This window comes from Kordia algicida OT-1, assembly GCF_000154725.1.
Lineage (GTDB): Bacteria > Bacteroidota > Bacteroidia > Flavobacteriales > Flavobacteriaceae > Kordia > Kordia algicida.
Genome location: NZ_DS544873.1, coordinates 1265772 through 1314862, shown reverse-complemented (window position 1 = coordinate 1314862; position 49091 = coordinate 1265772). Strand labels below are relative to the sequence as shown.

At 34.5% G+C, this 49091-nt stretch carries 32 protein-coding genes; 16 read left to right on the top strand and 16 right to left on the bottom strand.

What is annotated here, in order from left to right; all coding sequences use genetic code 11:
* The first annotated feature begins 20 nt into the window (after positions 1-20).
* Together KAOT1_RS05520 and KAOT1_RS05515 are read left to right on the top strand one after the other, a co-directional pair.
* Positions 21-212, top strand: a complete 192-nt coding sequence (locus KAOT1_RS05520) for a cold-shock protein (RefSeq protein WP_040559342.1) — start codon at positions 21-23, stop codon at positions 210-212.
* A 162-nt stretch (positions 213-374) separates the two neighbouring features.
* Positions 375-839, top strand: a complete 465-nt coding sequence (locus KAOT1_RS05515) for a cold-shock protein (protein WP_007093744.1) — start codon at positions 375-377, stop codon at positions 837-839.
* 287 nt (positions 840-1126) lie between these two features.
* Here KAOT1_RS05515 and KAOT1_RS05510 read toward each other — a convergent pair whose 3' ends face one another.
* Both KAOT1_RS05510 and KAOT1_RS05505 read right to left on the bottom strand, forming a co-directional pair.
* A complete protein-coding gene (locus KAOT1_RS05510; RefSeq protein ID WP_007093743.1) occupies positions 1127-1414 on the bottom strand; it encodes a hypothetical protein in 288 nt (95 codons plus the stop codon).
* A 163-nt stretch (positions 1415-1577) separates the two neighbouring features.
* Positions 1578-2405 (bottom strand): alpha/beta fold hydrolase, encoded by an 828-nt coding sequence (locus tag KAOT1_RS05505; protein ID WP_007093742.1) that lies wholly within the window; start codon positions 2403-2405, stop codon positions 1578-1580.
* A 220-nt stretch (positions 2406-2625) separates the two neighbouring features.
* Here KAOT1_RS05505 and KAOT1_RS05500 point away from each other — a divergent pair, with 220 nt between their 5' ends.
* On the top strand, positions 2626-4014 hold the full coding sequence (locus tag KAOT1_RS05500; protein ID WP_007093741.1) for an NAD-dependent succinate-semialdehyde dehydrogenase: 1389 nt from the start codon (positions 2626-2628) through the stop codon (positions 4012-4014).
* 209 nt (positions 4015-4223) lie between these two features.
* Here the strand turns inward: KAOT1_RS05500 and KAOT1_RS05495 are convergent, their stop codons facing one another.
* Positions 4224-5045 carry a hypothetical protein gene (locus tag KAOT1_RS05495; protein ID WP_007093740.1) on the bottom strand — a complete coding sequence of 274 codons (822 nt, stop codon included), beginning with the start codon at positions 5043-5045 and terminating at the stop codon, positions 4224-4226.
* Between the two features lie 258 nt (positions 5046-5303).
* On the opposite strand from KAOT1_RS05495, the gene KAOT1_RS05490 reads away from it, so the two are divergent.
* The 3 genes from KAOT1_RS05490 to KAOT1_RS21895 all read left to right on the top strand — a co-directional run bounded on the left by KAOT1_RS05490 (position 5304) and on the right by KAOT1_RS21895 (position 11443).
* Positions 5304-6194, top strand: a complete 891-nt coding sequence (locus KAOT1_RS05490; RefSeq protein ID WP_040559341.1) for a DMT family transporter — start codon at positions 5304-5306, stop codon at positions 6192-6194.
* 195 nt (positions 6195-6389) lie between these two features.
* On the top strand, positions 6390-8243 hold the full coding sequence (locus KAOT1_RS21900) for an OmpA family protein (RefSeq protein ID WP_157560283.1): 1854 nt from the start codon (positions 6390-6392) through the stop codon (positions 8241-8243).
* Positions 8244-8431: 188 nt separating this feature from the next.
* Entirely contained in the window at positions 8432-11443 is a 3012-nt protein-coding gene (locus KAOT1_RS21895; protein WP_007093737.1) for an autotransporter outer membrane beta-barrel domain-containing protein, read from the top strand.
* Between the two features lie 22 nt (positions 11444-11465).
* Here the strand turns inward: KAOT1_RS21895 and KAOT1_RS21890 are convergent, their stop codons facing one another.
* Complete coding sequence (locus tag KAOT1_RS21890; RefSeq protein ID WP_083777289.1) at positions 11466-13469, bottom strand: sensor histidine kinase; 2004 nt, start codon at positions 13467-13469, stop codon at positions 11466-11468.
* 566 nt (positions 13470-14035) lie between these two features.
* Between KAOT1_RS21890 and KAOT1_RS05470 the strand changes: the two genes are divergently transcribed.
* Positions 14036-15442, top strand: a complete 1407-nt coding sequence (locus KAOT1_RS05470) for a hypothetical protein (RefSeq protein ID WP_007093735.1) — start codon at positions 14036-14038, stop codon at positions 15440-15442.
* Positions 15439-16143: a hypothetical protein gene (locus KAOT1_RS05465; RefSeq protein ID WP_007093734.1), complete on the top strand. Its 705-nt coding sequence runs from the start codon at positions 15439-15441 to the stop codon at positions 16141-16143. The genes KAOT1_RS05470 and KAOT1_RS05465 overlap by 4 nt, the downstream gene beginning before the upstream one ends.
* Positions 16144-16723: 580 nt before the next feature.
* On the opposite strand, the gene KAOT1_RS23315 is transcribed toward KAOT1_RS05465, so the two are convergent.
* Complete coding sequence (locus KAOT1_RS23315) at positions 16724-17410, bottom strand: DUF6090 family protein (protein ID WP_007093732.1); 687 nt, start codon at positions 17408-17410, stop codon at positions 16724-16726.
* Positions 17411-17568: 158 nt separating this feature from the next.
* Between KAOT1_RS23315 and KAOT1_RS05455 the strand changes: the two genes are divergently transcribed.
* The 5 genes from KAOT1_RS05455 to KAOT1_RS05430 all read left to right on the top strand — a co-directional run bounded on the left by KAOT1_RS05455 (position 17569) and on the right by KAOT1_RS05430 (position 23513).
* Entirely contained in the window at positions 17569-18783 is a 1215-nt protein-coding gene (locus tag KAOT1_RS05455) for a multidrug effflux MFS transporter (protein ID WP_007093731.1), read from the top strand.
* 55 nt (positions 18784-18838) lie between these two features.
* Complete coding sequence (locus tag KAOT1_RS05450; protein ID WP_007093730.1) at positions 18839-21019, top strand: T9SS type A sorting domain-containing protein; 2181 nt, start codon at positions 18839-18841, stop codon at positions 21017-21019.
* A gap of 52 nt (positions 21020-21071) precedes the next feature.
* Positions 21072-22139, top strand: a complete 1068-nt coding sequence (locus tag KAOT1_RS05445) for a DUF4198 domain-containing protein (protein ID WP_083777288.1) — start codon at positions 21072-21074, stop codon at positions 22137-22139.
* A complete protein-coding gene (locus KAOT1_RS05440; RefSeq protein WP_007093728.1) occupies positions 22139-22816 on the top strand; it encodes a HupE/UreJ family protein in 678 nt (225 codons plus the stop codon). The genes KAOT1_RS05445 and KAOT1_RS05440 overlap by 1 nt, the downstream gene beginning before the upstream one ends.
* Positions 22817-23168: 352 nt before the next feature.
* The gene (locus KAOT1_RS05430) at positions 23169-23513 is read left to right on the top strand and encodes a hypothetical protein (RefSeq protein ID WP_007093726.1); all 345 of its coding nucleotides are present in this window, start codon (positions 23169-23171) and stop codon (positions 23511-23513) included.
* Between the two features lie 116 nt (positions 23514-23629).
* Here KAOT1_RS05430 and KAOT1_RS05425 read toward each other — a convergent pair whose 3' ends face one another.
* The 3 genes from KAOT1_RS05425 to KAOT1_RS21885 form a co-directional block, all read right to left on the bottom strand.
* Positions 23630-24847 (bottom strand): bifunctional alpha/beta hydrolase/OsmC family protein, encoded by a 1218-nt coding sequence (locus KAOT1_RS05425; protein WP_007093725.1) that lies wholly within the window; start codon positions 24845-24847, stop codon positions 23630-23632.
* A gap of 64 nt (positions 24848-24911) precedes the next feature.
* Complete coding sequence (locus KAOT1_RS05420) at positions 24912-26474, bottom strand: protein adenylyltransferase SelO (RefSeq protein WP_007093724.1); 1563 nt, start codon at positions 26472-26474, stop codon at positions 24912-24914.
* Positions 26475-26530: 56 nt separating this feature from the next.
* The gene (locus tag KAOT1_RS21885) at positions 26531-30361 is read right to left on the bottom strand and encodes a M48 family metallopeptidase (protein WP_007093723.1); all 3831 of its coding nucleotides are present in this window, start codon (positions 30359-30361) and stop codon (positions 26531-26533) included.
* Positions 30362-30530: 169 nt separating this feature from the next.
* On the opposite strand from KAOT1_RS21885, the gene KAOT1_RS05410 reads away from it, so the two are divergent.
* A complete protein-coding gene (locus KAOT1_RS05410) occupies positions 30531-31220 on the top strand; it encodes a pseudouridine synthase (RefSeq protein ID WP_007093722.1) in 690 nt (229 codons plus the stop codon).
* Between the two features lie 193 nt (positions 31221-31413).
* A complete protein-coding gene (locus tag KAOT1_RS05405) occupies positions 31414-32550 on the top strand; it encodes a sodium:calcium antiporter (RefSeq protein ID WP_007093721.1) in 1137 nt (378 codons plus the stop codon).
* 166 nt (positions 32551-32716) lie between these two features.
* Here the strand turns inward: KAOT1_RS05405 and KAOT1_RS05400 are convergent, their stop codons facing one another.
* Positions 32717-34651: a CASTOR/POLLUX-related putative ion channel gene (locus tag KAOT1_RS05400; RefSeq protein ID WP_007093720.1), complete on the bottom strand. Its 1935-nt coding sequence runs from the start codon at positions 34649-34651 to the stop codon at positions 32717-32719.
* A 218-nt stretch (positions 34652-34869) separates the two neighbouring features.
* Between KAOT1_RS05400 and KAOT1_RS05395 the strand changes: the two genes are divergently transcribed.
* On the top strand, positions 34870-35430 hold the full coding sequence (locus tag KAOT1_RS05395; protein ID WP_157560054.1) for an ExbD/TolR family protein: 561 nt from the start codon (positions 34870-34872) through the stop codon (positions 35428-35430).
* Positions 35431-35504: 74 nt separating this feature from the next.
* On the opposite strand, the gene KAOT1_RS23310 is transcribed toward KAOT1_RS05395, so the two are convergent.
* From KAOT1_RS23310 to KAOT1_RS05360, 7 genes are all read right to left on the bottom strand, one after another.
* Positions 35505-39614: an immunoglobulin-like domain-containing protein gene (locus KAOT1_RS23310; RefSeq protein WP_007093718.1), complete on the bottom strand. Its 4110-nt coding sequence runs from the start codon at positions 39612-39614 to the stop codon at positions 35505-35507.
* Positions 39615-40004: 390 nt separating this feature from the next.
* The gene (locus KAOT1_RS05385; protein ID WP_007093717.1) at positions 40005-41699 is read right to left on the bottom strand and encodes a patatin-like phospholipase family protein; all 1695 of its coding nucleotides are present in this window, start codon (positions 41697-41699) and stop codon (positions 40005-40007) included.
* 178 nt (positions 41700-41877) lie between these two features.
* Positions 41878-43992, bottom strand: coding sequence for a flavin monoamine oxidase family protein (locus KAOT1_RS05380; RefSeq protein ID WP_007093716.1), 2115 nt, complete (start codon positions 43990-43992; stop codon positions 41878-41880).
* A 188-nt stretch (positions 43993-44180) separates the two neighbouring features.
* Positions 44181-44921 (bottom strand): hypothetical protein, encoded by a 741-nt coding sequence (locus KAOT1_RS05375; protein WP_007093715.1) that lies wholly within the window; start codon positions 44919-44921, stop codon positions 44181-44183.
* 159 nt (positions 44922-45080) lie between these two features.
* On the bottom strand, positions 45081-46034 hold the full coding sequence (locus KAOT1_RS21875) for a GIY-YIG nuclease family protein (RefSeq protein ID WP_007093714.1): 954 nt from the start codon (positions 46032-46034) through the stop codon (positions 45081-45083).
* A gap of 355 nt (positions 46035-46389) precedes the next feature.
* Positions 46390-48591, bottom strand: a complete 2202-nt coding sequence (locus tag KAOT1_RS05365; protein WP_007093713.1) for a TonB-dependent receptor — start codon at positions 48589-48591, stop codon at positions 46390-46392.
* A 115-nt stretch (positions 48592-48706) separates the two neighbouring features.
* The gene (locus tag KAOT1_RS05360; protein ID WP_007093712.1) at positions 48707-49042 is read right to left on the bottom strand and encodes a hypothetical protein; all 336 of its coding nucleotides are present in this window, start codon (positions 49040-49042) and stop codon (positions 48707-48709) included.
* Positions 49043-49091: the final 49 nt, after the last annotated feature.

Below are 49091 nucleotides of genomic sequence, written 5' to 3'. Positions count from 1 at the left end.
ATAAATTAAATTACATTACAATGAGTAAAGGAACAGTAAAATTCTTCAACGACACTAAAGGTTTTGGATTCATCACTGAAGAAGGAACAAACACAGAACATTTTGTACACATCTCAGGATTGATCGATGAAGTACGTGAAGGTGACGAGGTTGAATTTGACCTACAAGAAGGTAGGAAAGGATTAAATGCAGTAAACGTAAAAGTTATCTAACATACATTTTACCTTAACAAAAAAGTCTATCAAGTTTGATAGACTTTTTTAGTATAAACTCATATTTAAAGAAGATTTAAACCTCTATCTCTATTATTTCTGCCAAAGAAAGATTATATTTAAGAGAAGTTATAAACTAAAAAAAACAATTTAAAAATACGAATGGCTAAGTCGCAACAAACATTTAACAAATCAGAAAAAGAAAAAAAGAGATTAAAAAAGAGAGAAGAAAAGCGTAAAAAAATGGCTGCGCGAAAAGCTGAAGCAAAAGAAAACGGGAAAAAAGGAATTCAATTTGCTTATGTAGATCATAATGGAAATTTAACGGACACGCCTCCAGATCCTTCTCAGAAAGTAGCTTACGAAATTGAGAATATTGAAATCAGTATTCCAAAAACATTAGAAGGAGAGAAAGAAGAAGTTGATCCTGTACGTAAAGGAAAAGTATCATTCTTTGATTCTTCCAAAGGTTTCGGTTTTATCATCGATGCCGAAAACAATGAAAAGTATTTTACTCATGTAAGTGGAATCATTGATACTATCGTAGAAAATGATAAAGTTTCTTTTGAACTAGAAATGGGAAAAAAAGGAATGAACGCTGTAAAAGTAACCTTGATAAAAGAATAAATTCAAAAAAACATAAAAAAACGTTTACAATAGTGTTTCGATACTGTTGTAAACGTTTTTTTATTGAAGTGATTTAAACTTTTCGGTTTTAAGCGAACACTAGAAGTTTTAAGTACTGTTGAAGGCTTTTTTGAGTTTTATAGCAGCGCTACGGAACGAAAAAAAGACGAAATCAGGGCTGAAAAACAGTAATTTTTTAGCAAATCAAAAAAGTTTAAATCACTTCATTATATAAATCATCTTTACATTTAATTCTCTATGAAATAACGGTAAAGATATAAATGGTATTATACATTTTCTATATGTTCTGAGGTGCGTTCTAAATCTTCGTTTCCGTCTCCACCTTGACTGTACAATTGATTTTCTTCATCTTTAATGCTTGCCTGTTTTTTATCACTTGGAAGTGTTCTTCCTGGAACATCCAAATCTTTTCCTGCAAAATCAACAGCTTTATTCCGATTATTTAATAAGCTATCGTCTCCGCCATCTGTACGTGTATTTTCAGTACGTTCACGCAAGGCTTGCAAATCATCTTTTGTAATATCTGAATTGTATGTATTTTGATCTTTACTCATAGTATGTTTTTTAAGGGTTTATAATTTTTTTATCTAAAATACAACGTAAAAACTACTGACATTAACACAATCGCCGTAATGATTGATTCATTCCGAAGAAAAACAAAAAAGTCTGCAATCACTATCAATTACAGACTTTTTAACCAACCTTATTAACTAACTACTATTTAAAAAATGCTAAGAGCGCATCATTTAATTCATGCTTATGTGTTATATTCAAACCGTGTGGTCCGTTCTTAAAAACCTTATATGTATTATTTTCGATCATATTAGCAGCTTGATTTCCAGATGTTTCTATCGGAACAATACTATCTGCATCTCCGTGAATAATCAATGTAGGAACATCAATATTTTTCAATTCTGGTCTAAAATCAGTTTCTGCCCAAGCTTTTGCTGCTTTTATAGTTGCGTTTGGCGAAGCAAAAGAAGCTATTGACCAATCGTACTCCAATTGTGCTTCACTGACAATTTCTTGATTATCTTCGTAGTTATAGAAATTTTTGTGGAAGTCTTTTAGCAATCCAACTCTATCATTTTCTAATCCATCCATAATTCCATCAAGTTCATCTTGCGGAACACCAGCAGGATTATCTTCTTTCTTAGCTACCAAAGGAATAATAGAACTCACAAGTGCGACTTTGGCAACATTATCAGTTCCAAAATCTGTACAATAACGAACAACTTCGCCGCCACCCATAGAAAATCCTACGAGAATAACATCTTTCAATTCCAATTGTGTAATTAATTGATGTAAATCTGCTGCTAAAGTGGAATAGTCATAAGAATCCCATGGCGAATCAGAATCTCCAAATCCGCGTCTATCATACGCAATGCATCGGTAACCAGCTTCAACAATTGCCCAAACTTGCTGTTCCCAAGCTCTGTGACTTAGTGGCCATCCGTGAATTAAAATTACAGGTTGTCCTTGTCCATGATCTTCAAAAAACAAATCGATATTCTGTGTTTCTGTCTCGTGTGTGAAAAATGGCATTTATTATATTTTTTTGTTAGCAATTAATTTTACACAAATATCTAATTCAATATTTAAAACCATTACTCCAAAAAAATCAAAACGGTGCTCATTTAATGATTTAAGGATTTTTTTTAAAAAATTATTCTAATAAATTAAATGAGTTCAACTAAAATCCATTAGAGCAACACTAATTATAGTTTGAAAGCTATTTTTGGATAAAAGATATAATAATACAGTTATGAAAGAAATAGAATTTACAACTATTAATCCAGCCACAGAAGAAGTTATTGCTACTTATAAATATATGACAAAAGAAAAAGCTTACAATACCGTAGCTTCTTGTCATGAAGCTTTTTTAGAATGGAAAAAGAAACCTGTAAAAACACGTGGAGCTATTATTAAGAACATAGCAAATGCATTAAGAGAGCATAAAGATGAACTCGCACAGTTAATGACAGATGAAGTAGGGAAGTTACTAAAACATTCACATCAAGAAATACAATTATGTGCCAATATTTGTGAATATACTGCGACCAAAGGTGTAAAACGCTTGGAAGATGAAGAAAGATCTTTACCAAACGGCGGCAGAGGAATTATTCAATATGCACCAATTGGTGTTATATACGGAATTCAACCTTGGAATTTCCCAACATATCAAGTAATTCGCTACGCAATTGTAAACCTAATGGCAGGAAATGGTGTATTGCTAAAACACGCAAAAAATGTTACAGGAACTGCAATTAAACTCAAAGAAATTTTTGAAAATGCAGGACTTGATAAAGATGTATTTTCAGTTTTAATTATAGATCACGATGTTTCAGACGACATCATTACACACAAATATGTAAGAGGAGTTACGCTTACAGGAAGTTCTGCGGCTGGAAAACATGTTGGTAAAAAAGCAGGAGAAGCCTTGAAAAAAACAGTACTAGAGTTAGGTAGTAATGATGCATATTTAGTGTTGGATGATGCAGATATTGATTTGGCAGCTAAAGTTTCTGTGCAAGGACGTTTGTACAACAATGGAGAAACTTGTGTTGCCGCTAAACGGTTTGTCGTTGTAGAAAGCGTGTATGAAGAATACAAAGAAAAGTTTGTAAATATTATGAATAGTAAACCACACGGCGATCCTTCTGATGAAAGCTCTAAACTAGGACCAATAGCACGTAAAGATTTACGAGAAGAATTACATGATAAAGTATTGGAAAGTGTTGAAAAAGGGGCTAAAATTTTGTGTGGTGGCGAAATTCCAGACGGAAAAGGATATTACTATCCATCAACCGTATTAGAGAATGTAACTCCAGGACAACCTGCTTATGATGATGAACTATTTGGTCCTGTGGCATCTATCATTAAAGCAAAAAATAATGAAGACGCAATGCGAATTGCCAATGATAGTCGTTTTGGTCTTGGTGGTGGAATTTTTAGTAAAGACGAAAACCGCGCGATAGAATTAGCAAGGAATCATTTTGATACAGGAAAAGTAAATATTAATGGTTTCGGATTGGCGCACCCAAACATGCCTTTTGGTGGTGTTAAAAATTCAGGTTACGGTAGAGAACATGGAGGTTTTGGTATTCGCGAATTTGTAAATGTGAAATCAATTGTAATTCCTTCAAATAAATAATATATAACCTTATCTCAATAATTCAATATTGTGTATTAATTAAATAACCAAAGGCGTTTATAATAGTACTTCAATGCTATTGTAGACGCTTCTTATTAAATATTGTAGTTTGACTTTCCTTAAATAAATAGCCTAAAAATTCCATAAAAAATTAAAAAGATTTTGTAATAACATGTTATCATGATGATGTAGATTGTCAATAAACTAAACTACTGACTGCAATTACCATCAATAATATGCTGTTGTGTAGGATTAAATTGATTTTCCAATACATTAAACCCAAGTAATGTGGTGTTATTTTGTAAAGCCGATTGCAAAATACAATAGTTGGTTAAATTATCATTTCCTCTAATGAAAACTGAAGTATCTAACGTTGTCAAACCTTCCAAAGCGTTCAAACTTGTCAATGCATCATTATTAATAACATTCAAATTGGAGATATGTACGATATTTTCCAAACCAGCTAAGGAAGTTAAGCTACTATTATTGATCGAGATTTGACGAATTGATTGCGGATTGATATTTCCTAGTGCTTCAATAGAAGCCAATGACGGATTTTTAAATAATGAAATTACACCTCCATTTATAATTACTTGACCAATACCAATGCTATTTCCTGTGATTGTTCTCAAGCCTTCCAATCCATTTAAAGACGTTAAATTTTCGTTGTCGTTTACAATTAATCCAGAAACTGCTTGTAAATTTTCCAAACCTGCTAACGAAGTCAACATCGGATTGCTTTGTATTTCTACCTGTTTTGTGACTTGAATTATTGATCGTAGTGGAGACAAATCTGTAATATCAGAAGGTTCAGGCGTACTAAAATCCGTCAAACGATCGCCAATATTCAAATAACCATTAATCACGTTGTAACCTTGCGCACCATAAGCATCTACTTCTGCTTGTGTTTTTAAGGTGAGATTTCCATTATAAACCACTAATGGCAATGGTTGTACTTCATTATCTGTCGTACAATTAAAAAGGCTTAAGATTGTAAATGCAATCAGAGTGAATGACAATATTTTTTTCATAAAAAGCAGTTTTAATTTATAATAAAGATGCAAAAACTAAGAAAGGTTGCGTTGTATTGGTCGATACTTTTTGAAATACATTAAAAATATAATGTTAAAAAAGACTTTTATAAAAATAATTAAAAATGCAGATTTATAAAACACAAAATTTACAATTTGAAATTTATTTGTGATAAAAATAGTGTAGGGCAGAAGTGTTTGAAGATTGTTGCAAAGATATAAAAACAAGATTGTACATTTGCCACTTAAAATTTGTACATGAAATCTACATCCTCAAAAATATTGATTATTCTCGCTTTCATCGCGATTTATATTATATGGGGAAGCACGTATTTGATGAATAAAATTGCGGTTACAGAATTACCTGCTTTTTTCTTAGCTTTTTTTAGATTCTTCTGTGCAAGCATTTTGATATTTACTATTGCAAAATTTTCTGGTAAAAAATTACAAATTACCAAACGCCAACTTCGAAATTCCATATTTGTTGCTTTTCTATTTATGGTCTCGGGAAACGGACTTTTTGTTTGGGCAATAAAATATGTCGATAGCGGTTTTGCTGCGTTATTGGCGTCAACACAACCTTTATTTGTTTTATTGTTAATGCGCTTGATTGACAATAAACGAATGAAATTAAAATCGATTATCGGTGTTATTTTAGGTATTTTTGGGATGTATCTGTTGGTAAGTCAGCGTGAATTAGTGACGGATGAAGACACACTTTTAGGAATCATTCTAATCTTTACCTGTGTCATTGGTTGGAGTTATGCCAGTGTATTTGTTTCCAAAGCAGATTTACCCAAAAATCATTTGGTAAGTACAGGATATCAGATGGGAATTGCATGTGTTATGCTGGCAATCGTAAGTTTCTTTTTGGGAGAAACTTGGACTTCACCATTAACATGGAGTACTAATGTACAATGGTCCATGTTTTTATTAATCATTTTAGGAAGTTTGGTTGCATTTACTGCTTTCAACTACTTACTTAAAGAAGTTTCAACAGAAAAAGTAGCGACTGCTTCTTACGTAAATCCTGTGGTAGCGTTGTTTTTAGGTTGGTATGTATTGAATGAGCAACTTACTACACAATCATTAATAGCTGCTTTTATTTTATTAATTGGTGTGTATTTTATCAATTCTCGAAACAAATAAATTCTTTTCTTTTTCCTTTTAATAGCTGGTTTTATCATTAATTTCTTCAATGAAAAACGCTGTTTACTTTTTTTGAGTTAAAATAATTTTTTAATGAGTTAAAGAGTAATTTAAAACTCCACTAATTTGCAAAATATTTTTATGAAGGTAAAAGTATACAATCTTAAAAATGATTTATTTAAAATTAGCAACATTATGAAACGAAAGTACGCAATTATCACATTAACACTATCGATGTTCGTCTGGGCGCAGACTTCTTTTTCTCAAAATACTGATAAAAATTGGTATGTTGAAACAGGTGTAACCGCCACAGACTTCTTTCCTGTAGGAGAAGATGCTCCACAAGGAGAGTTTATGGACGAATTTTTAAACCTGAATGACCACTGGAATTTAGGGTATTATTTAGGAGTCTCAAGAAACTTAACAAACAACCTAAGCATTAGTGCAAGAGGTACCATTAATGAAATCAGTAAATTCGGGAGTTTTGGAGACGCAGACGAGAGTGTATTGGTAGATAACTTAAAGTATTATGCACTTGATGGAATGATTAACTACAATTTTGGTCAAGGAAAATTAAGACCATATATTGCCGTTGGTGGTGGATATACTTGGTTGGAAGAAGGACCATTTAATACGTCTGGTAACACAGCTGGCGATTTGGTTGGTGCAGGAACAGTAAATGGTTCTGTAGGATTTAACTATTGGATTAGTGACAAATTCGCAATCAATCTTCAAACAACTTACAAGCATGTATTTAAAGATTATTTACCAAAACACTGGAATCACAATCTTGGAATTTCCTACAAATTAGGCACAACACAACAAGAAGGTACAGAAACTACTCCAATGACCTCAAAAATAGGGCGCTGGTCATTTGAAGCTGGTTTAAGTGCTGTTGATTTTTATCCTGTAGGAGAAGATGCACCGCAAGGAGAATATTTTGATGAATTTTTTAACCTAAACGATCACTGGAATCTTGGATTTTATGTAGGTGTAAATAGAGAACTTACAGATAATTTATCGATCTCTGCAAAAGGTACAATCAATGAAATTAGTAAATACGGAGACTTTGGCGATGCCGATGAAAGTCTTTTAGTAGACAATTTAAAATATTATGCACTTGATGGAATGATAAACTACAACTTCGGAAAAGGAAAACTTCGTCCTTTCCTAGCTGTTGGAGGTGGATATTCTTGGTTAGAAGAAGGAGCATTCAATACTTCAAGTGAAACACCTGGAGACATTGTAGGAGCAGGAACAGTAAATGGTTCTGTTGGATTGAAATATTGGCTATCAGACAAAATTGGAGTGAATTTACAAACGACTTACAAACACTCGTTTAAAGACTATTTACCAAAACACTTTGACCATAATTTAGGAGTTGTTTACAGACTTTCATCAAGTGAAAAAGAAGAAGAAAATAACGATCGTGATGGCGATGGAATTCCTGATGAATTTGACATTTGCCCAGATACGCCTGGAATAGCACAATTTGGTGGTTGTCCAGATACAGATGGCGATGGCGTTGCAGATAAAGACGATCTATGTCCAGAAATAAAAGGAGAAATCGAGTACGGTGGATGTCCTGATACAGATGGTGATGGCTTCCCTGATAATAAAGATAAATGTCCGACAGTTGTGGGAACTATTGAGGGTTGTCCTGCTGAAGTTGTAGAAACGGAAGTCGTAACGATTCCAGATCCTGCTGTAGGAGAACGAAAAGTATACTTTGATTTTGACAGTTCAAAACTAGATAAAAATGCAAAAGAAATCTTAGACAACATTGCTGCAAACCTGAAAAATGATGCTGGATATAATATTTCTATCATCGGACATGCAGACAGTAGAGGAACTGATCGATATAATGACAAATTATCTATAGAAAGAGCTCAAGTAATCAAGAACTACTTAGATTCCAAAAAACTAAGTAATAGTAACATTACAATTACTGGTAAAGGAGAATCTGCTCCTATTGCTCCAAATACCACACCAGAAGGTAGAGCAAAAAACAGGAGAGTTGAGTTAATTATTAATATCTCTGCTAAGTAGATTTCAATTTATTTACATGATAAGTTGAAGGATTGTGCCATCGTGAAAACGGTGGCACTTTTTTTCTTTAAGCGAAAAGTTTTATACCTTTTGGAAGATACTAAACATGTTAAATAATAGTTAACATAAAAGCCATCTAACTGAAATTAAATAATATAGTTAGTTTTGTAACTGATAAAATTGCATACATGAAAAAAACGCTATTCCTATTCCTATTCCTTATTTCTATTATCTCTTGTGAAAAAGAAGATGATTTTGTGACACCTACAACACCTCCAGATTCTGGACAACAACCAACTCCAAATCCTGAACCAGATCCAGATCCTGTTGTAATTGTTTCTGATGAAGAATTTGCGCAAACAAATTTTGGAAATATGGTAACCGCAAATTTTATGGGTAGAATTGTCGACGAAAACGGTTTAGGACTTGAAAATGTTACGATTACTATTGGAAACACTATTACTACTACAAATTACTTGGGAATCTTTTCAATTAATGATGTTTCTGTATTTGACAAGTTTGCATATGTAAAAGCCTCAAAAGAAGGATATATTTTAGGAAGTAGAACTATTGTGCCAACTCCAAATGCTACAAATGACATACAAATAACGCTTTTAGAGAAAAATGTAGTTGGTTCTGTAAACTCAGGAGAAACAGCCTCTATTTCATTGCAAAATGGCGCAGAAGTGACTTTTTCAGGGGAATTTACTACAGAAACTGGAGCTCCGTATACAGGTCAAGTTGATGTCGTAATGCATTATTTACAGCCTAACAATCCTGAAACTTTTGAACAAATGCCAGGAAGTTTATTTGGTAAACGTGAAGATGGTTCGGCAGTAGGAATGGAAACTTATGGAATGTTGGGAATCAACTTATTTTCTCCTTCTGGAGAATCTTTAAATATTAACGAAAATGCTCCTGCAACGCTCACGTTTCCTGTAGATGCTTCCACACCAAATGCGCCAACACAAATGCCCTTGTGGTATTTTGATGAAGAACAAGGATATTGGAAAGAAGAAGGAATTGCCACTAAAGTTGGGAATGAATATATCGCTGAAGTGACACACTTTTCTTGGTGGAATTGTGATTTGCCAATCAGTAATCTTGTAACGTTATGCTTTACCCTTGATGCTACTGTCACACTATCTAATCAAAGATTTGAAATTATAAGAACTGCTAACGATCAAATTATTTTTTCAGGATATACCAATGCTGTAGGTCAAGATTGTGGTTTATTTCCAAAAAATGAAAATTTAACCATTAACATCTATAGTGATTGTTCAAATACAATTATTGCTACACAACAAGTCGGTCCTTTTGCTACAGATGATTCTTTTGTGATAAATTTAGCCGATTTGCCTTCAGAATTAGTACAAACAACGATTACGGGAACATTGAATGATTGTGATGGAAATCCTATTACGAACGGTTATGTGTTAATATATAAAGAAAACGATATTAATTTTTTAAATGTTGAAACGACTACTATTACTGACGGATCATTAAATTATACCATAGCATATTGTGCAGAAGATGCATATGAAATGATTGTTTTTGATGCAACTAATAATGAAGAATCAGATCCTATCAATTTAAATTTAACGACTACCACTACAGATATCGGAACGGTATCTACTTGTGAAATTTCAGGAGGAACATTTGTTGGTGATGTTGAGTTAAATAGTCAGGCAGAAGTTGACAACTTTGGTTTGTTTGGGTATGCCACAATTGATGGAAACTTTACCATTAATGGCTTTGAAGGAGAAATAACTTCTTTACAAAGTCTTACTTCGTTAACAACAGTTACAGGGAATTTAGTCATTCAAAATAACGAAGCTTTAACAAGTTTAGCAGGCTTGGAAAATATAACAACGGTTTCAGGGTATTTTTATTTCGGTGATAATTCGTTAGTAAATATGACAGGACTAGAAGGACTTACCACAGTTTCCAATGATATTTTAATCAAAAACAATGCTATGTTAACAGACCTAACAGGTTTAACTAATTTGACGACTGTTTCTGGTTATTTTAGAATAGAATACAATCCTTCGCTATCAAACCTAGTCGGATTAGATAATCTAACAACCGTTTCTGATTATTTTAACATTGAGCAAAATCCTGCACTTACAAGTTTAGAAGGATTAGAAAATTTGACTTCTTTACCAGGAGATTTAATTATAAAAGACAATTATAATTTAATCAGTGTAAACGGTTTAAATAACTTAACAACGGTTTCAGGCAAACTAGAGTTTCAAGACAATTATGATTTGGAGAGTTTAGCAGGATTAGAAAGTTTAACAACCGTTTCTGATGCTCTTTCATTATATAATAACGGAGAATTAACTAATTTATCAGGCTTAGATAACTTAACGAATGTAAATAAGTTAATCATTTCAAGAAATCTTGGGCTGTTAAATTTAACTGGTTTAGAGAATGTTACAAGTGTAAGTGATTATGTATCTATTTATCAAAATTATGCATTAACGAGTTTAACCGGATTGGATAATTTAACAACTGTTGCAGATGATTTTATATTAAAAGATAATACAGCTTTGCTAAGTTTAGCGCCGCTAGGAAATCTAACAACAGTTTCTGGTGTACTTGAAATTAATGGTTGTACTTCAATGCCAGATTTAACAGGCATGGTGAGTTTGACAAATGTAGGGAGATTAAACATAATTAGAAATCAATTATTGAGTGATTTAACAGGATTAGAAAATATTGCACCCAATGCCAACACAATCCTAATTTCCTATAACAATACTTTAACAAGTTTAAATGGCTTAGAAAACGTTACTAACCTAACTTCTATAACTATCTTAGCAAATCCTGCATTACAAAGTTTAACTGGCTTAGAGAATTTAACAACAATTTCTTCTAGTTTACAAATCAATAATAATGATAATTTAACAGATTTATCAGGCTTAAATAATTTATCAACTATTACAAGTGATTTGCTAATCTATGATAATTATTTCTTAGCAAGCTTAACTGGTTTAGAAAATCTAACTACCGTTGGTCGTGATATTAAAATTGGAGACAATGATTATAATGACAGACCAAATCCTTCGCTTTCAGATTTTTGTGCATTGACCAATTTGTTTACCAATGGAAATTACAATTCAAACAATGTTATTATTCAAAATAATGCTTACAATCCGACACCGCAAGCAATTATAAATGGAAATTGTAGTGATTAATTTTTAGTAAAAACATTAAACATCAAGTTCTCCAAGAAAATTCAATGGTAGCACCTTTGTTTTTTTCTGAAGAAACAGCAATAGTTCCATGGTTTTCAGAAACGATTTTCTTTACAATAGACAGTCCGATGCCGGTACTTTCAATTTCGTTATTGACGTTCAACTGACTAAACATTTCAAAGATTTTCGAGTGATATTTTGGTTCAATACCAGGTCCGTTGTCACTCACAGCGAATACATATTCATTGGTTTTCTTAGAAAATGAAATTGTAATAATTGCTTTCTCTTTATTGTTATGTTTAACGGCATTTTGCACCAAATTCTGAAACACATGTTTCAACTCAATCTTATTGGTGTATATTTCAATATTTTTCTCAGGAAGATTGATGATGTGTTTGTTTTCCGTATTGATAATCGCTACAATTTCATTGAGTAAATCATTCAAAAAGAAAGATTCCTTACTCTTTTTTCCTTTTGTGATTTTTGAATATTCCAGCAAATCATTGATTAATGCGTACATTTTAGAAACACGATCTTTCAGAAGTTTAAAATTCTGAGTTGTTTCTTCATTTTGCAATTGTGCTTCGTCAATATCTTCTTCAATAAAGGAAACAATCGTATTTATGGCGATGAGTGGCGCTTTCAAATCATGTGATACAATATGGTTGAAACTATCAAGTTCAGCATTAGACTTTTCTAATTGTCGCAAATGTTCCTTTAATTCCAAATTCATTTTAGAAAGTTCTTGCGACTTTAAAGAAATTTCTTTTTTCTGTGCCAACGCAAACTCTTTCGTTTTTTCAAGCTCTTTAAACGAATTAGAAAAGCGCATCATCAGTAACATTGAAAGCAATAGAAACGTTACAACATATCCAGAATTTACATATACTATTGCATTGATATTTTCACCCAAGAAGAAAAAAATATGTGCTGCAAATACAAATGAGCCTAGCAACATACTTACAAGTAATAAAAACGATTTCTGTCGCTCTCCGATAATGATTGCGCGTATAATTACATAAAACACATATATTAAATTCAGAATCATCAATCCAAAAAATGGCGTTAATAGCCTTGTAAAATGTGGTCTTGGTAGAAAAATGGCAAGCAACGCAAGCATGCCAAAACCATAAGTCATAATTTTTGCATATACTTTATGTGTGTGATTGGAAAAAATTGTATTAAAAAATAAACTCGCGGTGAGTCCGGCTAAAAACAGTGATATATATTCAATCTTTGTCAATACTATCCAACTAGCTGATTCAAAAAGTTCTGCAAAAGGAGCATAACGATCGCTCAATGCCATGTATGCTAATGATACACAGAGACTTCCAAAATATAATACGGCGCGATCTTTATTCCAATAAAACAAAAAGAACAACAAAAAGAAAATTCCAATAAAGCTTAAACTGCTTATAAAAATCATGTCAGCAACAATTCGTTTTGACTTTTTCTTTTGAAGATACGTGCTTGATGCAATTAATAACGGTTCGGTAATTCCACCTTTGTGGTGATAAAAATTAGCAACTTGCAACACAATTTCAAACGCTGTTTCATGATCGTCTAGCGTAACTAATTGTGAAAATCTTCGGTGCAGAGTCGTTTCTTTAGTAGTTCCTACATGACCAATTTCAGAGACAAGCTTTCCATTAATCCATAATTTAGAAGCAGCATATGCAGCCGGAATATATAGTGAAGTATTCGGTCGATCTTCAGTAATTGAAAATTTTAATCGATAGGTAGCATAGCCAAAAGAAGGTAACTTTTCACTGTCTGTAAGCTGTAATTTTGTCCAATTGTCAAGCGAAACCAACTTGAATGTTTTGTTATCAAAATTTCCAGGTGTAATCAATTCGTCCCAATAAAACTCCCAATCTTTATCAAGTACAATTTCAGTATCGCTATCAATCGTTACATTTTGAAAATCAGAAATTTGAACTTCATTAAATTGTACAAAACCAAACATACTCTGTGTAGAAAGCATGAAAAATGCAAAACAACATATACATGTAGGGAGTTGTTTCATAGTTCGCCAATAGTCAATTTAGCAAGAAATTTTAAAGTAGGTTCGTGTTACGGGAAACCAAAATAGTTAATATAAATGACTTATGGAAATTATATATTATGATCCAAGTACTTTGTAAAACAGATATATAGAATCAGGTTTTCTGAATAGTGATAAATATGAGCCGTAAAATGGCTTTAACATAATTGTTGACGATAATATAAAACACTAACGTGTCATTATATCTACAATTATCCTAAATAATGCTAAATACGCAGTATTCGCCAATTTTCTCATATTACATATTTGTATTATAATGTTCTCGCGTTATGTTACTTTGCTTAGGCGAAAAGCAAAGTTTATTTATCACATTTTAAAAAGTTATTACTAAAAAGTTTCTTCAAGAAAGGTAATGGAACAGTTTTTACACAAGTGACGTAGGAGCGAAGTGGAATAGTTGTGGAGTGGTTAATTAGGCTAATTTTTAAATAAAAACTTAAAAATGAGCTAAGTTTAATTGTAAATCCTTTCTTATTGTAAATACTAATATCTTACATATCTTTAAAGCTTAATATTAATTCTTAAATATGGATCCAATTCTTTTATCATTTATTATAAGTTATGGAGCTGGAATAGCTATAGATATAAATCCTAAACTTTCAAGAATAATACTTAAAAATGATAGTGTCAAACAACAAATTAAATCTTGTTTTACAAAATCTCTCGAGACTTGGAGTCCAAATGTTGACATTAGAGACCGTAATAAAGAAAAGCTACAAAAAAATATAAAGCAAATAGTAAATAACCCAGAAACTATAAATAAAATTTTCAATTCAAACCCTGGGTTAAAAACATTTTACACTATTTATGAAGAAGAACTAGCACGAACAAAATATCAAGCCGCATATAACTATTTGAAAAGTATTAATGATAAAGTTGAATTTAAGGATATTAAGTCTCAATTGTCAAAAATAATTGAAATACTAGAAGTTAACCAACATAAAGAAATTGAAGATATCAATACAATTGTAATAGAATCCCGTAAGGACTTTCAAGAGATGAAAATTCAAAGTGATGAGACTCAATTAGCAGTTTTACGAATTGAACAAAAATTAGCTTCTCTAGTCGAACAGATAGGTTTTCCAAATAATACTGAGGTTATTGATCAATTTGTTAATGAGGTATTTGATGATAGCAAATATTCATGGGTAAATTCTGAGAAAATGAAATTGCTTGAAAAGGCCTTAGATGATCACAATGAAAGTATTTCTGATATGAGGCAAAAATTTATTTTTAGCCAAAATATTACAAAATCTATATTCAAAATTTCAGAATTACAAGAGATAACTGATGCATGGAGCCAAGATTCTTGGACACCTGAAAATTTAGACCATATACGTTTCATACAAGGTGGAATTATGGCTTATGATTGTTTGGGGCGAATTCCAAAAGCAATAATTAATGATTTTCAATTACTTAATTGGAATCCTATTCATGGGGCTTATTTTACGGGGCATTTAGGGATGTTCATTCGGGAAATAAAGCGCAAAATGGCATTAGGTATAGATTTAGTGGAAGAATATAAAAATGATAGGTATCTTTTTGAAAATTTAAATCGAATTTTTAAATCTTTAAAAGGGTATCTCGAATTTGATGTGAATGATCTGTATATTGAAAAAGGAAAGGCTATTATTACCAAGAAACTTCCAAATGAATTTCTTGTGTTAGTGACAAATGAGGAACTAACCATACGAGAAGTTGATAATTTTGACTTAGTGCTTGCACAGCTACCATTGGAGAAACAGTTTAGAACTTTTAGTGTCAAGGTTGTTAAAATAAATAATGATGTATTAATTGTTGCCTGTAGTAGTAGCAAATGCTTCTTTTGGAACCCTAGAGAGGATATAGCTTCTAAAACATTTTATAAATCAGAATTAGGTGAAAGAATTACAAATCTTATCGTTGAAGTTTCTTCCTCTGGTGTCATAAAATGAAGTATAAAGAGTCATTCGTTGGTATAAATAGTAGTTTTGGTAAGAGGAGAGGAGCTATTCTTTATAAACTTGATAAAGATTTTACAGCTCAACCTATCCTAAATATTGAAGAATTAGGAGAAGTTGTAAAAACTGAAGAATCCGTAAAGAGATGGTTAGAGGAAAGTACACAGGAAGATCCATTTTTTAATAATGGATATACTATCTTAGAGAATATTACCATTCAGAAAATTATTCACAATGAAGTAGATCTTTTACTTATTAAGGGTTCAATTAATAGAACCAGTATTTTAATCTTGTTAAGTCTAGATGGAATTTCTATTAATTACCATGCAATTGTTCATCTACGAGAGTCTCGCACCATTTCTATCAATTATCGTAGTATCGGGAATGATCTAGAGCTATGTGCGGCTTATTTAGATATGGGGCGTATAGATGCTGTTTGTGAATATGTGATACTTAGAAACTTTAGTATCCATACAAGATCGATTATTATGAAGAATCGTGATAGAAATGATCGTCTTCGAGATATTATTCATGCTTGTTTTGGGTTATCTAATAGTATTTATCTTACTGAAAGAGATATTTCCAATACTAAAATTTTAAAGTATTCTATTTCTAATGAAGAATTTATTGAATATGAACTTCCTAACAATCAAAGTTTCATCGACTTTAGTTTCATTAATGTTAATGAACTTTAGAACCTACTTTCTTTGGTATTTCGACAGGTTTATCTTAAGCCTACCGAAAGCCTCAATACAGGCTTAGGTAAAATTATGCTTACAAATACGGAAAACGTTCTACTTGACTATATATTCACTCAAACTTCCCAGTTCCATAATTTACACGTTTCTTAAAATCTATAATCTCATTTTTAAGTTTCTTATTGGCATTTTCAATAAGTTCATTTTGAAGTTTCATAATGCGCAATAAATCATGAATTATTCAATCGCTGAGAATCGCGTATTTTATTTTTTCTTAACATAAGTACAAAATATGCTAAAAAAATCTAATAGAATTATGATTTACAATTACTTGGTATTCATAATTTTTTTTTAAAACAGTATGAATAACTAAAGAAAAGCATTGAATGCCATAAAATGGCTATAAAATTTTTATTGTAAATATAAAACACTAAAAAGTGTCATTATAGTTACAATGATATTAAATACACAGTATTCGCCATTTTACTAAACGGAATACATTTGTACTATAATTTATATTATGTTAAATAGAATATTTTAAAAACTCTTAACAGTTACAACCTCCAAACAACTCTCCTTATTCCACGATCAATTCCAAATCATTCTTATAAGAAATCAAATCCTTTTTTAATGCTCTGATAATATTTCCATAACTATTGACATACAAGAAACGCAACGACGCCATTCTAGCTTTATGTCGCTTGTCATTTTTTAAATATGAAATACACTCATTCTTGCAAACAAAGTCTGTAATAAAATCTGTATACCAATCCTGCGTACGTTCAATTTCTTTTAAATTATCAGTAATCGTTTCAAAAATTAAATCTTCTACATCTTTTATTTCTTCCAAGTAAATTTTATATGCAGCATTTAAGTTCAATAATTTTTCAGAAGCTTTCGATTCGTTCAACTTCGCATTATCAATCATATTGATTACATGTGTGTCAGTATCCATAGTATTTAACGAGAATAATAAAGTTCCAACGACTGATCCACGTTTTAACATGCTTTTGTCATGAGCTTTATCTAAAATATTCAAATAATTATTCTGTAAAGTATCAAGCTCTTTTTCATACGTTTCAATGTGCAAAATATCTTTTTCCAATTGATTGATTACATTTTTTCGCAACTCTACATTCGAACTATTCAACTGTGTCCGTTGATTCCAATTATTAATTCCAACCGCAATCAAAATCCCGATTACAACTAAAATAATTTCACCAAAAGCATATTTTAAATACTTCTTTATAGTAGTTTTTCCCATTAATGACAATCGTTTTTTATTGAAAAATTTCATAACCAAAAGTAAAATTCTAAGATACTTAAATCTACGTAAAACTCAATTTTAAATTATAACATATATTTAACAAACCTTTCCCATATAAAAACTGTAAACTCATAGAGAAGCCGTACTTTTGCGCAATGCTTTCAAAAAATCAGTCGCAAACAGAATTTATCATCCTCATGGCATCGTTGATGTCTATTGTAGCACTTTCTATCGATGCCATTTTACCTGCATTAGAAGCGATTGGTATAAGTATCGGAACCAAAGAAACTACAGATAATCAACTACTTATCACAATGATTTTCTTAGGTTTAGGTTTCGGACAGTTGATTTTTGGTCCACTCTCTGATAGTATAGGGCGAAAACCAGTTATTTATCTTGGTTTTACACTATTTGTACTAGCAAGTTTTCTGTGCGTTATGGCGACAACTGTTGAAATGATGGTTGTGGGGCGAATTCTGCAAGGCATCGGACTTGCCGCACCAAGAACCATCAGTATTGCAATGGTTCGCGATAGTTTTAGCGGAGATTATATGGCAAAAATCATGTCGTTTATCGTAGCAATATTTATCCTCGTTCCTGTAGTTGCACCAGCTTTAGGAAAACTAATGTTAGATGCATTTGGATGGCGATCTATCTTTAATAGCCAATTAATATTTGGTGCTATTATCATGATTTGGCTCTGGAAACGACAACCAGAAACACTTCATCCAGAAAATAAAATAAAGCTATCTAAAAATTTATTTATCAATGGATTAAAAGAATTTTTAAAATTCAAAACAGCAATCGCTTTTACGTTAATCTCAGGATTAATCACAGGTTCGTTTATGGTATATTTAAGCGCGTCGCAAAATATCTTTCAAAATCAATATGGAATGGTTGAAGAATTTCCATACGTATTTGCGGCACTTGCCATTTCTGTCGGATTTGCCACATTCTTAAACGGAACCTTCGTTCTCAAATACGGAATGTATAAACTGGTTCGTGCATTTATGATAGTCTTTACCATGATACCACTGCTCTACCTCTTTCTTTTTTATGGAAAACCCAATCCGAGTGTATACGTTTTAGTACCATTCTTCGGAATTCAATTTTTTTCAATAGGCTTCCTTTTCGGGAATTTACGCTCGTTAGCCATGCAACCAGTTGGACACATTGCAGGAATTGGCGCAGCAATCAACGGTTTTGTCTCTACAATTATGGCAGTTCCTATTGCAACATTCATCGGTAGTTTTATAAAAAATACCGCTTCTCCTCTATTCGTTGGTTTCCTTATCTGCGGAAGCTGCTCGTTACTAATTTTATACATTTTAAAAAAAATAACGAAAAGCGCTTCATTGTCAACGACATAGTTTGTAAAAATATAATCTTTTAAGTAAGTTTACGGCAAAACCTCGATCAACCCAAATGAAAAAGATACTTGTAGCGACTTTCTTAAGTCTATTCCTTTCTATACCGTTAGTTCAAGCACAACATTCCGTTGCCCGTGATTGGAATGAAGAATTATTAAATGCCATTCGTGGCGACTTTGCTCGTCCCACAGTTCACGCGCGAAACTTATTTCACAGTGCCATTGCCATGTATGATGCTTGGGCAATATTTAACAACAATGCAGAAACTGTTTTCTTAGGAAAAACCTATGCCAATTATACCTGTACTTTTGATGGAATTACCACACCAAGTGACGTCGCAGCGGCACAACATGAAACCATCAGTTATGCCATGTACCGTTTACTTTCTCACCGTTTTGCAAACTCTCCTGGTGCAACCACTTCCCTAGCAAGTTTTCAAACACTATTTGAATCGTATGGTTATGATGTGAATTTTACGTCTACAGATTACAGTTCAGGTTCTTACGCTGCCCTAGGAAACTATTTGGCAGATGAAATTATAACATTTGGTTTGCAAGATGGTTCTAACGAGCAAAATGGGTACGCAAATGAGCATTATCAACCTGTAAACAGTCCGTTAATTCTAGAATTATACGAAGACAACGACAATATCAATCCAAACAAATGGCAACCGTTGGCATTTAGTGTATTTATCGATCAAAGTGGAAATCCATTTCCAACGAATATTCCCGCTTTTTTAAGTCCAGAATGGGGAGAAGTCATTCCTTTCGCGTTAAAAGCGGATGATTTGGAAATAATTAATGAAGGATTTGATTGTTATGTATACAATGATCCGGGAGAACCTGTATACATTCAAGAATCGAATGAAGATGGAATTGATGATCCGTACAAGTGGCACTTTGCCTTAGTTTCGTTATGGTCTTCACATTTAGATCCTGCCGATGACACCATGATTGACATTTCGCCTGGCGCCATTGGAAACTTAAGCACCACTGCTTTTCCAGAAACTTTTGAAGAATACAAAGCATTTTATGATATCTTTCAAGGTGGCGATCCGAGTACGGGACGAAATCTTAATCCAGTGACAAATCTTCCGTATGAACCACAAATGGTAAAAAGATCAGACTATGCACGTGTGTTAGCAGAATTTTGGGCAGATGGACCAGATTCTGAAACGCCTCCAGGACATTGGTTTACCATTATGAACTATGTAAGCGATCATCCAATGACTGAAAAACGTTGGAATGGTTTCGGACCAATTTTGGACGATTTGCAATGGGACGTAAAATCCTATCTTGCGCTTGGTGGAGCAATGCATGATGCAGCCATCAATACTTGGGGCGTAAAAGGTTATTATGATTTTGTGCGACCAATCTCTGCGATTCGGTATATGGCGGCAAAAGGACAAAGTTCCGATGCTTCTTTACCAAGTTACGATCCGCATGGTTTGCCATTAATTCCCAACTATATTGAATTAATTGAAACAGGCGATCCGTTAGCGGGCGATAATGATGAAAATGTTGGAAAACTGAAAGTTTACGCTTGGAAAGGACCAGATTATATTGACGATCCGACGCAAGACATTGCTGGTGTCGACTGGATTTTAGCATCCAGATGGTGGCCATATCAACGTGGAACCTTTGTAACGCCTCCTTTTGCAGGATATGTCTCAGGACATTCTACATTTTCACGCGCTGCTGCAGAAGTATTAACATTACTCACAGGTGATGAATATTTTCCTGGCGGAATGGGAACGTTTGATATTCCACAAGATAACTTTTTAGTCTTTGAAAAAGGACCAAGTGCGCCATTCACATTACAATGGGCAACCTATCGTGATGCTTCAGATCAGACAAGTTTATCGAGAATTTGGGGCGGAATTCATCCACCAATTGACGATATTCGCGGAAGAATTATTGGAGAAAAAATTGGCGTAGAAGCTTTCTACAAAGCGAATCAATATTTTAGTGGATTTTTAACTACTGATGAATTTCAAGCAACTACTACAAAAGTATATCCTGTTCCGTTTACCAATCAAATAACGATTCAGGCTGAAAACAATCAACTTTCAAAAGTGGAATTATTCAGTATTGACGGACGACAATTGCTAACAGAAACGATCAATTCGACGCAAAAAACAATCAACTTACCAAACTTACAAACAGGAATGTACTTCTTAAAAGCTTTTGGTACAAATGGTAACGTGTTGCTTCAGACGAAAGTCTTAAAAAATTAATTATACAAACTATTTGGTTAAGTATAAATAAATCAACTATCAAAAATACAGTATGAAATTAAACACCAACTCTATCATCAAACAATGTAAACCTATATACCTACTTTTAGCTTTCGTACTACTATGCAGTCACGATCTGTATATAAAAATGGATAGTTATTTTTTAAAACCTAATCAAGAAGCTACCTTGAGTTTATATAATGGAACTTTTGAAAATAGTGAAAATATCATCACGCGCGATCGCATGCTAGACGCTTCTCTAGTAGCACAAGGCAAACGCACGGCTATAGATCCAAGTAATTGGAAAGACCAAGACAGTATCATTACACAGTTAACGTTTAAAACGGGTGAAGCAGGAACGTATGTTGCAGGTGTTTCTACCAAAGCTAGAAATATTGAACTTACTGCCGAAAAGTTTAATAGTTACCTCAAAAATGATGGTGTTTTAGACATGCTTCAAAAACGTACAACAGATAGTTTATTAAATGAAGATGCTGTAGAAAGTTATCAAAAACATGTAAAAGCCATCTATCAAGTTGGTGACGTAAAAACCAATGACTGGAATACAGTATTAGGTTACCCGATTGAGTTTGTGCCACAAGAAAATCCTTATGACAAATACAATGGCGACACGTTAGAAGTGCAGCTATTGCTTGATGGCAAACCGCTTCCAAATCAACTTGTCTTTGCAGACTTTATTAAAAATAGTCACGGACATACACATGACGACGAAAGTAATGAACACGAGCATGATGGTCAAAAGCATTCGCATGAGCATTCAACGAATACACATAAACATGCACAGGAAGAAAAAGAGCATTCACATACTAGCGGACAACAATTACGCACCGATGCTAAAGGTATTGTTACCGTAAAATTACCAGAAGAAGGAGTTTATTATTTACGTACCATCAACATGACTAGAGCGACTGATAGTGATGAATTAACACACAGATCCAAGTGGGCAACACTTACCTTTGAAGTAAGTCACGCGCATGGTGCAAACTCACATACGCATGAGCATGATACTGAAAGTGAAATTCCAACTTGGTTATTTGTTTTAGGAAGCTTTATAATTATTGGAATCTTAGTTTTAATCTTTAGAAAAAAAGATAACTAATGCGATTACATGTAAGACGCGTATTATTCATACTACCTTTATTAATTCCTATTATTGGGTTTGCGCATGGTGTTTCGAGTGCCGATCAAGAATTGTTACACACTGGAGGCTTGTTGGCTTACATTCGCGTTGGCGCGACACATATGCTCACGGGCTACGATCACTTACTTTTCCTTGCCGGTGTCGTATTCTATTTGAATAGTTTTAAAGACATCTTAAAGTTCATTACCGTATTTACAATAGGACATTGCATCACATTGATTGGTGCAACGTATGCAGGAATTACGGCAAATGAACATTTAGTCGATGCCGTAATCGCTTTGAGTGTTTTGTATAAAGGATTTGAGAATTTAAAAGGGTTTGAAAAATTAAACATAAAAGCACCCAATTTGCTATTCATGGTTGGTATTTTTGGGTTGATTCATGGTTTTGGACTTTCCACACGATTACAGTCTTTTGACATCGGACAAGAGCAGTTTTTAGCAAAAATTTTGTGTTTTAACTTAGGTGTAGAAGTTGGACAAGTGTTGGCATTGATTCCAATTGTTTTTCTGCTTACACTTTCTCGAAAACACAAGCAATTTCCCGCTTTTTACAAAGCTGTCAATTGGTATTTAATACTGGCAGGAGTTGCTTTATTCGCGTATCAGATGTATGGCTTTTTTAATGGACATTGATGGTTTGAGTTTTGAATGTTGAATGTAAAAGTAGATTTACAATTAGGAAAATGAACAAATTATTAATATTCTTTTTTTTGTTTTTAATCAGTTGTAGCACATATCGACAAAACAACTTCGAAGGAATCATAAAGTTTTCAACTGAAATTACTACGACGGAATTAGCACCAAAAGGCTTCCAAAAGTTGTTGAATGATAAATATGGAGACAGTTTATTAATGTATTATTCAAAAATGGAAACTTCCGTAGAGTTCACTTAAATAGTTCTGAATTTGGAATTGATTCACAATATTATTTTGCGAATAAAGCCAAACTCTATTTTACGTATAAAAATAGTTTTCTTGTTGACTCTTTGAATACAAAAGAAAACTCTCTAAAATTATTAAGTGAAGGGAAAATTAAAAATCAGAAAATATTGGATTTAGATTGTCAATGCTATGAATTCAAAGCAATAAGTAAATATGAACAAAAGGTAATTTTGAATTATTGCTACAATACAGAAAGCCCGAAAATCAATCCCAAATTTTATTCTAATCATAAAGATTTCTTCCTAAATAAATATTTTGAACTTGCTAAAAGACCTTATCTAAAATTTTCACTTGAAACTGAAGAGTTTAAACTGACTTACTTGGCTACTGAATTGACTGAAAAGAAAATTGAAAAAAAGAAATTTGAATTGAATGAAGTAAATTACTAACAGGTAAAACTCATATCAAAAACATTTGCATGAAGCGAAGTCAAAATGAAGCAAACAAAACAACTTTTAATTATTAAATTTTTAATATTTATATCTTTGAATTGAGTGCAGCGATTCTAAACAACTTTACTCTCAAAAACTACCTGACTCGCCAACGTTTTATGCACAGGACATTTTGCAGCAATTTCTTTTAAACGTTGCTTTTGTTCATCCGAGAGATTTCCTACGAATTTTAATTTCTTGGTAATAAAATCAATTCGTGTCGGTTTTTCAAGTTCAATTCCAAGTTCCGTATTTTTCTTTTTACTGTGAGAAATGTAGACAAATACTTCCTGCAAATCCCAACCTTTGCGATCGACATACATTTTGAGTGTCATCGTTGTACAAGCCGCCAAACCTGCATACAAATATTCATAAGGCGAAGGTCCAAAATCGTTTCCGCCAACAGAAGCTGGTTCATCCGCAATCATATGATGGTTTTTTGTTTGGATTTTTGTGGTAAATTTATCTTCCACCAAATTCAAATGACCAATTAAATGCTCGCCTTCCGTATCTAACATTTCGTTTTCTTGCTTTGGAAAATACCGTTCAACCCAAGTTCCAATCATATTTCCAGCGTAACGACTATCTCTTTCATTGGTTAATAAATGATCGGCATTATCCAATGAAACAAAGCTTTTCGGATGATGTGCTTGTACATACAATTCTTTCGCATTCTCTATTCCAACAATGGTATCAATTGGCGAATGCAGAATCAATAATGGTTTTCGCAATCCTTTTACTATCGCTGGTAAATTTGTTTTATCAAAATCTGAAACAAATTCTTTATTAATCGTAAATGGTCTGCCACCAATATTTACTTTTACGTCTGTATCTTCTGGAATTTGATGTGTAGCATGAGAAAATAAGTGTTTTACATGACTCACATTTGCAGGTGCGCCAATCGTAGCAACTGCTTTAATATCGTCTAATTGAGAAGCCGCCACCAAAACTGCTGCACCACCAAGCGAATGACCAACTAATAAACACGGCGCTTCGTAATTTTCTTTTACATATTGATGTACAGCTAATAAATCGGCTACATTTCCAGAAAAGTGACTTTCAGAAAACTCACCTTCACTCCTACCCAAACCTGTAAAATCGAAACGAATCACGCCAAAACCATGTGTAGTAAGTGTTCTACTGATATTTTTTACTGCATTTAACGTGCTACTACAGGTAAAACAATGTGCAAAAATGGCGTAATAATTTGGTTTTTGATTGGCTGGTAATTCTAAATATGCGTTTAATGAATGACCTTTTGCGTTTTGTATTTGAAGTTTTGTGCTTTTCATTGGTTTGTCTTTTCGGTGTTTGCTGATAGTTTATGGTGGATTAGTCACGGAAAACATCAAAACATTACGAACTACAAGAAAGCATAGAGCAACCTACTTTATGTCGCGCCCATTCTGGACGTTTTGCGTACCATTTTTCATATTCTGTTTGTTCGTTATACGGACGTTTTAAGACTTCGTATAATTCGTTTAAAACGCTATAATCTCCGTTATCAGCCGCGTTGATGGCAAGTTGCGCCATATAATTTCGTAATACAAACTTCGGATTTACTTCATACATTTTAAACTTACGCGTTTCGTCTCGATCAACTTCTACCTGCAAACGTTCAATGTATTTTGTAAACCACGTAATCCAAGCGTCTGTGGTTGCGCCTGCCAATTCTAAAGGTTTGTAAAACGATTTGTGTATTTTTTGAAATGCTTCTTGTGGCGTATTTTTCTTCTGAACACGAGGTAATTCACGGAAAAAAATGGTCATATCGGTTTCAGTAAGTTGCAAATTTTGCTGTAAATCTTCAATCAATTGCTCAGTTTCTGTGTTGATTTCGGTTAAACCGAGCTTTTGAGACATCATTTGCACATATTTCAAATCAAAACTTTTTTGATAGTTTTCCAAAATGTCTTCCAAAGGTTTAGCATCTTCAATCAACGGATATAAAGCATTTGCCAATTGTACCAAATTCCACAATACAATTCCAGGTTGATTTCCGTACGCATACCGATGTTCGCGACTGTCCGTAGTATTTGGTGTCCAATTCGGTTCATAACCTTCTAACCAACCGTACGGTCCGTAATCGATGGTTAATCCGAGGATTGACATGTTATCTGTATTCATCACACCATGAACAAAACCGACACGTTGCCAATGTAAGACCATTTCCAGCGAAGCTTCTGATACTTTTTGAAAGAACGCAATGTATTTTTCTTTTCCTTCCGATTGAATGTTTTTATAGAAGTGTCTAATGGTATAATCCGTAAGATTTTTTAAGTTTTTATGATCTTTTCGAGCCGCAAATATTTGAAAGTTTCCAAAGCGGATAAAAGTTGGTGCAACTCTACAAACTACAGCACCTTTTTCATATTCCTGATTTCCGTCGTATAACATATCTCGCAAAACTTCATCGCCTGTCAGCATAATTGATAAGGAACGTGTTGTGGGAACGCCCAAGTAATGCATGGCTTCACTACATAAATGTTCTCGAATGGACGAACGTAATACTGCCAAGCCATCGCCACGTCTGGAATACGGCGTCTCTCCTGCTCCTTTGAGTTGCAATGCAAAAGGTTTTCCGCTGGAACGAATTTCTGCCAAATTAATCGCTCTACCATCACCTAATTGTCCTGCCCAATGTCCAAATTGATGTCCGCCGTAACACATGGCATACGGTTTTGTTTTTGGATATACCGTTTTGCCTGAAAATGTATGCAGAAATTCTTCTGATTGCGTATCGCGCTCCAAATCGAGCATTTCTGCAACTTCATCCGCGACATGAATTAGTGTTGGATTTGAAGGTTTTCGTGGCGTTACAAACGAATAACAAGCTTCAAACACTTTTCGTGGTGTATTGGTAATGTTAGGATCGGCTGGTAATTCTTTGTTGAAGGTATCTTTTATATTGAGTTTCATTGTGTAGCAATTTTGTCATGTAAAGATACTGATTTTAAAATCCTTTTTTAGTGATGCTACAAATAAGGACGTTCATCAACATATAATAAGGTTTCCATTTTTTGTCGCCATAATTTTGGAGCATTTTTACCTGAAATGATATTACCAAGCGTATAAAAATGTGGTTTTACGTTGAAATCGGTATTTTCGATCACTTTTTCTGCCTGTTTGAAATTGTTTGCTTTTACCTGAAAAATAAATTGTTGTACCGTTTCTGCGTCCACAATTCCTGCTAAAGATTGTATATATACATCATACGGTAATTGCTTATTTATCGCTAAACCAATAGCTGACCAAGCTGTGATATGACTGATTCCTTCCGTTTCTGGCAACGCTAATGCTTCTTTAATCATTTGATTGGTTGCATATTTTGAAACTGCCAGCATTCGCAATATAAAAGGCTGCGCTTGTTTATCTCTTTTACTAAAGTTATACGCTTTTAAAGTTTCTCCTTGTGAGAGTAAATAATACGCGTAATACGGATCGGACATGCCATTTTCTAAAGTTCCGTTTTCTAAGTTTCGATAATATTTTAGCGATTCAGACATCGTAATTGGTGTTGAACTTACCTTGGTTTTAGAAGTTTCAGAGAGAAATCTGCGGACGCGCTCTACATCAATCGCAATATATTCTGCAATTGATTTATTTTTTTTACTTGCAATTATTAAAGCATTATATCCTTTTTCCCATTCGTCTTTTTCAAGATAAGAATAGCCTGCAGCGAAAGCCAACCAAGGATGCATTTTCCACTTATTGTGACCATCAATAAATGTTTGGTTTTTGAGCGTTTCATCTTCAATGGTACGTGTAGCAAGGTAATAATAGTTTGGATCACGTGGATTTTTATTGGAGATTTCTCTAAAATCTTCTACCAATTTTGGCTTTTGAATGGAATCTGCACTGTCATATAAAGCGCGTAAAGTCATCACATCCATAGGATTGTTTTTCAGACGCTTATTGAGTACTTCTGGTTGATTATCGGCTAAATACGAAAATGCTAACCAATTGAGTGTATGTTTTGAATCTTTGCTATCCCAAATAGCATGTGAACTTATAATGTCACTTTGTTGTTTTTCATCTGATATATTTGAAATGATATCGTACGGACTAAGGTCGCTGTATCCAAGTAAAACATATTTTGTAATGTAACGTTGAGAAGATTTTGTAGAAAGCATGCTTGGCGCATCTTCAAAAATATAATCTGCACTCGTACCAACCCATTTATCTGTTTTTGCAAATATTCGTTTTGGTGTTGGTGTAGATTCTCCATAGTATACAGGCGATTCAATTAACAATCCTGCACTTGCAATGTTGTAAATATAGGTGTATGATGAATCCCAAAAGTTGCTTTTAAAGTTTTCAATGGATTTTTGATCTTCTGAAAAAACTTTAAAAAGATAGTCTTTGTTATAATCGACATCAATTTGCTGGTAACTGTTTGCAGCGATATCAACTTCATCTTCGGCATAGGTTACCGTTACCGGAATTCCTAAACCGTTGTAGATGTACATTTCTGAAGTATATGATCCGCCGCCAAAATAAAGTGCCGCAAAGAGAATTGCTCCAGAAACCGCAAATTTTGATATGGAATGAAAGATGCCATCGCCAATAAAGAAACGTGACCAAAAATCTAGTTTAAGGCGTCTTGGACGTTCCATGCCCGGTGTTAGTACTTCGTATTCTTCTACAAGTGTCACCTTTTCATTCAGAGCTGGTACTAAGTTTTGTTTATTGAGATATGCGTTTTTTACATTATCTTCAATTGTTAACAATTCTTCCAAAGCGACATTACGCAGTTTTTGCATGGCGTTACTTACTACATTTGCCCAACTGTCTACATGTTGCGTCCATTCGTTAATATTTGCGTCCATTGGTGGTGGAAATTCAAATTTTTCGAGCAAATCAAAGAATGATACTACTTTCAATTTGCTTAAAATATTGCTATCCAAACGGATGGTTTCTGCCTGATTGAATGCTTTTCGGATGACATGATAATATTCTGTAGAAACGTTAATGATGTCCGAAAGTTCTTTAGAAGATACTCTACCATCAGCCAACGCCATAGCAACAATGTTATGGTATTTTCCTCCACAATCTTCCAAATTCGTGACAGTGTGTTCCGTATAATGAAGGATTTTATGTAGGTTTTTAAGTTGTACGTCCCAACCAGTTCCAAGTTTTTGAGCCGCTTTATAATGTACGTTTCGACATAATTTGTCGTGTTCTTTTACTTCTTCGCGAAGTAGTTGTTCTTCGGTTCTAAGTTGTGTTAATATTTCGGGAATATCATTTCGCTTTATTTGTTCACCTCTGTGATATAAAATGCGTTTTTCGGCGGTAATCACTTCATTTTGAGCAACAATTAGAATATTCTTTTCTTCTATAATTTCTTGTAATTGTTCTAGTTTTGAAGCAATTTCTTTCGGATACAACGCATCAAACATCTTTTCCATATCTGTAGAAAAAGTAGCTGTATAAAGTTCATCTACCGATTTGAAGTTTGTAAACGGATAACGTCTGTAAAAGGTTGAATGATATTTTGGTGCTAAAAATGACCAATCAAAGTCCAATTCGTTTTGCGTCGCAATGCTTTCTGCTTCGGTACACTTCTCTTTTATTTCTACCGATGCAAGTTTTAGCAAACGCTCGGTCATTTCTTCGCGTAATTGTTTCGGATTTGAGAATAAATCCCAAGATGATCTATCATCAATCGCCGCAGAAATGTATGTTTTTTTTGCGTTATTTTCTCTGTCGTTGTCCGCAGGATGCGTTGCCCACATTTGTGGCGGATTGAACTTTCCTGATTTAAAGATTCTGTTGGAAGCTTTGTCAAACGAAGGAATTTCAGGCGAATGTCCGTATGTTGGATCGTCTAAAATATGACGCATTTTTTCAATATAATTCGTCTGTAACGTGTACAAATCGGTTACAGCTCGTTTTTTGGAGAGTTCAACATTTGCTACTTGAATTGCGTTTGCGTAGGCATCGTCTGCAATTCGAAGTTTGTATAATGCGTGAATTAACGCATCACTTCCCGTAAGGGAAACCGCAACTAAATCTGCCTGAAACTCCATTTCTCTTGACAACGCGCGATGTGCAATGAGTACAATGCTGAAACAGGTTTCTACTAACGAACGTATTGCCCAAACTAATATAGAGAGAATCCAGCCAATCCATGCAATTCGTAAATCAAAGCCTGAAAGACCATTTAAAAATTGATCGAATATATCACGTTTTGCAATGATTCTCGCTGCAATTTGATGTGCTACATATACGTATCGTCCCAAAAGCATGGAACGTTGTGCAAAATGACCAAATTCGTGTGCAATTACCGCTTTTAATTCCCCTAAATTCAATACGTTGACAATTGCCAAACCTATTTCTAAGTTCTTTTTGGAAGGAAATAATAAGTTGATTAACGAAATGTCATACGAAACACTTGCATTTACACGATCAGTAAGGAAAACTTTGTGCGGACGTGGCGCTCCAGCTTCATCTGCCAACTTGTATAAATAGTCGAATAATACAGGTTCTTCCGCTTCTGTAACGTATTTATCTAATGGATTTTCCTCTTTTTTGTTGAGGAAGAATAACGATTTTAACATGAATAATGATAGAAAACCAAAACCAACTCCTGCCGCCAATCGCCAAAAAGAAATATCGTTTCGTCCAGCTCCTGTAAAAGTATCATACGCCAATTTACCAAACCAAAAAGTTAGCAAAAGGTATAAAATGATGAATAAGAGCAATCCGATGACGGATAACCAAACATGTTTTTTAAAAGATTTTGTGGGTTTTGTTAATCCAGCAGGAATATTTGCTGGACCTCTGGTGTATAAACTACTCATTAATGTATTGTTATGTATGCAATCATTTTATTTGTGGGAGATTTTAAGGTTTGAAATTAAGTATTATTTGAAGAATATAAAATTTATTTGTTGGAATATTTTCTATCGAACTTATCCTATTGGAAATTGAATTTATAGAAGTTTCTCCAATAGTTTTTTAATTTTACGCATGATTTTATACGAAGATGATTTTGTGATTGCTGTTGCAAAACCCAATAATATATTGGTGCATCATTCGCAGATGGCTCGAAATCAGTCTGACGAACAAACATTGCTTGAATTGTTGTTTGAGAAGTTTGAAAAGAACTATTATCCGATGCATCGTTTGGACAGAAAAACCTCAGGAATTGTACTTTGTGCGAAGGAGAAACGTTTTGTTTCAAAATTTCAGGATTTGTTTGTTGCTGATGCGATTCAAAAAGTCTATTATGGCGTTGTAAGAGGTTTTTCTCCTGAAAATGGCGTGATTGATTCTCCTGTAAAAGGTCGTGATGCGAACGTGTATAAATCTGCGCTTACGCATTATAAAACGCTAGCTACTAAAGAATTGCCAATTGCTGTGCAACCTTTTGAAACTTCCCGTTATAGTTTGGTGAAGTTGCTTCCAAAAACAGGCAGAATGCATCAGTTGCGAATACATTTAAATAAAATAAATCATCCACTCATTGGCGATCCGAAGTACGGAGATCGTTTTCACAACCGAATGTTTCAGTCGGAATTTGAGATTTCTAATTTATTTTTACATGCGCATTCGCTAACGTTTGTTCATCCTTTTTTAGAGAAGGAAATTGTAGTGCAGTGTTCGTTCCCAAGACATTGGTGTCAAATTTTAGAAAAATTTGCATGGGAAATCTCTTGATTTTACGAACGATAATTTTGAATTCTACGTTTATATTCTTCACTTAAATTATATAATGTCTGTTGAAATCTTTAGTTTTGTTACTCGATAATCGAGATTTAAAATACTCCGACGTTTGTGTCGAAATGTTTGAATGTTCTCAACTGAATGCTTCGTGGACTTACCCCGAAGTAGTTGACTTAAATAATTTTCAATGGCAATAGTTTCTTCTTTAGGTTTAATTATTATTACATGTATTGTGATTTGGCGTGCTTGTGATGGTTTTGAAATGGCTTCTGATTATTTGGGAAGAAACATGAAAGAAGGTATTAAAGGCGCTACTATTAACGCCATTGGAAGCAGTTTACCTGAGTTATTTACCACACTTTTTTTCTTATTCGTGTTGAAAGATAAAGATGGTTTTTCTGGCGGAATTGGAACTACCGCAGGAAGTGCCGTTTTTAATGCGATGATTATTCCCGCAGTTGTAATTATGGCGGTGATTGGAAAAGGAATTGTAAGTAGAATTAATGTTTCTAAGAAAGTAATTAAACGCGATGGAATTTCCCTGATTTTAGGTGAAATTGTACTGATTTTGCTAATTACAGGTACAGAATTACATTGGTATCACGGATTTATTTTGATGCTGTTGTACGTTATTTATATTGCGTTTATGCTGTTGAGTCAAGGTTCTGGCGATGTAGATAACGACTACGAAGATGAAGCCGAAGGTGGAAATCGTGCAGTTGCTCTTTTTAAAGGTGATTTGGCAACTGCAGTTTTGGGTGATAAAAAGATCAATTTGACTAAAGCATGGTTGTTAATGCTGGTTTCTGTGTTTTTTATTGGAATTGCTTGTTATTGGTTGGTGGAAGCCTGTGAGCAGTTTGGAGAAGCGATTGGCATGCCAATTTATTTTGTTTCCGTAGTATTGGCTTCTGCTGCAACGAGTGTTCCTGATACGATTATTTCATGGAAAGATGCGATGAAAGGAAATTATGATGATGCCGTTGCGAATGCGTTAGGAAGTAATATTTTTGATATTTGCTTTGCGCTTGGTTTTCCGTTGTTTTTGTTTACCCTAATTTATGGACCAATTACCATGAGTCCTGAAACGTTGGAAAACGTTGGGCAATTACGCGTTTTACTACTGATTATTACAATTATAGCCTTCTTTATTTACTTGGTTCCAAAGACGATTAGAAAATCGCATGGATATGTGTTGATTACCTTGTATGCACTTTTTGTAATGTATATTATTTTGAAAGGAATTGACAGTGATTTGGCAATCATTACAGGAATTTCAGATAGTTTGTCGGGAATTTCGAATTTCTTTAGTTCGATTTTTTAAGTTCGCTTCATTTCGACTCTGCTCAATGTGCGCTTTTAGATTCGCTTTGCTCACAATTCAAGGATTTAAATATTCAATGATTCAAGATTGATTTCCGTTTTTTGTGGATTTGTTCTTGGAGCTTCCCAAACACCCAACACCAAGACCCAAGACCCAAGACCCAAAATCACAATTCATCTTCCGATAAAACGACTAGAAAATCATTTTCATTGAGTTCTATTGCGGCATCTTTTTCCAAATTGAGCGTTACGCCAAAGTTTGAAGCTACATCTTTACTGAGATTGCCTTTTCGGATTCCTAAGCAGATTTCATCACGTTTGTTGGCGATTTCCATCGCTTCGGCAAAGGTTATTTTTTGTGGAAATTCTTCGAAGTATAACGTAGTTGGTTTTACATAAATTTCGCTTCCATCTTCTGAAAAGATATCGTCGTAAAAGGTTTTGATTAATGGTTCTTCACTTAGTTGTGCTAAAATCATGGTAATCAATTTGTTACTGATGATGAAATCGTCTACATCTGTTTGATTGATAATTTCCTGATTTTCAGAATTTAATACTTGTGTGAGTAAATGCGTTTTCTCGAAATCATTGATGACTTTTCGCAGCATTAAGAGAATGATTAACGTATCAGAATCAATTTTATCAGCACTTTCTTCCTTCATACTTTGCGATAATACAATCACATTGTCGTACTGTGAAGGATTGATTTCATGCAAACATTCTATTGCTAACGGATTGGAATCGATTAAGTTAATCGTAAAATCTTCATATTCTTCTTGTAATTCTTTTACAATTTTTCGAAGTTCGTCCGTTGGTTCGTGGAATAAGATATCGAATTCAGAATCTTTTATCAGGTAATCGGTTGCTTCTTCAATAAAGATTTCCGCCACTTTATGCCAACCAAGAATGAGTATTTTTTTCTGTACTTGTGCTAGTTTTTCATCTTTTAGAGGAATTGATTTTGGACTAAATTTTTTCTGAGTTCCCAATTTTATGGTAGAATCATCTTCCGCTAAAATTACCACTTGATCGCCATTTTTTAATATGGTATCGCGAGCTGGACGCAAGATCAAACCTACTTCTTCTGAGTAGATTCCGAGTGGAATTCCATCTTCTAAATAATAGGCTAAATCGTAAAAGTCTACATTATTCCATTGGTCTTCATGGAAGTATACTTCGCAGCCATCAAACGACAATATTTCGTTGTAAACCATTTCCAAACCACTGGTTAGCGATGTTTGAACTAATAGTTTACCCATAATTGTCCAACTGTCTATGGCTATGATGTTTTCGTCTTCAAAGAAACTAATGATTTCTCGCTTTTCTTCCGTAAAAACTTCAGCTACAATTGGCAGTATATTTTTTCCACCTTGACAAGAAGTTATTGCCAAAATGGATTTGATGCATTGTACGTCGGAAGCAACTTTTTTTTCTATCGAAGCACTTTCGGTACAGTTTGCCAAAATGATGATTGATTTTGCTTCTTGAACATTCACACGTTGCAATTCGTTGATGTTTGCATAATCGCCTTGTGTTGCAATGATTTCCGTTGTCATCGTATTTGGCAAGCGTTTGGAAATCATATCGTCCATATATTCTTTGTCTTGTTCCGCGAGAATTACCACAGAAGCTTTACGTTCGCTTTCGTTGGCAAGAATCAATTCGCGAATAATATCTACTACGCGTTCGTTCCAACCTAGAATTAATGTATGATTGGTTTCAATAATTTTGCCTCTACCCTTTCGGAATTCATAGAGCATTTTGTTGAGAGAAGTTGTAATAAAACCAATCAACATAGAAAGTAAAATAACGCCTGTCAATCCAGAGATAATCGTCATTATTTTTAACCAAGTTGGTGCATTGTTGTCTTGTCCCATACTTCCTGTAGAGGTCATTTCTAAGAATGTGAGCCAAATATCTGTAAATGGATTTCCAGTATAGTCTAAGCTTGGAAATAGTGTAATGAGTAGCAAACGCAATCCCATGAGGATTAAAAACGAAAGTATAAAAAGAATTAATAGACTTAGAAAAATAGACGATCCGCCTTTGCTCATAAAACGTTCTAAACGGTAATAGAACTTTTCTTTAAAGGTGTTTTTCATGTACTGAAGTTGGTTGGTTTGCGATACAGTTTTTATGGTGAAGCTTGAGAGAATTAACGCTTCCTTGTAAATATAAGAATTTATCTGTTAGAGAATTAGGAAGTTTGAATTTTCTGTTGGATTGCTGATTTTTTCATAAGATGAAATTAAAAGAACTGACTAATTTTCGGCACTACTTTTGATGTTAACATTTCATTAACATTAAAACCGATTTTATTATGAGTATGTCCAGAAGAACCATTTCCGGCATTAACGCAGGCTCTATGGCCGATATTGCGTTTTTATTATTGATCTTTTTTTTAGTAACCACAACGTTTGAAGAAGACGAAGGTATTAAAGGAGTGATTCCGAAACCTTGTCCCGAAGGCGTCGATTGCAGTTCAGAAATTCCTGAGAAAAACATTTTTACAATTCGCCTGAATCGAAATAACGAATTGATGGCGAATAATGAAGAAATTTCTATTGATGAACTTCGTAATGATGTAAAAGCTTTTATTGATAATAATGGCGATCAATCATGCGATTATTGTCACGGATTGAAGAAAACAAATTTGTCCGACAGTCCACTAAAAGCTGTAATTTCCATACATACAGATCGTGAAGCTTCATACGATCGGTATATAGGAATTCAAAACGAATTGGCAGGCGCTTATTACGAATTACGTCGCGATTTGTGCAAAGCAAAATTTGGTAAAGCTATTGAAGATTTGACCGAAGAAGAATTGAAGATTTTACAAGATTCGTATCCTTTCCGTATTACGGAAGCTGAGTTGAATTGAGAAAAAGTTTTTAACGTAAAAAGCCCGATACAAACGCGTATCGGGCTTTTTTATAGTTAATAACCGTTTGAAAATTACTGTTTCATAAATTTCTTTGTCATGGTATAAGTTCCATCAAATATTTCAATGAAATATATGCCAGAACGAAGTTTTCCAACTTGTATTTGATGACTCGCTGTTCCACTGTTGATAACTTGTCCGTACAGATTTAATATTCTGTAAGTCGTTACAGATCCGTGTGCAAGTTTGATGTTTAAAACATTTCTACGCACAGGATTCGGGAATATTGTTACTGTATTTGAGTTTGAGAAATTAGGTTCTTCAACAGCTACATTGTCTTTTTTTGTTTGTGTCGTTTCTTGACGAGCTGTTAGTGTTGTGTTTAAAGACACATTATCAATTGCAACATCTGCTTGCCAAGTTCCGCCAGTAACTCTATTGAAACGCAATTGCACACTTCCACCAACATATTGTGAAATGTCTAGATTTACATTGTTCCACTGATTTCCTTTATTTCCTGATTCAGTCCAAATGGTTGTCCACGATAATCCGTTGTCATTACTAGCTTCTAAAGCAATAGTTCCCATATCATTAGAACCAAACATGTGATAACTAAAGCTGAAATCGGCAGAAGCTTCATTAGTTAAGTCATAACACGGCGAATTGATAATAGCTTGTTTGTTAGGATATCCTGTTCCGTTTCCAGAAGCTTCTACAAATATGTAAGAACTACCAGCCGCAGCACTTGATGGACCTGTATTGTTTGAAGGTGTTGCATTTGCAGTTACTGTCCAATTGATATCATCTGCGCTAGCTTGTGTCCAGTCGCCTATCGTATTTTCATAGCTTTGTGCGTATGGATAACTTCCAATTCCGCCAGCACAGCCATCTACGGTAATTTCTTCGTCAATTAAACTAATATTGTCTATAGCAATATCTGCTTGCCAAGTACTTCCTGTAATTCTATTGAAACGTAATTGCACATTTTTTCCTGTATATGCCGAAATATTGATGTTTGCGGTTTGCCAAGCATTTCCTTGATTTCCTGCTTTTGTCCAGATAGATGTCCAAGTTGCGCCATTGTCTTCGCTGATTTCCACATCTAAAGTTCCCATATCGGTTCCAAACATGTGGTAGTTAAAACTAAATGTAGCTTCAGTTAGGTTTCGCAAATCAAAACATGGAGAATTTAAAATTGCTTGTTTGTCTGGATATCCTGTTCCGTTTCCAGAAGCTTCTACGAATAGATAGAAATTGCCTTCGTTGGCACTTTCTGGACCAGTTCCGTTGGATGGCGTTCCTCCACTATTGATTGACCAATCGATATCATCTGAAACATCTTGCGACCAAGCTCCTAGCGTATTTTCAAAGCTTTCTGTGTAAGGAAACGTGTCAATTCCGTTTTCACATCCAATGTTTACTTCTTCAACGATTACCGTACGTGTCACTTCCGCCGCAGCGTTTCCAGCCGCATCAGTGACATTGTAACGAATTAAGTATGTTCCTACCGTAGAAGTATCAACCGTTCCACTAATGCTGATGTTTTGCGTGATATCTCCATCAATATTGTCTGTTGCTGTAGCACCTTGTTCTATATAAGAGTCACCAATATTTAGGTTGATGATTGCGTTTCCGTTTAAGGTAATAATAGGAATTGTCGTATCTGCCAATATGTTTACCGTACGCGTTACTTCTGCAGCAGCGTTTCCAGCCGCATCAGTTACATTGTAACGAATGAAATATGTTCCTGCTGTAGAAGTATTAACCATTCCGCTAATGCTGATGTTTTGCGTGATGTCTCCATCAACATTGTCCGTTGCTGTAGCGCCTTGTTCTATGTAAGAGTCACCAATATTTAAGTTGATTGTCGCGTTTCCGTTGAGTGTTATTACAGGCGCAGTTTCGTCTACTGGCGTAATTACATTTACCGTTCTAGTAACTTCATCAGCTTCGTTTCCTGCGGTATCTCTAACATTGTAGCGAATGATGTATGTTCCTTCTACGGAAGTATTGACAGTTCCTGTAGTTTCAATGAGGTTTGTTAGGTCTCCATCAATATTATCAAATGCCGTTGCGCCAGCATCCGTGTAGGTATCGTTTAAGAATATGTTTACAGGGTTTTCTCCAAGTAGCGTAATGACAGGTTTTAACGTATCTGGCGTTGGTGATATAATGTTTACTGTATAGTCTTCTACTTCACCATAGTTAAATGTTTCACATGGTTGTGGAATTGCGTTGTATTTCATAGAAACACGCATTCTTGTCACACCATTTGGAACTGATGTTGGAACTGTAAATGTTCCGCTTACAGGTGTTTGTTGTGTACCTCCTTGCGTCCAGACTTGTTCTCCTGAATCAGAGAAATCTCCATCCTGATTGTAATCAATCCAAACAGCATATGCTTCGTTGTAAACTGTTCCTGTCCATGTTGGCGTTACTGTAATGATATATTGTCCGTTTTTGACAAGGTCTGTAGAAATGTTGGTAAAGTTTGAATAAAATTGTGCATCAGAGGAATTGTCAATGTCTTCTAGTTGTACCCTACTGATAAATTCGTCATTTACGCTTGTACTTGCCGAGTTACAGTAGTTTAACTGTACATTATCTTCTGTGGTAATGCTTACTTCGTTGCTTGGTGCAGATTCGTTTCCTGCGGCATCGATGGCAGTTATTCTATATGTGTAATTTGTATTTGGCGCTAATCCTGTGACCACATAGTTTGTCACTTGTGTGATGGATTCGCGAAGTGTGCCATTTTCATAGATATTATATCCTACTACGTCTACATTGTCTGTGGAAGTTCCCCAAGATAAATCTGTCGTTGTTTGGGTTGTATTGACAGCCATTAGACTTGTTGGTGCTGTTGGCGGTTCAGTGTCTTGCGAGATATCTGTCACAATCGTGATTGTTTGTGTACTAGAAAAGTATCCGCAAGTTCCTGTAGTATACGTTACTACGTAATCGCCAGGTGTTGAGTTTGAAGTGTTTATTTCTCCCGTATCTGGATTGATTGCCAATCCTGCTGGTGCGGAAAATATTCCGTTGGGAACTCCAGTAATTATTGGCGTAGGATTTGGTCCGTTGATAGCATACGTACTTGCCATGAATCCGAATGTAGCATAATCGTTGTAGTGTGTATCAATGAAATTTAGAACAACTGCAGCATAATCTTTGGCAAAAGGAACCAAGGTTTGTGGTCTGCTATCATATACTTGACCGTTGTAAGTTCCTAAGTCACGAACACGTCTGTTTACTTCTGTCATGATTCCGTCAATGTTTCCAGATCCGCCAGTTCCGTCGCTAGTTCCATTTCCAGATCCATGTCTGCGATTGTTGTAGAAATCACCATCAAAGTATGCGTTTCCGTTTGGACGAGTATCATCACAAGTTCCGCCACCATTGTTTGTTGCGCTTGGCACTGTTCTGTATCCGCTTGTACTTCCGCAACCTGGATATCCTAAACTTGCGTAAAATGTTCCATCAGCATCTTGAAACATTTGTCCTAAACTGTTGTTGCCACGAATTAATTCTTCATGTGTAAGATTGTTTAAGTTGTTGTTTACTAGATTTCTGATGGTTGATTTGTTGATGATTCCTGCACTGTTGAGATTGGCAGTGTTTAATTCAGAAGCTGTGATATTGTAACCTGCTTCAATTCTTGGTACTGCGTGACTTTGTCCGTGTAAATCGATGTACAGTCCTTTTCCCCAATTTGCTTCAACAGAAGCACTTGCCTGATCGATAAAGCCGTGAAACGCATTCCAATGTGCTCTAGCATTTGTATTGCCACAAGTTGCTTCGTTTACTTCTCTGTTTGGATCTAATTTTGATCTGTGTAAGTTGTTGATGATGACATGCGCGTAACAACCAGTGAGTTCAAAGATTTCTTTTTGAATTTCACGTACTAAGATGTCTGTATTGTCATCTCTTTCGTTGGTTCCGCAGTTTCTGTCTGGTAAGGAACTGTCATTGTCAGGATAAAAGATGCCACCAATGGTTTGCCCAGATTGTTTTACTCCTCCATGTGGCGCAGAAATAATGATGGGTAAGTTTCCGGGAATGTACTCAATGTAGTTGCGTGTGTCTCCTGTAGTTTGTTCGTAAAAGATGGATACTCCTGGAGTTTGTGCTTGTAGATAAGACGCAAATAAGCATAGCACAATTAAGTGTAAAAGTTTTTTCATAGTTTTTTTGATAATTTAGGTTAAGTTCAAGAGACTATTTTGGGACAAATAATCTATTAAAACAGTTTTGAATAATTGAATAAACATTCAGGGTAAAATGTTTATTTCTGAGGCTATTTTCAATACTATTATAAAACTAGGTGCATTTGAAATGATATTTAGACAATTTAGTCCACTGCACACAAAACACCGTTTAAATGTATTGTTTCATCGATGAAATACAAAATTAGAGATTATAATCTTTAAAAATTCAGTAATTAACCTTATACTTTTTAAGGTATTAACGTACAAAAAAGTCTTTCGGCAGACGAATTTATTGTTATTGATTTGAAGAAATTAAAAAAAAGACGCCTTTTTAAGTTAAAGACGTCTATTATGAGAAAGTATGTATTATTTTTTTAGTGCTTCTACTAGAAATAGTGGATTTTCATTGAATTGTTTCCAATCTTTTTGTAGTGCATCATGTAGCGCATCAATAGCAATTAACTCCTCATCAGCCAGTTTGATGCGTTTGTTCTTTTTTAGTTTTAAAATGTAATCCATCAATTTGTAGCAAGAAGTAAATTGTCCGCAAGCAATTAATGCGTCCATTCGATCTAATCGAATATCAGTTTCGTCCCACCAAAGTGTAGTAGGCATTTCGGAAGCAATCAGTCCTACGCTTGTGAGCAATTTGCTTGGCGCTGGATTAATGTTTTTATTAAAACTGAATGACTTGCTGTATACAGTTTTTTCACCATTTAGCTCATACACCGTTGATGTAATAATTTTATGCCTTAAATCAGGATCAGAATAGAGCAATTTGTAATTAAGTCTACGAATTTGCTTTAAAAAGATATCATTTACCATAATTACTGTTGACGAAACTCGTTCCGTAAGCATACGCTGAATGAGACCAACACTGAGTTTGCTAAAACTTAAGACATCATCTACTAATGGCGGCGGAACATTTTTGGTAAATAACGATTTTACCGAACGAATGAGAAAACCTTTGGCAACTCCTGCTACGAGTCCTAAAACCGTTGCTAATAGTCCGAATCCTGTAATAATTCCTCCAATAATATATAAAGCTGGCCATGCTTTACCTTTGAAGATTTCCATGGAATTGAGTACCATCAACAGAATTCCCACTAATAAAATGAGAAGATATAATGGTTTTACAGAAAAGTAGTTTAATAGTTTAAAAATCGTACTTTTGATGCTTGCACTTTCATCTTTCTTTTTGGCTTCTGGCTTCCAAGGATTCATTTTAAAACTTCCTACATCATTGACAACAATTAAATCTAGTTCTCTGTTGAGTTCGTCATCACGTTTTCGGGCGGCACTAATATTCATCATACTTCCAATTCCTTGATTGTCCGCAATTCCTCCATCCATAATTCCTACGCCATCTGAAAAATCCTTTAAACTTTTAACTGATTTGTATGCTGGAGATTGTTGATTTTTTATGTAATCGTCAGGAAATACTAAGGGTTCAAAACCTAAAGGAAAACACGAAGATGACGCTGCAATGTCTCCAAGTTGTAATTGCCCTTCTAATTCATTAAGAAGTTTATTATTTAGTGCTTTGTTTCCAAATAATCCGCAGTTTTGAAAGCGGAATGCTAAACCGAACGAAAATTCTGTTGAGTTGAAACAAACATATTTTAGGTTTGATAGTTTTTCTTTATCCAAAAACATGTTGAAATTTCCTTTGTAAACTTCCATATCGGCATATGTTAACGCAAATGCATTGATGAGCGAGCGTTTTTTATGCGGATTTTTCTTCCATATTTCATCATCACCTAACTTTGCGATTGCAGTTTCTAATAATTTATCATTTGCCGGTTCAAATTTGTCATACATTTTTTTAAAAAATGTCTGGAAATTAAATCCTTTTTGTTGTGATGCCTTTGAGAATGGAACACCAAATAATGTTCCACCACTTACCGTACTAATGGCTTCTACATTTTCTAGTAATGATTTTTCTTTGTATTGAATTTTATCGTAATAGGAAACAACGCCTAGCGAAAAGAAAGTTGCTCGGTAACCGCCGCCACTAAAGCACAATCCGATACTTTTGAATGGAATAAAATCTTCGTTCATAATGATGTAATATGGTGTTAATTATGGTTCGTTTTGTTTTAATTGGCTATCAAGCAATTTGGGGAAGTCTCTCAAATATAATGATTTACCTTTGTAAAACCCAAAAGGAAAGCTTCAAAAGCTTCCCTTTATTGAATTGACTACTTAGTTGTTAGTGTGTAGTTGATAATTTTAGATTTTATTTTTTAGATTTTACAGCAACATCTGGTGCAGATAATTGTCCCCAAGTTGCTTGCATTTTTACAATGTATTTGGTCGCTTGCATTTTTTCTAAAATGTTTTTTACAGAATTGTATGCGGAATCTAATGCACCCACAATCCAACCGTGATGTACCGAACAACATTCGCCAGCAATGTTTAAAGTGCCTTCAAATTCAGGCGTCAATAGTGTTGGATATAAATTTTTAAATTGCCCTGGATTGAATAATGCAAAAGCGCCACCGCCTGCATGTTGATCCCAAAACCATGTTTTTGTCGTGGTTCCATCGTCATACCCTGCAAAATGTTCGTAGATGTCTATTTCTGGATACATGAATTGAATTCCCTTGAGACATTCGTTTACGCGTTCTTCATCGGTCAATGCGCCCATTCGTTCTGCATCTTGTGCCCACGAATAAATTTGTAAAACTCCTTTTTCTGCATCGTAACCGTATGAAGGATAAACTACTTGGCGATTGGAACGATCGCTGGCAGAAACACCTAAACCTGTTTCATATTGGCGTTCTCCGATGTCTTTCCAGAATTGTTTGTTGAATGTGATAAATGCTTTAAATGCTGGCATATAATTACATTCGCGAATGGCACGTGTTTTTGCAAACGATAAATCTTCAAAGAAGTTGTTATATTTTTGACCGTTTAAGTATGCTCCATTTGGCAACGTACTGATGACATATGCGTATTCTTTATGGATCGTTTCCGTTTTTCCATCAGCGTTTGTGCGTTCTAATTCCAAACGCATTCCGCCATTATTATCAAATAAACTTGCATCGTGTCGTGCTTGCGTAACTTTATGCTTCATAAAGACACGCTTTTTTTCTTTTGGTGTTTCTGGCGTTGTGTTTGCGCTTCCTTTTGGATCTGCTGGTGGCACAGAACTTGGCGGTTCAGCGTCTTTCGTTAGGTTTGGTGGTGAATATCCGTATTCGTTATTTTGTCCTTTTATCATTCCGATGAGCACTTGTGCCAAATGTCCATCATCTGCAGTAATTCCGTTTTCGAGATTTAAAACGGTTCTGCAAGCATCAGGAAAGTGCTGCATTCCTTTGTCCATCGTAATCATATAGATATTCGGATCTGATGGATCGTAGGAGTTTTTACTTCCATCCCAATCGTACACCGCAATGACCATTTCTACGAAAGAAACACTATACATTCCTGTTCCAACATTTACCGTTTCCAAGTAACTCGCAATGTTATACGATAAGTTTTCACATGGCGCGCCCATTTTTGGATCGTAGTATTCTTCTAAATCAGCAAGCGTAAATACATTCGTTAGATATGCCCACATGGAATAGTTGTCATAACGCATCAATTTAGCAAAACCTGTTTCAAATGATTTGTCGATCGCCTCTAAAAAAGGTCCGTTTACTTTGTCGAGAATGACATTGATTGGCAAGTATTTGTTTCCGTGTCGATCTGTTTTTTCCGTAACCCAAACTGCTGGTAAATCGCCACCTTTGTTTTCGCCAAAGTTTAGCGAATTGAGACTTGCATCTTTTGCTAATATTGGATCTTTCATGTTGTTGTATCGCAAACGCTGATAGTCTGAGTTGTAATAGAATTTTCGCCAACGCAACATTTTGTCGGTCATTCCGTTGCGTTCTAGTACGTAGTTTAGCGATAATGCCAAGTGTTGTACGGGCAACATATCGTCAGAGAATTGCGGAATACGCATGCCTCCTACTTCACCGTATAATCCTTTGTTTTCCTTACTTTCTGGATCGTATTCTGTGGAATACCAGGTGTCAATTCGTCCGCCAACACGATCAGAAGCTTCAAATATTTCAAATTCGATACCTAGCGATTGCAAAATGAGTCCTGCGTACAAACCTGCAAATCCGCCACCAATAATTCCGACGAGTGGTTTTTTGTCGTCGTCAGTTTCTATAATTTGCTTTTTCAGCAATCCGATATTTTCGTCTGGTTTGCGTTGTTTGCGAAGTGTTTCTTTGTAATCGTCTCCGTAGTTTTCGATAATCCAATCAGAGAATGCTCTACGAACCGAGCTTTTTTTGGTGTGTCTTTTGCCTTCTCCAGCAGATTTATTTCCTGGATGAAATGATAAATAACTCATGTATTTGGTTTTGAGGTTAGTATATCAGTGTATTACTGATTGTCTCAAAGTTAACAAACTCAAAAGATATGGGCAATAGGCGTTTTTACGGGGTTTTGTTAGATGGTTAGATTTTTAGACTTCTTAGATTGTTTTTAGAAGAAAGGTGCTTTTGGAAGTGCTGAGTGTGTCTTAGTTGTACGCTGTAATTATTTTGTTTTTGTAGCTTTATAACCTGCGCTCGTCAAATCTCCGTCTTTGTCAAATAATATCATATTCAGGTTTTTATCAATTCGATAGAATTCTCCATATTTATTTCCTTTGACGTAATAATCAGAGCCTTTTTTGTTTAGGTTTTCTGTTTTAAAATCATTTAGTCTTACGCCTACAAATTCATTATTTTTTTTATAAATTTCATATCTGTAACTTTCATTTACAATGGAATTTACAATTGTCCATTTACCAAACAATTCATAATCCTTTTTTAATTGATCGTAATCTGCGTTTTCAGAATAACTCTGCTTTTCATCGGTAATTGGTTTATCTGAAATTGTTTCACTAAATATTTTATTTAAATTTTTCGTGACTTCCGTTTCTTTTCCTTTTGAGTTGGCATAAGTCATTCCTAATTGCTCTAATTCTCCCATTAAAACACCTTTTTTTAGCAATAATTTCGAATCTGGTTTTTGCTTAAATTCCCTAACATTTTCAAGCCATTCATTATATTTTCCGCCTTTTCCGAATCCGAATTTTTTAAAATCAGCATCGTTTTTGAATTCGTTCAATTCTCTGTACAAACTTTTAAATTTGGCAAATGCTTTTTCGATTTTTTCGGTTTCGCCAATCTTTTGGGGTTTTTCGATTTTGGTTGGATCTTCTTTCTTTGTTTCCGTTTTACAAGCAGCAAATGTGATTATAGTAACTACTGCGAATAGTAATATCCTGTTCATTGATTATGTTTTTTTGTATTGTAGCTAACGATCTCGGTTATGAACAATTCTGTGGTTTAGCACGGACTTGCAAGTACATAATAAGCTGAAAATTCTTTTAAAAGTTTCAGAGTAAGCCTGTAACAACAATTGTTTATAACCATTATTCTTTATAGTTTTTTACGGTATTTCAAACATACTTTTCCTTTCTTCTGGCGAATGCAATAAAAACTTTTTGTAATGATAATGAGACTTCTCAACAGCTTCAGAATACATTTTGCAATTTATCATTTCTGTCGTATGCATTTCTATCCCTACAGAATTAATATCTAATTCATAACATTCTGAATAGGTTTTATGAGCTGGATTTGGAAAAGTATTTTTATAAATTTTATTATATGGTGGTTGAAAATATTTAATTAATGACGCTTCTGTAAAATTAATTTTCTGTTGTTCATTAATTCCTTCCCAGTTAAGTCGATTGTAAACGTGCATCATTCTCATTTTATCTTCTTCGAGTTCTTCTTTCGTGAATTTGGTTCTGCCGTCCATCATCATCACATTTATTTGATTGAATGAGGCTAAAGCTAACCAAATTTCGCTATCCGGATTGTTGGAAATTGCTTCTGCATAAATTCCTTGAAGTGTAGAATGTTCTTTTAGTCGGTCAGGTGCAGTTCTCGCTCCATCTACTCCATAAGATTGTCCAATGTATAGAACATCCATATCTAAAAATGATGAGTCAAAATTCAGTTCATACATTTGAACGAATGGTGAGACTTTTGCATCACACCAGACACCTTTGTCAGTAATAACTTTAAATTTACTATATGGATATTCCGATTCTAATTTCGCATCTGTGGTGCCTAAATTATTATAAAAATTGAGTTGGTGTTCTTTAACTTTATCTGGATAATGAATTCGTAGTTTAAGTGAAATACTTTTATCGTCGATTTTAAAAAATCCTGGGTCAATCGTAAGTCTTGGTCTTTTACACACGAAATACAAATGGCACGGACTATATTCGTCGAAATAGTTTTGTTGATTCACGTATTCCAATTCTGATTGTTGCAAAATCATCATTTTATGAAGATTCATATTAATTGCAAATTCAGTTGGTAGTCTTTTAGCCATAAGTCTGTTTTAAATTATAGAGAACATACGCATAACAGAATTCCCGTTCTCATACGAACTTCAATAAATAAAAAGCCAATTTAACACCAACTTCCCATTATTTTCCATAAATGTAAAACAAAGATGACACATGCACAATGTGGTTTTCCGTAAAAAAGTAAAATTTTAAATCAATTATGAATTTGGGATGATATTTTTACCAAAAAACCGTTAGTACGATCGTACTAACGGTTTTTAATGTCTATAAAGATTGAAGAATGTAAGCAAGAAAATTGTGGATTCCGTATCAAATGCGGAATGACAAACTAACAATCTAACAATCTAGCAATCTAGCAATCTAAGCAAGTCTAAACGATCAATCGTCATCATGATGTTCACTGTGGTTTCCAAACGGTTTGATAATGATTCCTACACTGAGAATAAAACCATCGGTTGGCGCATAGATTTCTGGGAATGTCGGATTTTCGTGCGGTGGTGCCACTAATGGCGAGAAACGACTTTGCCTACGGTCGGTAAAGTTTTCGAAATTCGCGTAAATGCCGCCCCAATCGAAGTTACGCATGCCTAAGAATCCCATAGATACAAAATCTCTCGTTTTTGTTTCGTTGGAAAGGAATTGCGAACCCGTATAATACGTTTCATACCCAAAACGCCATTTGCTCGTTTCGTACATAATCACACTTCCACCGTTGTGTTTTGCGGTTAATGGTTTTTGCGGATTTCCAGGTAAGTAATTCAATGTTGCATCAATCAATGCATAGTTTAGAAACCATTTGAAATGTCCGTACGAGAATTTGATATTTGTTTCTGCACCTTTACTCAGAATGATTCCATCAGCATTTTCATATTGAAAGAAGTTATCATCGTTTAGATTTAGAAGTAATCCGTTATCAATCGCAGTTAAATAAAACAATTGATTTATAGAAAATCCAATCGTATCATCAAAAAGTCTGGTTTTGTAGTTAAAATCAAGGTTTAAACCGTAAGAACGTTCCGCCTTGAGCGAATTCTGATCGATTCCTAAGACATTTTCAAAATTGATAAATTCGGCTTCTTCCGTAAAAATATCAGGTGTTTTATAACCCAATCCGCCACCTAATCGACTCGAAAATCCTGAATCATTTTTATAAAGTAAAGAAACTCTCGGTAATACAAATATTCCCCAACCTTTGGCAAAATCAGTTCTTAATCCTGTTTCTAAAATCCAATTTTCAGAGAAGTCAAACGTAGAGTTTACAAAAGCGCCAAAGGTTAAATCGTTTTGATCGCGTCGCAAAGCTGCACTTTCATCTTCGTTAAAGTTTGTCGTGTATAAATTGGCTCCTAATGTCCAATCATTTTTACCATAATTGTGCTGTAAAGTCACTTCACTAAAGGAATTTAACTGTTTTCCTTTGAATTGCATGTCTGGCACATTGAGTTCACGATCGAAGAAAGAAAAACTATTTTTCATGGTAAATACGCGGACAGAATCAAGTTTTGTCGTATATACTGCCTGACTGCTAATTCGTTTGGAAATGTTTTCTTCTGTATATTGATGAATTCCGTTTTCGCCATTTTCAATTTTCTCGACATCGCCACCAATTCGATCGTCATAACTACCGTTTAATCCAATCCAAAAAGTAGTGTCTTCTGATGGATAATAGTAAAATTTCGGATTGAACGCTACAGAAGTCGTTTCTGGCAAATTACTGAATCCATCATCTTCCGGATCGTACACTTTTTGATAGTTTCCAGAAGCATATAAACTGACACCATATTTTTCATTTCGCTTGCTATAGAAGACATTTGCAGTACTTCCCAACGCATGTGTTTGCGTAAACATGATGTCTAATTCAGGTTCGTAATCGGGCGTTTTTGACACTAAATTGACCAAACCTGCAATGGCGCCACCACCGTAAAGTGTAGACGAACTTCCTTTGATAATTTCAAATTGATGTAAGTCTAATGGTGGAATTTGCATAATGCTCAATCCGCTAGAAAATCCGCCGTAGAGCGGAAAACCATCACGTAATAGTTGTGTATAACGTCCGTCCAAACCTTGAATTCGAATGTTTTGATTTCCGCTACTTAGTGAGGTTTGTTGCATTTGAATTCCAGTACTTTCGCGCAATACCATAGAGATATTGGTAGGATTCATCATGTTTTTTTCGCCTAATTCTTCTCCGCCAATGACTTCAATTCGCGTTGGAATTCTACGAATGTCTCTCGAACTACGTGTGGCTTCAATCACAACAGTGTTTAATTCGCCTTTTGCTTCTTCCATATAGAAAATAAGTTCCGTTGGCGATGGCAGAATGATAGTTGTTTCAATCGTTTTGAATCCCACATACGAAATCATGAGTTTGTGACTTCCGTTGGGAATTTCTGAGAATGTCGCAATTCCTTCAGTATTGGTAATTGCGCCTTTTTCTAAGCCTTCAAACAATACTGTTGCGCCCAATAATGGCGTTTTTTCGTGTTCTGTAAAGACTTTTATTTTAATATCATTGTTTTGTGCGTTTATGCTTCCGCAGATGATACATAGGAGCATAAAACTCCAAATACGTATGTGCATAGTTTTTGTGTTTTGTTGTTGTTTTGGTTCGAGTGATGAATCTAGATTGCTTCACTTTTGAAGTCTAGATTAAAACTCAGCACCTTTTAAGTTTGTTATTTTATATTTTGTCTAACTAACTTACAACTTGCGGCGGTTGCCAAATGGCGAATAGCATATCGAATCGGTAGTGAGATTCGTAATGCGTATTTATTTTTGTAGAGATTGAATTTTTGGATTGTAAGATGAAAATTGGCGGTTCTTGATGTACAACTAATGTTCCGCAACAGTTGCAAACACAAAGCATTGCGCAAGAATCATCTGAATCATTTTCATGATTTTTTCCGTGTTCTTGATGATTTTCGGAGCAAATTTCAGTTTCGGTTTCATCATCGGAACAGAATCCATCAGCGCATGGTTTTAACGCCAAGGCTAAAATTAGAATTCCGAGTATGAAACTGATGTTTTTCATTTGTTTTACAAATATAGGAGAAATGTAATTTAGTACAAGAAAATCAATT

Excerpts from the sequence above, each read along its gene's own strand:
- KAOT1_RS05440 (WP_007093728.1), top strand. The coding sequence starts at position 22,139 with ATGCGATTACATGTAAGACGCGTATTATTCATACTACCTTTATTAATT.
- KAOT1_RS21885 (WP_007093723.1), bottom strand. The coding sequence starts at position 30,361 with ATGAGTAGTTTATACACCAGAGGTCCAGCAAATATTCCTGCTGGATTA.
- KAOT1_RS23315 (WP_007093732.1), bottom strand. The coding sequence starts at position 17,410 with ATGGGAAAAACTACTATAAAGAAGTATTTAAAATATGCTTTTGGTGAA.
- KAOT1_RS05405 (WP_007093721.1), top strand. The coding sequence starts at position 31,414 with ATGGCAATAGTTTCTTCTTTAGGTTTAATTATTATTACATGTATTGTG.
- KAOT1_RS05510 (WP_007093743.1), bottom strand. The coding sequence starts at position 1,414 with ATGAGTAAAGATCAAAATACATACAATTCAGATATTACAAAAGATGAT.
- KAOT1_RS05375 (WP_007093715.1), bottom strand. The coding sequence starts at position 44,921 with ATGAACAGGATATTACTATTCGCAGTAGTTACTATAATCACATTTGCT.
- KAOT1_RS05395 (WP_157560054.1), top strand. The coding sequence starts at position 34,870 with ATGAGTATGTCCAGAAGAACCATTTCCGGCATTAACGCAGGCTCTATG.
- KAOT1_RS05450 (WP_007093730.1), top strand. The coding sequence starts at position 18,839 with ATGAAAAAGATACTTGTAGCGACTTTCTTAAGTCTATTCCTTTCTATA.
- KAOT1_RS05385 (WP_007093717.1), bottom strand. The coding sequence starts at position 41,699 with ATGAACGAAGATTTTATTCCATTCAAAAGTATCGGATTGTGCTTTAGT.
- KAOT1_RS05360 (WP_007093712.1), bottom strand. The coding sequence starts at position 49,042 with ATGAAAAACATCAGTTTCATACTCGGAATTCTAATTTTAGCCTTGGCG.
- KAOT1_RS05425 (WP_007093725.1), bottom strand. The coding sequence starts at position 24,847 with ATGAAAAGCACAAAACTTCAAATACAAAACGCAAAAGGTCATTCATTA.
- KAOT1_RS05495 (WP_007093740.1), bottom strand. The coding sequence starts at position 5,045 with ATGAAAAAAATATTGTCATTCACTCTGATTGCATTTACAATCTTAAGC.
- KAOT1_RS21875 (WP_007093714.1), bottom strand. The coding sequence starts at position 46,034 with ATGGCTAAAAGACTACCAACTGAATTTGCAATTAATATGAATCTTCAT.
- KAOT1_RS05515 (WP_007093744.1), top strand. The coding sequence starts at position 375 with ATGGCTAAGTCGCAACAAACATTTAACAAATCAGAAAAAGAAAAAAAG.
- KAOT1_RS05490 (WP_040559341.1), top strand. The coding sequence starts at position 5,304 with ATGAAATCTACATCCTCAAAAATATTGATTATTCTCGCTTTCATCGCG.
- KAOT1_RS05520 (WP_040559342.1), top strand. The coding sequence starts at position 21 with ATGAGTAAAGGAACAGTAAAATTCTTCAACGACACTAAAGGTTTTGGA.
- KAOT1_RS05380 (WP_007093716.1), bottom strand. The coding sequence starts at position 43,992 with ATGAGTTATTTATCATTTCATCCAGGAAATAAATCTGCTGGAGAAGGC.
- KAOT1_RS23310 (WP_007093718.1), bottom strand. The coding sequence starts at position 39,614 with ATGAAAAAACTTTTACACTTAATTGTGCTATGCTTATTTGCGTCTTAT.
- KAOT1_RS21895 (WP_007093737.1), top strand. The coding sequence starts at position 8,432 with ATGAAAAAAACGCTATTCCTATTCCTATTCCTTATTTCTATTATCTCT.
- KAOT1_RS05455 (WP_007093731.1), top strand. The coding sequence starts at position 17,569 with ATGCTTTCAAAAAATCAGTCGCAAACAGAATTTATCATCCTCATGGCA.
- KAOT1_RS05410 (WP_007093722.1), top strand. The coding sequence starts at position 30,531 with ATGATTTTATACGAAGATGATTTTGTGATTGCTGTTGCAAAACCCAAT.
- KAOT1_RS05470 (WP_007093735.1), top strand. The coding sequence starts at position 14,036 with ATGGATCCAATTCTTTTATCATTTATTATAAGTTATGGAGCTGGAATA.
- KAOT1_RS21900 (WP_157560283.1), top strand. The coding sequence starts at position 6,390 with ATGAAACGAAAGTACGCAATTATCACATTAACACTATCGATGTTCGTC.
- KAOT1_RS05465 (WP_007093734.1), top strand. The coding sequence starts at position 15,439 with ATGAAGTATAAAGAGTCATTCGTTGGTATAAATAGTAGTTTTGGTAAG.
- KAOT1_RS21890 (WP_083777289.1), bottom strand. The coding sequence starts at position 13,469 with ATGAAACAACTCCCTACATGTATATGTTGTTTTGCATTTTTCATGCTT.
- KAOT1_RS05500 (WP_007093741.1), top strand. The coding sequence starts at position 2,626 with ATGAAAGAAATAGAATTTACAACTATTAATCCAGCCACAGAAGAAGTT.
- KAOT1_RS05400 (WP_007093720.1), bottom strand. The coding sequence starts at position 34,651 with ATGAAAAACACCTTTAAAGAAAAGTTCTATTACCGTTTAGAACGTTTT.
- KAOT1_RS05365 (WP_007093713.1), bottom strand. The coding sequence starts at position 48,591 with ATGCACATACGTATTTGGAGTTTTATGCTCCTATGTATCATCTGCGGA.
- KAOT1_RS05420 (WP_007093724.1), bottom strand. The coding sequence starts at position 26,474 with ATGAAACTCAATATAAAAGATACCTTCAACAAAGAATTACCAGCCGAT.
- KAOT1_RS05505 (WP_007093742.1), bottom strand. The coding sequence starts at position 2,405 with ATGCCATTTTTCACACACGAGACAGAAACACAGAATATCGATTTGTTT.
- KAOT1_RS05445 (WP_083777288.1), top strand. The coding sequence starts at position 21,072 with ATGAAATTAAACACCAACTCTATCATCAAACAATGTAAACCTATATAC.